The 56,686-nt window shown below is 71.9% G+C and carries 49 protein-coding genes, 1 tRNA gene and 1 pseudogene (1 of these 51 cut by a window edge); 24 read left to right on the top strand and 27 right to left on the bottom strand.

Translation table 11 applies throughout. The features are described 5' to 3' along the window. Window positions 1-46, bottom strand: partial view of a D-alanyl-D-alanine carboxypeptidase/D-alanyl-D-alanine-endopeptidase gene (gene dacB / locus LCD35_RS06435; protein WP_225043900.1) — the 5' end (the start) only. It extends 1,520 nt beyond the left edge of the window; 46 of the gene's 1,566 nt are visible here — the first part of the coding sequence; its start codon is at window positions 44-46; its stop codon lies beyond the left edge, outside the window. A 914-nt stretch (window positions 47-960) separates the two neighbouring features. Here dacB and LCD35_RS06430 point away from each other — a divergent pair. Next, window positions 961-2,181, top strand: coding sequence for an aromatic acid/H+ symport family MFS transporter (locus tag LCD35_RS06430; protein ID WP_224958839.1), 1,221 nt, complete (start codon window positions 961-963; stop codon window positions 2,179-2,181). A gap of 38 nt (window positions 2,182-2,219) precedes the next feature. Here the strand turns inward: LCD35_RS06430 and LCD35_RS06425 are convergent, their stop codons facing one another. Both LCD35_RS06425 and LCD35_RS06420 read right to left on the bottom strand, forming a co-directional pair. Next, window positions 2,220-2,720: an SRPBCC family protein gene (locus LCD35_RS06425; RefSeq protein WP_224958838.1), complete on the bottom strand. Its 501-nt coding sequence runs from the start codon at window positions 2,718-2,720 to the stop codon at window positions 2,220-2,222. An 84-nt stretch (window positions 2,721-2,804) separates the two neighbouring features. Further along, window positions 2,805-3,389 carry a hypothetical protein gene (locus tag LCD35_RS06420; RefSeq protein ID WP_224958836.1) on the bottom strand — a complete coding sequence of 195 codons (585 nt, stop codon included), beginning with the start codon at window positions 3,387-3,389 and terminating at the stop codon, window positions 2,805-2,807. A gap of 126 nt (window positions 3,390-3,515) precedes the next feature. Here LCD35_RS06420 and LCD35_RS06415 point away from each other — a divergent pair, with 126 nt between their 5' ends. Both LCD35_RS06415 and LCD35_RS06410 read left to right on the top strand, forming a co-directional pair. Next, on the top strand, window positions 3,516-4,070 hold the full coding sequence (locus LCD35_RS06415; RefSeq protein ID WP_224958834.1) for a peptidylprolyl isomerase: 555 nt from the start codon (window positions 3,516-3,518) through the stop codon (window positions 4,068-4,070). 1 nt (window position 4,071) lies between these two features. Beyond that, window positions 4,072-4,980, top strand: coding sequence for a rhomboid family intramembrane serine protease (locus LCD35_RS06410; protein WP_224958833.1), 909 nt, complete (start codon window positions 4,072-4,074; stop codon window positions 4,978-4,980). 3 nt (window positions 4,981-4,983) lie between these two features. Here LCD35_RS06410 and LCD35_RS06405 read toward each other — a convergent pair whose 3' ends face one another. Together LCD35_RS06405 and crgA are read right to left on the bottom strand one after the other, a co-directional pair. After that, the gene (locus tag LCD35_RS06405; protein ID WP_224966675.1) at window positions 4,984-5,394 is read right to left on the bottom strand and encodes a PH domain-containing protein; all 411 of its coding nucleotides are present in this window, start codon (window positions 5,392-5,394) and stop codon (window positions 4,984-4,986) included. A 137-nt stretch (window positions 5,395-5,531) separates the two neighbouring features. Then, complete coding sequence (gene crgA / locus LCD35_RS06400; RefSeq protein WP_224958829.1) at window positions 5,532-5,798, bottom strand: cell division protein CrgA; 267 nt, start codon at window positions 5,796-5,798, stop codon at window positions 5,532-5,534. 269 nt (window positions 5,799-6,067) lie between these two features. Between crgA and LCD35_RS06395 the strand changes: the two genes are divergently transcribed. Genes LCD35_RS06395 through LCD35_RS06385 form a run of 3 tightly spaced genes read left to right on the top strand, consistent with a single transcriptional unit; the run spans window position 6,068 to window position 7,691 of the window. Continuing rightward, window positions 6,068-6,868, top strand: a complete 801-nt coding sequence (locus LCD35_RS06395; RefSeq protein WP_225043899.1) for a class E sortase — start codon at window positions 6,068-6,070, stop codon at window positions 6,866-6,868. Next, window positions 6,868-7,023 (top strand): hypothetical protein, encoded by a 156-nt coding sequence (locus LCD35_RS06390; RefSeq protein ID WP_224958827.1) that lies wholly within the window; start codon window positions 6,868-6,870, stop codon window positions 7,021-7,023. Before LCD35_RS06395 ends, LCD35_RS06390 begins: the two co-directional genes overlap by 1 nt. Before the next feature lie 23 nt (window positions 7,024-7,046). Next, on the top strand, window positions 7,047-7,691 hold the full coding sequence (locus tag LCD35_RS06385) for an aminodeoxychorismate/anthranilate synthase component II (RefSeq protein ID WP_224966677.1): 645 nt from the start codon (window positions 7,047-7,049) through the stop codon (window positions 7,689-7,691). Window positions 7,692-7,830: 139 nt separating this feature from the next. Here LCD35_RS06385 and pknB read toward each other — a convergent pair whose 3' ends face one another. The 7 genes and pseudogenes from pknB to LCD35_RS06350 all read right to left on the bottom strand — a co-directional run bounded on the left by pknB (window position 7,831) and on the right by LCD35_RS06350 (window position 17,563). Then, entirely contained in the window at window positions 7,831-9,816 is a 1,986-nt protein-coding gene (gene pknB, locus LCD35_RS06380; protein ID WP_224958825.1) for a Stk1 family PASTA domain-containing Ser/Thr kinase, read from the bottom strand. A gap of 470 nt (window positions 9,817-10,286) precedes the next feature. Beyond that, window positions 10,287-11,483: pseudogene (locus LCD35_RS06375) on the bottom strand (protein kinase); the annotation flags it as partial. A 4-nt stretch (window positions 11,484-11,487) separates the two neighbouring features. Then, window positions 11,488-12,939: a penicillin-binding protein 2 gene (locus tag LCD35_RS06370; RefSeq protein ID WP_224958824.1), complete on the bottom strand. Its 1,452-nt coding sequence runs from the start codon at window positions 12,937-12,939 to the stop codon at window positions 11,488-11,490. Beyond that, window positions 12,936-14,348, bottom strand: coding sequence for an FtsW/RodA/SpoVE family cell cycle protein (locus LCD35_RS06365; protein WP_224966678.1), 1,413 nt, complete (start codon window positions 14,346-14,348; stop codon window positions 12,936-12,938). The genes LCD35_RS06370 and LCD35_RS06365 overlap by 4 nt, the downstream gene beginning before the upstream one ends. Beyond that, the gene (locus LCD35_RS06360) at window positions 14,348-15,760 is read right to left on the bottom strand and encodes a PP2C family serine/threonine-protein phosphatase (RefSeq protein WP_225043898.1); all 1,413 of its coding nucleotides are present in this window, start codon (window positions 15,758-15,760) and stop codon (window positions 14,348-14,350) included. Before LCD35_RS06360 ends, LCD35_RS06365 begins: the two co-directional genes overlap by 1 nt. Then, window positions 15,757-16,221 (bottom strand): FHA domain-containing protein, encoded by a 465-nt coding sequence (locus tag LCD35_RS06355; protein ID WP_184483956.1) that lies wholly within the window; start codon window positions 16,219-16,221, stop codon window positions 15,757-15,759. Before LCD35_RS06355 ends, LCD35_RS06360 begins: the two co-directional genes overlap by 4 nt. A gap of 46 nt (window positions 16,222-16,267) precedes the next feature. Further along, window positions 16,268-17,563: a DUF3662 and FHA domain-containing protein gene (locus LCD35_RS06350; protein ID WP_308011283.1), complete on the bottom strand. Its 1,296-nt coding sequence runs from the start codon at window positions 17,561-17,563 to the stop codon at window positions 16,268-16,270. Window positions 17,564-17,785: 222 nt separating this feature from the next. Between LCD35_RS06350 and LCD35_RS06345 the strand changes: the two genes are divergently transcribed. Then, window positions 17,786-17,871, top strand: a tRNA-Leu gene (locus tag LCD35_RS06345). A 50-nt stretch (window positions 17,872-17,921) separates the two neighbouring features. On the opposite strand, the gene LCD35_RS06340 is transcribed toward LCD35_RS06345, so the two are convergent. Next, window positions 17,922-18,827 (bottom strand): LysR family transcriptional regulator, encoded by a 906-nt coding sequence (locus LCD35_RS06340; RefSeq protein ID WP_225043897.1) that lies wholly within the window; start codon window positions 18,825-18,827, stop codon window positions 17,922-17,924. 112 nt (window positions 18,828-18,939) lie between these two features. Here LCD35_RS06340 and LCD35_RS06335 point away from each other — a divergent pair, with 112 nt between their 5' ends. Further along, window positions 18,940-20,238, top strand: coding sequence for an APC family permease (locus LCD35_RS06335; RefSeq protein ID WP_224958818.1), 1,299 nt, complete (start codon window positions 18,940-18,942; stop codon window positions 20,236-20,238). 42 nt (window positions 20,239-20,280) lie between these two features. On the opposite strand, the gene LCD35_RS06330 is transcribed toward LCD35_RS06335, so the two are convergent. Next, the gene (locus LCD35_RS06330; protein WP_224966681.1) at window positions 20,281-21,312 is read right to left on the bottom strand and encodes a YqcI/YcgG family protein; all 1,032 of its coding nucleotides are present in this window, start codon (window positions 21,310-21,312) and stop codon (window positions 20,281-20,283) included. A gap of 438 nt (window positions 21,313-21,750) precedes the next feature. Then, window positions 21,751-21,984: a hypothetical protein gene (locus tag LCD35_RS06325; protein ID WP_224958816.1), complete on the bottom strand. Its 234-nt coding sequence runs from the start codon at window positions 21,982-21,984 to the stop codon at window positions 21,751-21,753. A gap of 288 nt (window positions 21,985-22,272) precedes the next feature. Here LCD35_RS06325 and LCD35_RS06320 point away from each other — a divergent pair, with 288 nt between their 5' ends. The 3 genes from LCD35_RS06320 (at window position 22,273) to LCD35_RS06310 (ending at window position 24,649) form a co-directional block, all read left to right on the top strand. After that, the gene (locus LCD35_RS06320; protein ID WP_224958815.1) at window positions 22,273-23,055 is read left to right on the top strand and encodes an IclR family transcriptional regulator; all 783 of its coding nucleotides are present in this window, start codon (window positions 22,273-22,275) and stop codon (window positions 23,053-23,055) included. A 256-nt stretch (window positions 23,056-23,311) separates the two neighbouring features. After that, the gene (locus LCD35_RS06315; protein WP_224958841.1) at window positions 23,312-23,941 is read left to right on the top strand and encodes a hypothetical protein; all 630 of its coding nucleotides are present in this window, start codon (window positions 23,312-23,314) and stop codon (window positions 23,939-23,941) included. A gap of 51 nt (window positions 23,942-23,992) precedes the next feature. Further along, on the top strand, window positions 23,993-24,649 hold the full coding sequence (locus LCD35_RS06310) for an SDR family oxidoreductase (RefSeq protein ID WP_224958814.1): 657 nt from the start codon (window positions 23,993-23,995) through the stop codon (window positions 24,647-24,649). Between the two features lie 71 nt (window positions 24,650-24,720). Here the strand turns inward: LCD35_RS06310 and LCD35_RS06305 are convergent, their stop codons facing one another. Next, a complete protein-coding gene (locus LCD35_RS06305; protein ID WP_224958813.1) occupies window positions 24,721-26,025 on the bottom strand; it encodes a D-arabinono-1,4-lactone oxidase in 1,305 nt (434 codons plus the stop codon). Window positions 26,026-26,145: 120 nt separating this feature from the next. Between LCD35_RS06305 and LCD35_RS06300 the strand changes: the two genes are divergently transcribed. Then, on the top strand, window positions 26,146-27,369 hold the full coding sequence (locus LCD35_RS06300; protein WP_225043896.1) for an amino acid deaminase/aldolase: 1,224 nt from the start codon (window positions 26,146-26,148) through the stop codon (window positions 27,367-27,369). On the opposite strand, the gene LCD35_RS06295 is transcribed toward LCD35_RS06300, so the two are convergent. Next, the gene (locus LCD35_RS06295) at window positions 27,339-27,986 is read right to left on the bottom strand and encodes a TetR family transcriptional regulator (protein ID WP_224958810.1); all 648 of its coding nucleotides are present in this window, start codon (window positions 27,984-27,986) and stop codon (window positions 27,339-27,341) included. The two genes, LCD35_RS06300 and LCD35_RS06295, sit on opposite strands and share 31 nt — an antisense overlap. Before the next feature lie 704 nt (window positions 27,987-28,690). Between LCD35_RS06295 and LCD35_RS06290 the strand changes: the two genes are divergently transcribed. Continuing rightward, a complete protein-coding gene (locus LCD35_RS06290) occupies window positions 28,691-31,849 on the top strand; it encodes an L-tyrosine/L-tryptophan isonitrile synthase family protein (RefSeq protein ID WP_224958808.1) in 3,159 nt (1,052 codons plus the stop codon). A gap of 469 nt (window positions 31,850-32,318) precedes the next feature. On the opposite strand, the gene LCD35_RS06285 is transcribed toward LCD35_RS06290, so the two are convergent. Together LCD35_RS06285 and LCD35_RS06280 are read right to left on the bottom strand one after the other, a co-directional pair. Beyond that, entirely contained in the window at window positions 32,319-32,657 is a 339-nt protein-coding gene (locus LCD35_RS06285) for a hypothetical protein (RefSeq protein ID WP_184483943.1), read from the bottom strand. A gap of 13 nt (window positions 32,658-32,670) precedes the next feature. Further along, on the bottom strand, window positions 32,671-32,946 hold the full coding sequence (locus LCD35_RS06280; RefSeq protein ID WP_224958806.1) for a hypothetical protein: 276 nt from the start codon (window positions 32,944-32,946) through the stop codon (window positions 32,671-32,673). Window positions 32,947-33,176: 230 nt separating this feature from the next. Between LCD35_RS06280 and LCD35_RS06275 the strand changes: the two genes are divergently transcribed. From LCD35_RS06275 to LCD35_RS06265, 3 genes are all read left to right on the top strand, one after another. Beyond that, the gene (locus LCD35_RS06275) at window positions 33,177-34,547 is read left to right on the top strand and encodes a helix-turn-helix transcriptional regulator (protein WP_224958804.1); all 1,371 of its coding nucleotides are present in this window, start codon (window positions 33,177-33,179) and stop codon (window positions 34,545-34,547) included. Between the two features lie 100 nt (window positions 34,548-34,647). Then, on the top strand, window positions 34,648-35,556 hold the full coding sequence (locus tag LCD35_RS06270; RefSeq protein WP_225043895.1) for a phosphotransferase enzyme family protein: 909 nt from the start codon (window positions 34,648-34,650) through the stop codon (window positions 35,554-35,556). A gap of 131 nt (window positions 35,557-35,687) precedes the next feature. Next, window positions 35,688-35,993 (top strand): hypothetical protein, encoded by a 306-nt coding sequence (locus tag LCD35_RS06265; protein ID WP_224958800.1) that lies wholly within the window; start codon window positions 35,688-35,690, stop codon window positions 35,991-35,993. 203 nt (window positions 35,994-36,196) lie between these two features. Here the strand turns inward: LCD35_RS06265 and LCD35_RS06260 are convergent, their stop codons facing one another. Together LCD35_RS06260 and LCD35_RS06255 are read right to left on the bottom strand one after the other, a co-directional pair. Further along, a complete protein-coding gene (locus tag LCD35_RS06260; RefSeq protein ID WP_224958798.1) occupies window positions 36,197-36,718 on the bottom strand; it encodes a copper resistance CopC family protein in 522 nt (173 codons plus the stop codon). Further along, window positions 36,715-37,464 (bottom strand): YcnI family protein, encoded by a 750-nt coding sequence (locus LCD35_RS06255; RefSeq protein WP_224958796.1) that lies wholly within the window; start codon window positions 37,462-37,464, stop codon window positions 36,715-36,717. The genes LCD35_RS06260 and LCD35_RS06255 overlap by 4 nt, the downstream gene beginning before the upstream one ends. A gap of 948 nt (window positions 37,465-38,412) precedes the next feature. On the opposite strand from LCD35_RS06255, the gene LCD35_RS06250 reads away from it, so the two are divergent. Genes LCD35_RS06250 through LCD35_RS06230 form a run of 5 tightly spaced genes read left to right on the top strand, consistent with a single transcriptional unit; the run spans window position 38,413 to window position 43,696 of the window. Then, window positions 38,413-40,089, top strand: a complete 1,677-nt coding sequence (locus LCD35_RS06250) for a BCCT family transporter (protein WP_308011284.1) — start codon at window positions 38,413-38,415, stop codon at window positions 40,087-40,089. Continuing rightward, entirely contained in the window at window positions 40,086-40,733 is a 648-nt protein-coding gene (locus LCD35_RS06245; protein ID WP_224958793.1) for an ABC transporter permease, read from the top strand. The genes LCD35_RS06250 and LCD35_RS06245 overlap by 4 nt, the downstream gene beginning before the upstream one ends. After that, complete coding sequence (locus LCD35_RS06240; RefSeq protein ID WP_224958792.1) at window positions 40,726-41,937, top strand: ABC transporter ATP-binding protein; 1,212 nt, start codon at window positions 40,726-40,728, stop codon at window positions 41,935-41,937. The genes LCD35_RS06245 and LCD35_RS06240 overlap by 8 nt, the downstream gene beginning before the upstream one ends. Next, window positions 41,934-42,701, top strand: coding sequence for an ABC transporter permease (locus LCD35_RS06235; RefSeq protein ID WP_224958791.1), 768 nt, complete (start codon window positions 41,934-41,936; stop codon window positions 42,699-42,701). Before LCD35_RS06240 ends, LCD35_RS06235 begins: the two co-directional genes overlap by 4 nt. A 14-nt stretch (window positions 42,702-42,715) precedes the next feature. Next, complete coding sequence (locus LCD35_RS06230) at window positions 42,716-43,696, top strand: glycine betaine ABC transporter substrate-binding protein (protein ID WP_225043894.1); 981 nt, start codon at window positions 42,716-42,718, stop codon at window positions 43,694-43,696. A gap of 78 nt (window positions 43,697-43,774) precedes the next feature. Here LCD35_RS06230 and LCD35_RS06225 read toward each other — a convergent pair whose 3' ends face one another. Next, window positions 43,775-44,497 (bottom strand): DUF6474 family protein, encoded by a 723-nt coding sequence (locus LCD35_RS06225; RefSeq protein WP_224962101.1) that lies wholly within the window; start codon window positions 44,495-44,497, stop codon window positions 43,775-43,777. 219 nt (window positions 44,498-44,716) lie between these two features. Here LCD35_RS06225 and LCD35_RS06220 point away from each other — a divergent pair, with 219 nt between their 5' ends. Beyond that, window positions 44,717-46,354: a TM0106 family RecB-like putative nuclease gene (locus LCD35_RS06220; RefSeq protein WP_224962099.1), complete on the top strand. Its 1,638-nt coding sequence runs from the start codon at window positions 44,717-44,719 to the stop codon at window positions 46,352-46,354. A gap of 19 nt (window positions 46,355-46,373) precedes the next feature. On the opposite strand, the gene LCD35_RS06215 is transcribed toward LCD35_RS06220, so the two are convergent. Beyond that, window positions 46,374-47,417: an NAD(P)-dependent alcohol dehydrogenase gene (locus tag LCD35_RS06215; RefSeq protein ID WP_308016886.1), complete on the bottom strand. Its 1,044-nt coding sequence runs from the start codon at window positions 47,415-47,417 to the stop codon at window positions 46,374-46,376. A 37-nt stretch (window positions 47,418-47,454) separates the two neighbouring features. Then, window positions 47,455-48,213 carry an SDR family NAD(P)-dependent oxidoreductase gene (locus LCD35_RS06210; protein WP_224962095.1) on the bottom strand — a complete coding sequence of 253 codons (759 nt, stop codon included), beginning with the start codon at window positions 48,211-48,213 and terminating at the stop codon, window positions 47,455-47,457. A gap of 234 nt (window positions 48,214-48,447) precedes the next feature. Here LCD35_RS06210 and LCD35_RS06205 point away from each other — a divergent pair, with 234 nt between their 5' ends. Continuing rightward, window positions 48,448-49,758: a UDP-glucose/GDP-mannose dehydrogenase family protein gene (locus LCD35_RS06205; RefSeq protein WP_224962093.1), complete on the top strand. Its 1,311-nt coding sequence runs from the start codon at window positions 48,448-48,450 to the stop codon at window positions 49,756-49,758. A 713-nt stretch (window positions 49,759-50,471) separates the two neighbouring features. Here the strand turns inward: LCD35_RS06205 and LCD35_RS06200 are convergent. Genes LCD35_RS06200 through LCD35_RS06190 form a run of 3 tightly spaced genes read right to left on the bottom strand, consistent with a single transcriptional unit; the run spans window position 50,472 to window position 52,907 of the window. Beyond that, complete coding sequence (locus tag LCD35_RS06200) at window positions 50,472-51,134, bottom strand: response regulator transcription factor (RefSeq protein WP_224962091.1); 663 nt, start codon at window positions 51,132-51,134, stop codon at window positions 50,472-50,474. Then, window positions 51,131-52,600, bottom strand: a complete 1,470-nt coding sequence (locus LCD35_RS06195; protein ID WP_224962089.1) for a cell wall metabolism sensor histidine kinase WalK — start codon at window positions 52,598-52,600, stop codon at window positions 51,131-51,133. The genes LCD35_RS06200 and LCD35_RS06195 overlap by 4 nt, the downstream gene beginning before the upstream one ends. Beyond that, window positions 52,590-52,907, bottom strand: coding sequence for a hypothetical protein (locus LCD35_RS06190; protein ID WP_225043893.1), 318 nt, complete (start codon window positions 52,905-52,907; stop codon window positions 52,590-52,592). Before LCD35_RS06190 ends, LCD35_RS06195 begins: the two co-directional genes overlap by 11 nt. A 186-nt stretch (window positions 52,908-53,093) precedes the next feature. Here LCD35_RS06190 and LCD35_RS06185 point away from each other — a divergent pair, with 186 nt between their 5' ends. Further along, window positions 53,094-56,333: a glycosyltransferase gene (locus LCD35_RS06185; RefSeq protein WP_224962084.1), complete on the top strand. Its 3,240-nt coding sequence runs from the start codon at window positions 53,094-53,096 to the stop codon at window positions 56,331-56,333. Window positions 56,334-56,686 lie beyond the last annotated feature (353 nt).

Here is a 56,686-nt window from a genome sequence, read left to right as displayed (position 1 = left end):
CGAAGCCGAGCAGTAACAGAACTAGAACGGACACCCATCGACGCATCGCGCCTCCTTGCTCGTTGGGTTGGCGAGGTTGACGGCAGACGCCGGTCCGGACGGTGAGCAGGGTGCGCGGTTCTCGCGGGACTGCGTACCGGGTCCGGCCGGCGCGGGAGCTTGTGGTCGTAGCTTCATGTGGCGGTACCGGCCCGTCGTCCCGCAGCCACCGAGATGGTGCGGTCCGAGGCCCTGTTCGAGTTCGTCACCGGCTTTCGGCCAGTTCCACGAGCTCACGCGGGCTGGTGGTGTCATCCAGGCCGGAGATTCGGTAGTCGGTGCGCTGGGGCTCGCCGTGCGCCATGCGGACATCCCTCGCGGAGGCGGACCGCCGTCCTCATGGCGAGCCTTGTCGCGGTCGGCCGGGCCACGTGCGCAGGGCCCACCGCGAGTGCATCGCTGCGGTGGGATTTCCACGGGTCCCTCTCAAGCCAGTGCGCCTCGACGACAACGAACTGGCCGATATTCCGCCGACATCGACCAGACGGCGTTCGCCTCAGCTCTGCAAGTCGTACGTCGCCGATCATGGCATGGCGCTCCCCCCATATCTCAGCGAACACCACGACCAAAGGGAGAACTCGCATTAACGCCTCCGGCGTCACCGCACGATCAGGACAGCATGATCAATACCGAGCACAGCCCCCACTCGGAGGGAGGAATGAATCGGGTTCTGCCTGTGGGTCTCGACTTTCCCGAGCGTCGTTTTTCTGAAGGGGTGACTCCCCGCAGATCCGCAACGGGGCGAGGTCGTGTTTTCCTCGGCAGGCGCTGGTGTTGACCGAGCGGTTCGGTCCACAGGGCCAGGCAGTGGGTTTTCGGTGAGTGGAAGGGGCGGCGTTGTGGCGGGTGAGCCGGCGGGCACGATGCGTCGGCAGCAGGTGTGAGGTCGATTACCTGATCAACCGTCGAAGGGGGCCTGGCGTGGCTACCGGAACCGGCGCCGGACGTGTCGCTCACGCCGGGTGGGTGGTGCCGCTGTGCTGGAGCGCGGTGCTGCTCGACGGGTTCGACCTGGTGGTGCTGGGCAGCGTGCTGCCGGTGCTGCTCGACCAGGGGCAGTGGGGGCTCACCCCGGCGACGGCCTCGCTCGCGTCCACCGCCGGGCTGCTCGGGATGGCGATCGGGGCGCTGGGCTTCGGCACCGTCACCGACGTGATCGGCCGCCGCACCGCGCTGATGGTGTCCGTCGCCGGCTTCTCGCTGCTCACCGCGCTGTGCGCGGTGGCGCCCTCGTTGCTGGTGTTCGGGGTGCTGCGGTTCCTCGCCGGGCTCGGTCTCGGCGGCTGCGTGCCGACCGCGATCGCGCTGGTCACCGAGCACGCGCGGCCCGGCCGCAACGGTGCCGCCAGCACCACGATCATGACCGGGTACCACGTGGGCGCGATCCTCACCGCCGTGCTCGGCATCCTGGTGCTGCCCGCGCTGGGCTGGCGGTCGATGTTCCTGTTCGGCGCGGCGCCCGCGCTGGTGCTGGTCCCGCTGATGGTGCGGTACCTGCCCGAGTCGGAGTCGTTCCGGCGTTCGGCGACGGCGGGAGCCGGGGTGCGCGGTGGGCTGGACACCGTCGCCGGCTTGTTCCGCGGCGGGTTCGCGCGCAGCACGCTGGCGTTCTGGGCGGCCTCGTTCATGGGCCTGCTGCTGGTGTACGGCCTCAACACCTGGCTGCCGGAGATCATGCGGGTGGCCGGTTATCCGCTGGGGGCGGCGCTGGGACTGCTGCTCGCGCTGAACCTGGGCGCGGTGTTCGGGCTCGTCGTCGCCGGGTTCGTGGCGGACCGGGCCGGGATCAGGACGGTGACGATCGGCTGGTTCCTCGCGGCCGCGGTGTTCCTCGCCGCGCTCAGCATCCGGTTGCCGGAGGCCGGTGTGTACGCGGCGGTCTTCGTCGCGGGCAGCTTCGTGTTCAGCGCGCAGGTGCTGGTGTACGCGTTCATCGGCCGCGCCTACCCGGCGGAGACCAGGGCCACCGGGCTCGGCTGGTCCGCGGGTGTGGGACGCATCGGCGCGATCTGCGGGCCGCTGCTCGGTGGGGCGCTGCTCACCGCGGGCATCGCGTACCCGTGGGGCTTCTACGCGTACGCGGCCGTCGGGGTGCTGGGAGCGCTCGGCATCGCCCTGGTGCGGGCGCCGGGACGCGGGTGAGCGGTGGCGCCGCTCCCGCACGGCGCCACCGGTGCTGCTCAGCCCTGCTCAGCGGCCTTCTTGATGCCGTCCACGGTCTGGCGCAGCGCATCCTTCAGCTGCGCGGTGCGGGTCTCGACGAACTGGGCGCCGCCGTCCTCCTGCTGGGAGAGGAACTCCTGGATCGGCGCGGTCAGCGCCTGCATCACGTACCGCTGGGTGAGCCGGGAACCCGAGCCCTCCGGCTCGATCTCGAAGGACCACACGGAGTTGTCGGGCCGCTCCGAACCGGGCAGCACACCGAACGCGAAGCGGCGGTCTTGCTCGGCGACGAGCACCTCGCACTCGCTGGACCAGGTGCGTTCGCCGTTGCCGTTGTCCCCGCGGAACCGGGAGCCGACCTCACCGGGCGTGCCGGACAGCCATTCACCGCCGGTGCTCTCCGGGCTCCACTCGCCGTACCGGGTGATGTCGCTGATCAGCGGGTAGATCCGTTCCGGCGGTGCGGCGACGGAGGTCGAGTGCTGCAGGTCCAACCGGGGGGTGTCGTCATGAGTCACTAGATCGACAGTACCCCGTACGGGTGGTGCGTGGAGCCGTGAACGCGGCGGCGCCCCGGAGGGCACCGCCGCGTCGGCACGTGCTCAGCGGTCCGCGTCGGGACGCGCGTCGGGATTGCGGGAGAGCCCGTCCTCGTGGGTCGGGAAGTCCTCGGCCTCGGCGATCGGCAGCTCCTCCGGGCGGCGCGACAGCGCCACCACGGCCACCCCGCCCAGCGCGGCCAGCACCAGCAGCACCCACGGCCACTTGCGGCGCGACTTCGGTGCCGGGTCGATGCGGGCCGCAAGCTCCTTGCGCGCCTGGTCGGCGTTCTTCGCGAGCTCCTTGCGGGCTTGCTCGGCGTTCTTCGCCAGCCGTTTGCGCGACTTGGCGGTCTTCTTGTCCCAGTCCTTGCGGGTCTTCTCCCACTGCTTGCGGGCCTTGCGGCCGCGCTCGGCGAGGTCATCGCGGGAGAGCCCGGTGGCCTTCTGGGCGAGCAGCTCCGGCAGGTGCTCCGGGGCCAGGCCCCGCTCGGTCAGCTCCTGTTCCGCGCGGGCGATCGCCTGCTTGGTCGCCGTGCGACCGTACTTGCCCGCTCGGACGGCACCTTCGCGCGCGGTGCGCACCCCCGTGCCGACCGCCCTGCCCACGTTCTCACCAGTTCGGGCCATCGCCTCCACCTCGTCCATCGTGTGCCTCCTTGGCCGGCGTTCACCGGTCGTCCTGCCGTGCCGAACCGTATCCGGCACGCGACGATCACCACCAATACTGCACCCAGGCACGTGGTTCCCGCTTTCCGATGGCAGGATGGGTGCGTGGCTGAAGACAACGGATCGCTCGTCGGGAAGACCGTGACCGCGACCCTGCACACCTCGCAGGGCGACATCCGGATCAACCTCTTCCCGAACCAGGCGCCGAAAACGGTGGGCAACTTCGTGGGGCTCGCCGAAGGGACCAAGGAGTACACGAGCCCGAACGCCCGCGGTGAGCGTTCCGGCCCGTTCTACGACGGCGTGATCTTCCACCGGGTCATCGACGGCTTCATGATCCAGACCGGGGACCCGACCGGCACCGGCCGTGGCGGCCCCGGGTACGAGTTCGTCGACGAGTTCCACCCGGAGCTGCAGTTCGACAAGCCGTACGTGCTGGGCATGGCCAACCCGGGCCGGCCGAACATGAACGGTTCGCAGTTCTTCATCACGGTCGCGCGCACGCCGCACCTGAACTACAAGCACACCATCTTCGGCGAGGTCGCCGACCAGGAGTCCCGCGAGGTCGTGGACGCCATCGCGCACACCGCGACCGGCGCGCAGGACCGCCCGCTCACCGACATCGTCATCGAGAAGGTCTCCGTGGAGCTCGGCGAGTGACATGAGCGTTCCACCCGGTCAACCGGCCGGTCCGGAGGAAGCGGCGCCCCTGCCCGGGTGCGCCCGCCACCCGGACCGGCCGACCGGGCTGCGCTGCACGCGCTGCGAGCGCCCGGCCTGCCCGGACTGCCTCCGCGAGGCCTCCGTCGGCTACCACTGCGTGGACTGCCTGGCGCAGAGCTCCCGCGGCGGCCGGGAGGCCGTGACCGTCGCCGGGGCGCGGATCAACGCGAAGCCCGTCGTGGTGCCGGTGCTGATCGTGCTGAACGTGCTGGCGTTCGCCGCGATGGCGTTCCAGGCGGGCAGCATCCAGAACAACGCGGCCTCCGAGGTCTTCTACCAGTTCTCGCTGTGGCCGGTGGGCGTCGCGGGCGGGCAGTGGATCCGCCTGCTGAGCTCCGGTTTCCTGCACATCGGTCCGATCCACCTGCTGATGAACATGGTGGCGCTGTGGATCATCGGGCGGGACCTGGAGACGGTGCTGGGGCGGTTGCGCTTCACCGCCGTCTACTTCCTGTCGCTGCTCGGCGGCAGCGCGCTGGTGTTCCTGCTCGGCGCCGCGGACCAGCCGGTCGCCGGTGCGTCCGGTGCGGTCTACGGGCTGATGGGTGGGATCGCGATCGCGGCGCTGCGGCTGAAGGTGAGCCTGCGGCCGGTGCTCATCGTGATCGCCCTGAACATCGTGCTGAGCATCTCCATCCCGGGCATCTCGCTGCTCGGGCACCTCGGCGGGTTGGCGCTGGGCGCGGCCGCGACGGCGGCGCTGGTGTACGCGCCGCGGGAGCGCCGGGTGCCGGTGCAGGCCGCGGCGCTCGGCGGACTGCTGCTCCTGCTGGTCGTCGTGGTGGTGACGCGGGACCTGTCGATGGGCCCGATCCACTGCATCGCCGACCGCTGCTTCGGCGGCTGAACGTCAGCCGCGCAGCACGTCCAGGGCGTCGGCCACGTCCTGCGGGTCCTCGCCGAGGTCCAGCTTCCCGAGGACGACGAGCTCACCGGACTCGGTGTCCAGTTCCAGCGTCGACGTGCTCAGCCCGAAGCGCTGCCGTGACCGCACCTCGACCCGCACCTGCGCCCACGGGTGGTGCCGGGTCCCGGTGAAGCCGCGCAGCGCGATCCCGGACGGGTCGGCGCGCAACCGGGGGCGCAGCAGGCTGCCGCAGGCCGCGGCGACGGCCAGCACGACGACGAGCAGCCCGACGAACAACCGGTCGGACGGCGTCTCGGCGAGCCACCACCACACGGCGCTGCAGGCGGCCAGCGCCCAACCGCAGGTGACCAGGCCCAGGGGAGCGGACCACTCGCGCACGGTGTTCACATCCACCCCGCCAGTGTCCCGCACCTGGGCCGAACGGAGTTGTCCACAGGAGTTGTCCACACTGGGGATGAGTTACACGCGTGTGGTTCGGCGACTCGGCCGCACGTGCGCGTGAACCGCTCCGCCCCGGACGGGGGAGCGCGTCAGCGCCACCGCATGGTCATCAGCAGACCGACGATGATGAACGCGAACCCGACCGCGAAGTTCCACGGCCCCAGCTCGGTCATGAACGGGATCTGCTCGCCGGCCAGGTAGTTCACCACCAGCCAGAGCAGGCCGATCAGCATCACGCCGAGCATCACGACCACGTAGATCGGGTGCGACGGGCCGACCGACTTCGCCTTCACCGGCGTGCGGCGGTCCACCGGGGTGGCAGCGGAGTCCTTCTTGCGGACCTTTGACTTCGGCATGGTGTCCTCGCCAGGTGGTGCGGGCCGCAGCCCTGCTCGCGTTCGGTGAACGCGCCGGGACCGTCCGACGGCCGCCGCTCTACCGGTTCGCCGCGCCGGGACGGCCCGGGTCGACGTATCGGAGCGGGCCTGGCCACAACAGCGGAACCGATCACGACGCGTCTCGTTGTCCACTCACACGTTAACGTAATCGCGCGCCCGACCGAACACCCCTGCGCGGTGCGGGGCGGGTCGTGATGAGAGGGATACCGTTGGAATCGTCTGAGGTGGTGACCGCTCCGCCCCCGGATCGCCGAGGTGAGCGGCTGCGCGGCGGCATCCGCATCACCGGCGAGGTGTTGATCACCCTCGGTCTGGTGTTCCTGCTGTTCGTCTTCTACGCCGTGTACGTCACCGATTGGACCAGCGCCCGCAGGCAGGCGGAGGCGAGCGAGCGGCTGCGCGCCGAGTGGGAGCGCCCCGCGGCCTCCGCCGCGCCCGCCGCGGAGGGGGAGGGGTTCGCCGAGCTGCACATCCCGGCGCTCGGCCCCGACTTCCGCTACACCGTGCTGGAGGGCACCGACGCGACGACCCTCGCCGCGGGACCCGGCCACTACACCGGCACGGCGCTGCCTGGTGAGCAGGGCAACCTGGCCATCGCCGGGCACCGCATCGGCAAGGGCGCGCCGTTCGGCGACCTCGACCGGCTGGCCGCCTGCGACGCGATCGTCGTGGAGACCGCGACCGACTGGTACGTGTACCGGGTGCTGCCGATGCGCGACCAGGTCGCGGGGTGGGACCCGGCGGCCGACCCGCGCTGCGCGGGCGTCGCGCCGATCGGGGGGCCGTACCAGGGCCTGGTCGGGCAGGAGATCGTCCGCCCGGAGCAGGGCGAAGTGATCTACCCGGTGCCGTGGCGCCCGCGCGAGGAGCTCCCGCGCGAGCAGCAGACCCGGTTGATCACCCTCACCACCTGCCACCCGCGGTGGTCCGCGGCGCAGCGGCTGATCGTGCACGGCGTGCTGGTCAAGCAGTACCCGAAGGACCCGGTGCACCGGGACCTGCGCCCCGCGGAGCTCGAGGAGTCCTGATGTACCACTGGATCTGGCGGCACCTGCCGGGCCCGCTGCCGGTGAAGCTCGTCGAGGCGGTCGTGCTGGTGCTCGCGGTCGTGGCGTTGCTGCTGTTCGTGGTCTTCCCGTGGCTGGAGCCGCTGCTGCCGTTCAACGACGTCACCACCGTGTGATGCCTCGCCGGTAGGCTGGTGGGGTGCGCGTACTCGTCGTCGACAACTACGACAGCTTCGTCTACAACCTCGTGCAGTACCTCGCCCAGCTCGGCGCGGACTGCGCGGTGCGGCGCAACGACGCCGTGACCGACGAGGACGTGGCCTGGTCCGACGGCGTCCTGCTCAGCCCCGGGCCTGGCACGCCGGACCGGGCCGGCCGGTCGATGGAGCTCGTCCGGACCTGCGCCCGCGACCGGCGCCCGCTGTTCGGGGTGTGCCTCGGGCACCAGGCGATCGGCGCCACCTGGGGCGGTGTCGTGGAACGCGCGCCGGAGCTGCTGCACGGCAAGACCTCGCTGATCGAGCACTCCGGTGCGGGCGTGTTCGCCGGCCTGCCGCAGCCGTTCGTCGCGACCCGCTACCACTCGCTGATCGTGCGGGCGGTGAGCGTGCCGGACGACTTCGAGGTCACCGCGCGCACCGCCGACGGCATCGTGATGGGCATGCGGCACCGCGAGTTGCCCGTCGAAGGCGTGCAGTTCCACCCCGAGTCCGTGCTCACCGACGGCGGGCACCGGATGCTGGCGAACTGGATGACCGCCGCCGGGCACCCGCCGCAGGCGGAACTGGTGGACGAGCTGGAGCGCGGAATGCGCTCGCTCGCCGCCGCCGCGCAGCGTTCTTGATCGTTCGGAGTGCGCTGACCTGCGTGGACGACCGTTCCACGTGAAACCGCCCGGAACGTAGCGGTGCCCGGAGGCCGCGGCCCGCGCGAGCGCGCGAACCGTGCCTCCGGGCACCGGTGCCTCAGTCCCGAGGGCCCCTTCAACCGAATCCGGGGAAGAACCCGTCGGAGGTCGGCGGGTTGCTGGTGCTCGGGTTGGCGTCGTACTTGCCGATCTGCAAGGTCACCGTCTGGTTCTTGCCGATCTTCTGGCCGGAGCCGGGCGAGCTGCCGATGACCTGGTCGTCCTTGCTCAGGTCGTCGGTCTCGACCTCTTCCTCCTTGATGCTGCCGTTCCAGCCCATCGCCTTGAGGGCCTGCTCCGCCTCGTCCTTGGACTTGCCGGTCAGCGGCGGCATCGTGAGCTGGGCGCCGTTGGACACGACCAGCGTGATCTCGGAACCCTTCTTGACGCTGGTGCCCGGCGACGGGTTCTGGTCGATCACCGTGCCCGCGTCCTGGTCGGAGTCCCGCTCCTCGCGCTGGATCTTGAAGCCCGCCGGTTCCAGGGTGGCCTTCGCCTGCTCGTAGGAGAGCGTGCGCACGTCCGGGACCTGCGTCTTCGCGACCTCCTTGCCGACGGTCACGTTGATGGTGGTGCCGCGGGCGACGGAGCCGTCCTTGCTCTCCCAGTCGACGATCTTGCCGACCAGGTTGGAGTCCTCGACCTCGACCTCGTCGTCGTCCAGGCCCAGCACCAGGCCCTGGTCGCGCAGCAGCGTGGAGGCCTCGCTCTTCTCCTTGCCGTACAGGTCGGGGACGCTGACGATCGCGGGTCCGCCGCCCTCGCAGAGCTGGAGCCGCTGCTCCTTCTTCACCACCTGGGTGCCGGCCGCCGGGGTCACCTTGACCACGGTGCCGAGCTGCTCGGCGGTGGACTCGCACTTCTGCGGGCTGACGTCGAACAGCCAGTTGCCGGCGTTGAGCTGCGAGCGGGCCGCGCTCATCGTCATGCCTTCCAGCGGCGGGACGGCTTCCTTGCGCGGTTCGTCGGATTGCGCGAAGAACGTCGTCGCCAGCCACGCCACCAGGATGAACACGCCGACGCAGGCCAGCGTGACCAGTGCGATCAACCAGTTCCGGCGGCGCTTGCCGTCGTCGTAGTCGGCGGCGGCCACGGTCGCCGTGGAGCCGGTGTGGCGCTCCGCGGAGCGGTGCCTGCCGGGGCTGAACACCTCGGTCGCCGCGGGCGGCGCCATCATCGAGGTGCGGTCCTCCTCCGACATGATCATCGGAGCCTTGGGGCGCTGGCCGGACAGCACCCGCACCAGGTCGGCGCGCATCTCCGCGGCCGACTGGTACCGGTTCGCCGGGTTCTTGCTGAGCGCCTTGAGCACCACCGCGTCCAGCGAGGCGGGCACCGTCGGGTTCACGTCGGACGGCTTGCGCGGGTCCTCCCGCACGTGCTGGTAGGCGACCGCGACGGGGGAGTCACCGGTGAACGGCGGCTCCGAGGTCAGCAGCTCGAACAGCACGCAGCCCGCGGCGTACACGTCGGAGCGGGCGTCGACGGACTCGCCGCGCGCCTGCTCCGGCGACAGGTACTGGGCGGTCCCGATCACCGCGGCGGTCTGGGTGACCGCGGCCTGGCCGTCGGCCAGCGCCCGGGCGATGCCGAAGTCCATCACCTTCACCGCGCCGGAGCGGGTGATCATGATGTTGGCCGGCTTCACGTCGCGGTGCACGATCCCGTGCCGGTGGCTGAAGTCCAGCGCCGCCGACGCGTCCGCCATGACCTCCATCGCACGGCGCGGCGGCAGCGGACCCTCGGACTTGACGATGTCGCGCAGCGTCCGGCCGTCCACGTACTCCATGACGATGTACGGGAGCTGGTCCTCTTCGGTGTCCGTCTCACCGGTGTCGTAGACGGCGACGATCGCCGGGTGGTTCAACGCGGCGGCGTTCTGCGCCTCGCGGCGGAACCGGAGTTGGAACGTGGGGTCCCGGGCCAGGTCGGCACGCAGTACCTTGACCGCCACGTCCCGCCCCAGCCGGATGTCCCGGCCGCGGTGGACCTCCGACATACCGCCGTAACCGAGCGTGTCCCCGATTTCGTAGCGGTTGTTGAGAAGTCGCGGTGAGCTCATCGATGCGTCGTCCCGATCTTTGTCAATGATCGTCCCATCATGCCGACCCGCTGCGCACTGCAGATCGCCGCCGTCCGGTGGCGATGAACCGCGCGGTGTGTACCCGACTTCGGTGTGCCGGAACCGTCGAATGCGAACCCGACCGCTGCGGCACGCGTCTCGGCACCGATCCAGCCGTTGCCGAGACCGACCCGGCAGCGGTGGGACCGACGCCGTTCCGGCCGCCGGAGCGCGGCGCCGTGGTGGCGCGCGCGTTCCGGACCGGTTTTCCGTAGCGCAGTCTGTCGGATCTGGTCCGAAGAATCTAGAAGCGTCCGCTTCCCGGCCCACCGCTGCGGGTCCACGCGAGTGACCCCCATGGTCGCAGAGCCGCCCGCGGCGGATTCCGGTACTCCCATCGGACGACCCGGGCGTCGCCGGTCGTCCCGCGCGCGCAGCCGCGGCGCACCGGCGACCAGCAGCGCCGCCGGACCACCGGACGCGGGCAGCAGGTACCAGAGGCCGAATCCGAGCAGCACCAGCAGCACCAGGCCGGCGAGCGCCAGCACGATCCACAACCCGGCGCGGGCCTGCTTCGGCTGCGACTGCGCCTGCGGGTACGGCGCGGCCACCGGGATCCCGGAGGTCGGCGGCCCGGACTGGTGCGGCAGCTGCGGCGCCGCGGGCATCCGGCCCTGCGGCGGGATGATGCCGGGCGGGTAGGTGCCGCCCATCGGTGGCTGCTGCGGCGACGGCTGCCCGACATGCAGCGGGGGCACGCCGCCCGCGGGTGCCCCCACATTCCTCGGTGCCTGCTGATGGACGACCATCGCGGCAGGTGTCGGCAGCGGTAATCCGGCGCGGACCGCGGCGACCGCCTTCGCGAACTCACCGCCTGCGCCGTAGCGCCTGCGCGGATCCTTCACCAGCGTCGCCTCGATCAACGCGCGAGCGCCCGGCGGCACGTCCGGCGGAAGCGGCGGGGCCACTTCACGGATGTGCATCATCGCGACGGTAACCGCGTTGTCGGACAGGAACGGCCGGTGCCCCTTGAGACATTCGTAACCCACCACGGCCAGCGAATACACGTCGCTGGACGGGCTCGCCTCGCTGCCCAGCGCCTGCTCGGGCGCGATGTAGTGCGCGGTGCCCATCACCATCCCGGAACGGGTCACCGGCGCCGCGTCGGCGGCCTTGGCGATGCCGAAGTCGGTGAGCTTCACCGTGCCGGTCGGGGTGATCAGGATGTTGCCGGGCTTGACGTCGCGGTGCACCAGGCCGCGTTCGTGCGCGGCCTGCAGCGCGTTGCCCGCCTGCTCCAGCATGTCCAGGGTGTGCTCGACGGCGATCCGGCCCTCGCGGGCCAGCACGGCCGCCAGCGGTTCCCCTTCGACGAGTTCCATCACCAGGTAGGCGGTGTCCTCCGGCCCGTCCGGGATGGCGGCGGTCTCGCCGTAGTCGTGCACGGCGGCGATGCCGGGGTGGTTCAGCGAGGCGGTGGTGCGGGCTTCGGTGCGGAAGCGGTGCAGGAACTCGGCGTCTCCGCACAGCTCCGGTTTGAGCACCTTCACCGCGACGGTCCGGTCCAACCGGACGTCGACGGCCTCCCACACCTCGCCCATTCCGCCCACGGCGATGCGCCGACCCAGCCGGTACCGGTCGGCGAGCAACTGGCCGGAGGTCAGCACGGGATCAGCCACCTCCCTGGAGGCCCGCCCGGATCACCTCGCGGCCGATGGGGGCCGCGAGCGAGCCACCGGTGGCCTCCGCGCCCTCGTCGCCGCCGTTCTCGACGATCACCGCCACCGCGATCTTCGGGTCCTCGGCCGGGGCGAACGCCACGTACCACCCGTGCGGCTTGTCGGCGGCGTCGCCGTGCTGGGCCGTACCGGTCTTGGAGGCGATGTCGATCCCGGAGATCTTGCCGGAGCCCTTGGTGTACTGCTCCGACTTGAGCATCATCGCGCGGATCTGGTCGGCCACGGTGGAGCTGACGGCCTGGCTCATCTGCTCCGGCTTGAGCTCGTCGATGACCTCCATGTCGGGGGCCCGCGTGCTCTTGACCAGCTGCGGCTTCATCAGCTTGCCGCCGTTGGCGATGGCCGCGGCCATCATCGCGTTCTGCATCGGGGTGACGCGGACGTCGCGCTGGCCGATGCCGCTCTGGTACAGCGAGGCGTCGTCGGACATCGGCCCGAGGTCGGACTTGGCGACCGTCATCGGGATCTGCAGGTCGTTGCTGAAGCCGAACTTGGCCGCGGTCTCGCGCAGCTTGTCGGCGCCGACCTTGCCCGCGATCTCGGCGAACGCGGTGTTGCAGGAGTGCGCCAGCGCCTCGGTCAGCGTGTTGCCCTTGCAGGTGTTGCCGCCGTAGTTCGGCAGCTTGGTGCTGGTGCCCGGCAGCGTGATCGAAGCCGCGTCGGTGACCGTCGAGTTCGGCTGGTAGCCGTCGTCCAGCGCGGCCGCCGTGGTGATCAGCTTGAACGTCGAACCGGGCGGGTAGATCTCGGAGACGGAGCGGTTGCTCATCGGCGAACCGTCCGCGTTCTCCATCGCCTGCCAGTGCTCGGCGGCGACGTTGTTGTCGTGCGAGGCCAGCGGGCTCGGGTCGTACGACGGGGAGTTGACCATGCTGAGGATCTCGCCGGTCTTCGGGTTCAGCGCGACCACCGAACCCTGGAAGCCCTTGCTGGTCAGCTCGTCGTAGGCGACCTTCTGCATCGCCGGGTTGATGGTCAGCTCCACGTCACCGCCGGCGGGCGCCCGACCGGTGATCATGTCGGAGAGCCGGTTGAACGCGAGGCTGTCGTCGGACCCGTTGAGGATGGAGTCCATCGCCCGCTCGATCCCGTTGGAACCGTAGGTCGGCGAGTCGAACCCGGTGACGGGCGCGTACAGCGGCCCGTTCGGGTACGTGCGCTGGAACTTCAGCTCGTCGCCGCTCTCCACCGAGTTCGCCAGCGACTGGCCGCCCGCGATGATCTGACCGCGCTGCTTGGCGTACTCGGCCCGCTGGGTGCGGCTGTTGCCCGGCCCGTGACGCAGGTCGTCGGCCTGGATGACCTGCACGTAGGTCACGTTGGCCATCAGCAGCAGCACCATGGCCATCATGGCCAGGGCGACTCGTCGGAGCGGCTTGTTCATCGGGGACGTTCCACCAATTCGGTGTGTGCTTCGGCGATCGGGGCCTGCTGCGGCTTCGGCTTCGCCGGGGTCTGCGGCCTGCGGGCCGCGTCCGAGATGCGCAGCAGCATGGCGATCAGGATGTAGTTCGCCAGCAGCGACGAGCCGCCGTAGGCGAGGAACGGCGCGGTCAGACCCGTCAGCGGGATCAGCCCGGTCACACCGCCCGCCACCACGAACAGCTGCAGCGCGACGGTGAACGAGAGGCCCCCGCCGAACAGCTTGCCGAACGAGTCCCGCACCGCGAGCGCGCTCCGCAAGCCGCGCATCATCAGCAGCAGGTACATCAGGAAGATCGCGATCAGGCCTACCAACCCGAGCTCTTCACCCATCGACGTGATGATGAAGTCGCTGTTGGAGAACGGCACGATCTCCGGGTTGCCGTTGCCCAGGCCGGTTCCACCGATACCACCGCTGCCCAGGCCGTACAGCGCCTGCTTGAGCTGGTAGCCGTCGTCGTGGTAAAGCGGGTCCAGCCACACGTTCACCCGGGACTGCACGCGGGTCACGGTCTGCCAGGCGAGGACCGCGCCGAGGGCGAACAGCGAGAGCCCCAGCACGACCCAGATGGCGCGCTCGGTGGCGATGTAGAGCATCACCAGCACGATGCCGAAGAACAGCAGCGACGTGCCCAGGTCCTTCTCCAGCACGCCGATGCCGATCGCGGCGACCCAGGCCACCAGCATCGGCATCAGGTCCCGCGGCCGCGGCAGCTCCACGTTGAGGAACTTGCGGCCGGCGGTGGTGAACAGCTCGCGCTTGGACACCAGGAAGGACGCGAAGAAGATCATCAGGAGGATCTTGGCGAACTCGCTCGGCTGAACCTGCCCGAGCGGCCCGAACTTGATCCACAGCTTGGCGCCGTTCACCTCGGAGATGGCGCTCGGCAGCAGGCCGGGCAGCGCGAGCAGCACGAGCCCGACGAAACCGCAGGTGAAGCTGTACTTCGCCAGTACGCGGTGGTCCTTGATGAAGGCCAGCACCAGCGCGAACAGGACGAGGCTCAGCGTCAGCCACGCGATCTGCCGCACCGCGTACTCGGTCTCCTTGGCGATGTCGATCCGGTGGATCATCACCAGCCCGAGGCCGTTGAGCAGCGCGACCAGCGGCAGCATTAGCGGGTCCGCGTACGGAGCCCACTTGCGCACCGCGACGTGCGCGCCACCGAACAGCGCGAGGTACGCGGCGCCGTAGATGAACAGCTGGCGCGTGATCGTGTTCTCCTGGCTGATCTCGACCAGCATCAGCGCGAAGGTGACGATCACCGCGCTGCACACCAGCAGGAACAGCTCGGTGCCCCGCCGGGTGTCGCCCGACGAGGCCGTGTTCGAGCCGGAGGTGCTTTCGGCGGACGTGCCCGGCTGGGACATCAGCTCACCGTCCGACAGGTGACCCCGGGAGTCTGCTCAGCCGACGCCAGCGGTGTGTCGGTCGGCGACGAGGGAGCACCCGGTGCGGACGGTTCGCCCGGCTCCGTGGTCTGCCCCGGGGGCGCGGGTGGTTCCGGCGGCGTCGAGGGCGAGTTCACCGGGGGAGCCGGGTCGGGTTCCTCGCACTGCGGCAGCAGCGCGGTCATCCGCAGCCGCCGCATCGCGTCGCGCGCGGAGTCGAGCCCGTCCACGTCGGTGATGCCGCTGCGCACGTCGGTGCGCCGGGCTTCCTGCAGATCGTTGATGCCGATCGGCTGGCAGTCCGGTGCGGAGCCCTCCGGGCAGGAGTCCTCGACCTGCCAGCGCAGCGACACGCCGAGGACGCTGCCCTGGAGGCCCTGGAAGATCACCACGTCGTCGGCCTCGTTGACGCCGATGTAGTACTGCTGGAGCAGCCACCATCGCCCGACCAGGCCCGCTCCCACGAGCACGACGATCGCGGCGGCTACGACGAAGAGTGCACGCAGCCAGCCTCGCCGGTGCGTGCCCTGGTCAGGAGGGGGGGCTGTTTCGTACCGCTGCGGTTGTGGCTTCGGCATGGTGGCCGCGCTCGCGCGGGCCGCCGAAGAGTCCGGCTGCGGATCCTCCTCTCCGTTTCCCGCGGCGCCGCCGACGATCGGGGCGTCCTCGCCGAATTCGACGTCCACGACGTCCGCGATGATCACGGTGACGTTGTCGGGGCCACCGCCGCGCAACGCCATCTCGATCATGCGGTCGGCGCAGGCCTGCGGATCGGGGATCCGCAGGGCGTCGGCCATCGTCTCCTCGCTGACCGGACCGGTGAGGCCGTCGGAGCAGAGCAGGTAGCGGTCGCCCGCCCGGGCCTCGCGCACGGCGAGGCTGGGCTCGACCTCGTGGCCGGTCAACGCCTTCAGCAGCAACGAGCGCTGCGGATGGTTGGCGGCCTCCTCCTCGGTGATCCGGCCCTCGTCGATCAGCGACTGGACGAAGGTGTCGTCGTGGGTTATCTGGGATAGCTCGCCGTCGCGCACCATGTAGGCGCGGGAGTCGCCGATGTGCACCAGCCCCAGCTTGCTTCCCGCGAACAGCACCGCGGTCAGCGTGGTCCCCATGCCGTCGAGGTCGGGGTCCTGGGAGACGAGCTCGGAGATCGCACCGTTGCCGGACAGCACCGCTTGGCGGAGGTGTCCGAGCAGGTCGTCACCGGGTTCGTCGTCGTCGAGCGGCGCTAGGGCCGCGATGACGACCTTGCTGGCGACCTCACCGGCGGCATGGCCTCCCATGCCGTCCGCGAGGGCGAGAAGTCGTGGGCCGGCGTAGACCGAGTCCTGGTTGTTCGAGCGCACCAGGCCGCGGTCGCTGCGGGCAGCGTAGTGAAGGACGAGGGTCATGAGCGCAGCTCGATCACCGTCTTGCCGATTTTGATCGGAACGCCGAGCGGGACCTTCGTGGCTCCCGTGACCTTCGCCCGATCGAGGTATGTGCCGTTAGTGGAGCCTAGATCCTCCACGTACCAGTCGGTGCCGCGGAGCGACAACCGAGCATGCCGGGTCGACGCGAAGTCGTCGTCCAGCACCAACGTGGAGTCGTCGGCCCGGCCGATCATGATCGGCCGACCTTCGAGCGAGATGCGGGTGCCCGCGAGGGGACCGTGCGTCACGACCATCTGCCGTGGCGCCTTGCTCTTGCCGCGGGCCTGCTTGCTCGACGTCTTGCCCGCCCCCGGCATCGACACCCGCATGCCGGAGGCGGAATACAGATCGGAGCGAACCACGCGAAGCGCGGCCAGCACGAACAACCAGAGCAGGGCTAGGAACCCTGCTCTGGTCAGCTGAATCACCAGCTCTGGCACTTGTTGTGAACGCTCCTACTCCGTCTTGTGAGCCGGGACCGACGGGTCAGCCCTGGCTGCGGAACACCAACGAGGAGTGGCCGACGCGGATCACGTCCCCGTCCGCCAGCTGCCAAGTCTGCACCGGGGTGCCGTTGACCGTGGTGCCGTTGGTCGAACCGAGATCCGCCAGCATCGCGGACATGCCGTCCCAGGTGATCTCGATGTGCTTGCGGGACACACCGGTGTCAGGGAGCCGGAACTGGCCTTCCTGACCGCGACCGATCACGTTCGAGCCGTGCTGCAGCGTGTACGAGCGGTTGGAACCGTCGTCGAGCTGCAGCATCGCCGTCTGCTGGCGCGCCTCCGGGTAGCCACCCGGAGCGCTCGGCGGGTAGGCCCCACCGGGCTGTCCGTAGCCCTGGTCGAAACCCGGCTGCGGCGGCTGAGCATAGCCCTGGTCGAAACCGGGCTGCTGCTGGCCGTAACCCTGGCCCTGGTCGTAACCGGGCTGCTGCCCGTAACCGGGGTCGTAGCCCTGCGGCTGGCCGTAGCCCTGGTCGTAGCCGGGCTGCTGCGGGAAACCGCCCGGGGTGCTCGGCGGGTAACCGCCACCCGGCTGCGGGGGCTGGCCGTACCCCGGCTGGGGCTGGCCGTAGCCCTGGTCGTAACCGGGCTGCTGCCCGTAGCCCTGGTCGTAGCCGGGCTGCTGCCCGTAACCCGGCTGCTGTCCGTAGCCCTGGTCGTAACCCGGCTGCGGCGGCTGCTGGCCGTAGCCAGGCTGCTGCTGCTGGCCGTAGCCCTGGTCGTAACCGGGCTGCTGGCCGTAGCCGTAGTTGGGGTCCTGCCCGTATTGACCTTGGCCGTAGCCCTGGTCGTAGCCGTACTGCCCCTGCTGCTGGCCGTACGGATCTCCCTGGGGGTAGTGGCCGGGTGGCTGGCTCATGGGTCGGTCTCCTGCGGTACGAGGGTTTGCCGTCCGCCGATTGATGTCGGGGTCGACTGACGACTTGATACGAAACTGTCCCGTGTGCAGCGTCTCAGAGCGCTCCAGGGAGACTACGACGTCACCATATGTGTCCCACCCCTGCTCGGTGAGGTGCTCCTGAACGCAGTCGGTGAGGAGGTCGGTCACCCGGGCCTCATCACCGGTGAGCCGTTCGTGGTCGGACGGGCTGAGGAGCACCACGTAGTGGTTGCACGCCAGCAGGCGGCCCCCCGCGAGCTCCCGCAGCTGGACCTCAGCCTCACGCTGCAGGTCCTGCGCGACCTCTTGCGGGACCACCTTCCCGCCGAACACGCGCGCGAAGCCATTGCCGACCATGCCTTCGAGCTTGCGCTCGAAGCGCTGCACGAGGCCCACGACAATCCCCTCCACGCGTACGACTCCGGCACCCATCGTATCTGGGTCAACGGGGCGGGACACCGACCAGTTCCCAACTCGTGCCACCCCCGCTGAAAGTCACCTCCGGCGGGGTGCTAATCTTTCCCAGCCAGCACGACGGGGGCGCGGAACACCAGTCAGGTGGAACGGACCCCGGTGCAGACGGCCCGAAGCGGGCAGGATAAGCTTCGACCAAGCCACGGGCGAGTGGCGGAATGGCAGACGCGCACGGTTCAGGTCCGTGTGTCCGTAAGGACGTGAGGGTTCAACTCCCTCCTCGCCCACCAGCGAAAGGCCCCCGGTTCAACCGGGGGCCTTTCGTCGTTCCGGACCCCGTTCAGCCCGGGGGAGTGGTGGTGAGCACGTCCAGCACGGCCCGGATCGCGGGACGCCGGCCCGCGCCGGTGCGCCACACCACGTGGACCCGCCGGGACAGCGCCGGACGCACGGGCACCACCCGCACTCCGTCGGGCAGCCGGCCGCGGCCGAGACGGGGGATGATCCCGATGCCCTGGCCGGCGGCGACCAGCGCCAGTTGCGTGGAGTGCTCCGCCACGGTGTGCGCGATCAGCGGTTCGACGCCCCGGCTGCGCAGCGTGTGCAGCAGCCAGGCGTGGCAGATCGAACCGGACGGCCAGCTGATCCACCGCTGGCCCGCGACCTCGTCGAGATCGATCTGCTCGCGCCCGGCCGAAGGATGCTCGGCGGGCAGCGCCACGTCCACCTGGTCGTCGAACAGCGCGGTCGTCGCCAAGCCGTCCGGCACGACCAGCGGCTCCGTCGCCCAGTCCTGCACCAGGGCGACGTCGACGGCACCGCGGGCCACCGCCGGGATCGACTCGCCCGGGTCCTGCTCGCGCAGTTCGACGCACAGCTCGGGGTGGCGTGCCGCCATCCGGGCCATGACTTCGGGGAGCAGGCCCCTGGCGGCGGTGGCGAAGGAGGCCACGGCGAGCGTGCCGTAAACCCGGCCGCGGTGTTCTTCGAGATCAGCCCTGGCTTCTTCGACCAGGGCGAGGATCCGCTTGGCGTGGTCCACCAGCCGGTGACCGGCGTCGGTGAGGCGCACCCCGCGCCCGTCCCGCGCCAGCAGCCGCTGACCGGTCTCCTTCTCGAGCTTCGCCAGCTGCTGCGACGCGGCCGACGGGGTGACGACGAGCGTGGCGGCGGCCCTGGCGACCGATCCTTCGGTGGCGACCGCGTGCAGCAGCCGCAGGCGTTCGAGGTTCACGCGGGCCCTCACGAATAGATGAGAAGTGCTACTTGGTCGAGCTTAGAACAATTCGCTTTTCTCATCTGTCCGTCGCCAGCAAGCTGGAGTCGATCGGATCCGGGTGGAAGCGAGGTTCCTCACAGTGCGCGACACGACAGGTGCGAACTCCACCGAAAGCCCGCCGGCCGGGCTGCGCCGCCACCTCACGGTGGTCCCCGCCACGGCCCTCGCGGTCACCACGGTGATCGGTGGCGGCGCGCTGGTGCTGCCCGGTGCGGCGTTGCGCGAGGCCGGGAACGACGCACTGCTGGGCTGGGTGCTCGCGGCGGTGATCACCCTCCCGCTGATCTTCGTGTTCGCCAGGCTGGGGGCGGGGTTCCCGTCCGCGGGCGGCATCGCCGGCTTCGCCGGGGCCGGCTTCGGCCGGATCAGCGCGGCGGGCGTGGAGGTCGTGCTGATCGGCACCTTCGGCCTCGGGATCCCGGCGATCGCGCTCAGCGGTGGCGGGTACCTGGCGGCGGCGCTGAACTGGCCGGCGTCGCAGGCGTGGATCGGGGCGGTGGTGCTGCTCCTGCCGGTCGCGGCGATGCTCACGGCGGGCACGGCGCTGTCCGCGCGGGTGCAGACCGTGCTGGCAGCAGTCCTGACCGCCGCGTTGCTGGCGGTAGGCGCGCTGGGGCTGTTCGCGCCGGGCGCGCAGTTCAGCCCGCCGGACTTCGGGCCGGAGGGCTGGGGACACGCCTTCACCGTGGTCGGCATCGTCTTCTTCGGCTTCACCGGCTGGGAGATGATCGCGTTCACCACGGGTGAGTACCGCGATCCGCGCCGGGACTTCCCGCGCGTGGTGGCGCTGAGCTTCCTGATCGTGATCGGGGTGTACTTGCTGCTCGCGGCCGGTGTGCAGGCGGTGCTGGACCCCTCCTCGCCGCGGGTCGAGACCGCACCCCTGGCCGAACTGGTGGAGACGGCGTTCTCCCCGACCGCGGCCACGCTGGTCTCCGTGCTGGGGGTGCTGATCCTCGCCGCCAACTTGGTCGGCGCGGTGTGGGGCGCTTCCCGGCTCGTCTACTCGAGCGCGGACGAGGGGTTGCTGCCCCGCTCGCTGGCGGCGGTGAGCCGGGTCGGCGGAGTGCCGCGGCGGGCGGTCCTCGCCACGGTCGGCCTGTTCCTGCTGGTGGTGCTGTGCTCGGCCACCGGCCTGATCACGGTCACCGGCATGTTCGAGGTCGCGGGGCAGAACTTCTTCCTGCTCTACGTGTTGTGCGCGGCGGTGTACGGGAAGGTCGCGGACGGTGCGGCCGCCAGGGCGTTCGGGATCGTCCTCGCGGTGTGCCTGCTCGTCGTGGCGCTGGTCGGGTTCGACCTGATCACCATCGGCTACCCGATGGCGCTGTTCGCCGCGGGTGCGGGCGTGGGACTGGTCCGCGGCCGATGGACGTGACCGGCCCGGCCGCAGGCGGGGCGCACCGGGCGGCCGGCTGCGTCAGCTGCCCTCCTCACCGGGCAGCGGGTGCGGCCAGTCCTGCTCGGGGAGGAACCGGGTTTCCGGGTTCGGGCCCATCGGGCGGATCACGTAGTAGGCGCCGCCGGGACCTGCGGTCGACCCGTGCACGGTTCCCGCGGGCAGCGCGATCACCGCGCCGGGTGAGCAGCGCCGCTCGTGGTAGCCGGTCGCGGGGTCGTGCCAGAACAGGGTGAGCTCGCCCCGGATCACGTACAACCGCTCGTCGACGCTGTGCTCGTGCCAGCTGAAGGTCTTCCCCGGCCCGTCGTGCTGGAGCTCGACGGCACCTTGGTCGGGCAGCAGTGATTCCAGCTCACCGGGCAACGGGAGCGCCTCGGAGTCGATGATCGCCGGACCGGTCATGGTGGTTCCTTCCGTTCGCGCGGACAGCGGGCACCGCTGCTCCGCTGGGATTCCTCGGTCGGTATCGGGCAGGAAGTACTGGATCCACTCCCGGTTTCCCGGCTCCCCGAAATCACCGAGCCCGGAATGCGGTGCGACTCGGTCGTACCTGTCGAGCCGCTCCCGGATGATGCTCCGCGCATTCCTCCCCGCGGTCGTGTCCGCGGACAGCCCGTCGAACACGAAGCGCGGCTGGAAGGTGATCGCGAAGTGGCCGAGGTGTCGACTTCTCCGCAATTCGTGCGCCGGGGTGTTCGCGACCACGAAGAACGATTTCCCGAAGCAGGAGAATTCCCACGTGGGGCTCTCGGTGTCCTGGTCGATACCGGCGGGCCAGGGCTGTTCGTCGGCGTCGCGGACGGTGCGGAGCAGTCGCCAGAACTCCGCCCAGTGCGCGGGGAGGCCGCGGATCTCGGCATCGTGCTCGAAGAAGGTGACCAGCGAGGTGCGGCGTCCCAGTCCGGCGCAGCCGTCCGCGTACTCGCGCAGTGCGGCCACCAGGTCCGAGGCGCGGTGCCGCCCGCGGCGCACGAACGCGTAGCGCAGCGTGCCGCGGCGCACCGCGTCCACGCCGAAGATGCACGGGAACGGTTCTCCGGCATCCAGCATTCGCTGCTCGAATTCCGCGAGAGCGCGTTTTTCCCAGTCCTCGTCCGGGATGCTGCCGGGATCAGGAGTGCGGTGTCGAGGTGTTCGTGGGCGTCATCCGTCGTTCCAGTGGACACATGTTCCCCCAGTGTGGCTGCGTCGCTCGGTGGCTGCGTCGCTCGGTGGTAAGAGGAATCGGATTCCGATTCGCATCGTTCCGATTCGGCTTCGTCGGATTCGATCGACGGCTGGAATCGACTGCCCCCAGTGGATTCCGCTGCCGACCAGCATTCACCGATTCGGTACTACGGGCAAGGACGCGGTCGACATCAGGCCCTGACGGAGTAATCAGGCCCTGACGGAGTAATCAAGCCCTGCCGGAGTGATCTGGCCTTGCCGGAGTGATCAAGCCCTGCCCGCCGATCGGAGCGCTTCCCGGACCGGGTCCGGTGCAGGTGCTCAGGCGTTCCAGGTGACTTCGCAGGGCTGGTGCGGGCGGACGGTGTCGGTGCAATCGGGGCAGCGCGCGGTGATCGCGTCCACGGCCGCGTCCCGGCCGGCGAAGGGCACCTTGATCCAGCGGTTGCAGACGGTGGGCAGCAGCTGGCCACCGGGGAACGCGCCCGGTGCGAACTCCACCGCGTGCCGCACCTTCGCACCCGGCCCGACCAGCCAGTACACCGTTTCCCGCATCGCGCCTCCCCGAGCCTGGCGGTCCGGTGAACGCTAACCGCGATGGTGTGCGATCAGTAGATATCGGTGGAGTGAACCGACCGGTCTCGGTTGGTGACCGCACCCGCCCGGGGCGGCGGGGAGCGGACGCGTCCGCCGCCCGGCCGCGGGGGAGCGGTGACCGCACGTCCGAGGCCGGCGTTCGACCTCTTCGGCCGCCCGGCCACCGGGCTCGGCGAACGGCCCTTGGCTGCCGAGCGGGACTGTGCTGGGCTGGAAGCGTGACGAGGAGCCGGCCGGGAGGACGGGATGGCGGGCAACAGCCGGGACGCGGGGCGTTCGGTGACGGGGCGCGCGTTGAGCGTGCTCACCGCGTTCGACATCGAGCACACCAGGCTCACGCTGACCGCGATCGCCCGTCGTGCCGGGATCCCGCTGGCCACGGCGCACCGGCTCGTCGGCGAGCTGGAGTCCTGGGGCGCGGTGCAGCGCGCCGCGGACGGGTGCTATGAGATCGGGCTGCGGCTGTGGGAGATCGGCCTGCTGGCCCCGGTGCACACCGCGCTGCGAGCGGCGGCGCTGCCGCTGATGCAGGAGCTGTGCGAGCTGACCGGGGAGAACGTCCACCTGGCGGTGCGCGACCGGTGGGAGGCCCTCTACGTGGAGAAGCTGGCCGCGCCCCGTTCCGTCCCGATCATCTCGCGCGCCGGCGGCCGGCTGCCGCTGCACCCGACCGGCGTGGGCCGGGTGCTGCTCGCGCACGCGCCCGCGCGGGTGGTGCAGGAGTACTGCGAGGGCGGGTTGACCAGGCACACGCCCTACACGATCACCGAGCCCGGCAGGCTGGCGCGGGAGCTGCAGGCCGTGCGCAGTCGGGGGTTCGCGCGAACGTCGGAGGAGATGACGCTCGGTAATTGCTCGGTGGCGGTTCCGGTGCGGGGCGGCGGGGGCGCGGTCGTCGCCGCGCTCGGCTTGGTCGCACGCAGTGTCCGGACCGAACATTCCAAGCTGGTCAAGCCGTTGCTCCCCGCGGCGGAGGCGATCGGGAAACGACTGGCCGAGCACGATCCGGCCCGTTCCGACGCTGGTTGAGCCGCGTTCGCGGATCGCGGAATCATCCCCTTCCGAGCGTCACCTGATTGGCCGCACCGCCGGACTGAAGTCGCTGAACCGCTCACCGACCGGTCACCGACCGCTCGCCGCCGCCGGTCGCAGGAGCACCGCGTCAGCGCAGAGGAATCGCCCTCGACCTGTTTTAGTCGAACTGCCTGGGAAGAACGAGTGCCGGGCGAGTGAGCACTTTTTGTTGCAGCCAGTGCATCGAGGGAGGCGGGGAGCCGTGACCGGAATGCCGGGACGTGCCACGGTCGACAACGAGGTCCGGATCAGCTCTACCCACGCACGATCTCCGCTCGATTTACCGGCCTCCATCGGCAGGCTGACCTCGCTGGCGGCCGACGCCCTCGCCTGGTCGGGCACGGTGCTGCCGCCGGTGAAGATGCTCGGCAGGCACGTGGTGCCGGTCGCCGAGCTCGTCCCCGACGCGCACGCCGAACGGCTGTGCTTCGGCAGCGAGCCGGTGCTGGACCGCGCGGAGATAGCGACCTGGGTGTGGCCGGAGATGGACGGCCGGGTGCCGCCGCCGAGCGCGCACCTGGTCGGGATGCTCGCGCCGGCGAGGCACTGGCGCACCGCGCTCACCGCGGCCGTGCCGTTCGCCCGGTTCACCAGCACCGCGATCATCGTGCCGAAGAGCGTGACGCTGGCGCAGGACTTCATGTCCACCTGCCTGATCCGGGCGCGGCAGTTCGGCGTGGCCGTGCTCAGCGCGGAGGCCGACGACGTGCAGGTCGAACTGCCGGGCCGCTCCTTCGCGGACGCCCCGCCGATCGAGCACACCGCCGTGTCCCGTTGGGTCAACGAGGTCGTCTACCAGCAGCTGCTCGCCGCGGAGGCCCCGGCTCCGTCCCGCAGCTGACGCCCGGTCCGGAGCGCGCGGTGGCCGCGCGCCCGGACCTAGGGTGGGGGCATGCGAATCGTGGTAGCCGGAGGACATGGGAAGATCGCCCGCCACTTCGGGCGGCTGCTCGCCGAGCGGGGTGACACGGCGGTCGGGTTGATCCGCGACCCGGCGCACGCCGACGACCTGCGCGCCGACGGGGCGGAACCGGTGGTGCTCGACCTGGAGTCCACCGACGCGGCCACCCTCGCCGCGCAGCTGACCGGTGCGGACGGGGTCGTGTTCGCCGCGGGAGCCGGGCCGGGCAGCGGCATCGAGCGCAAGGACACCGTGGACCGCGCCGGTTCGGTGCTGCTGGCCGAGGCCGCGCAGCAAGCGGGCGTGCGGCGCTTCCTGCAGGTGAGCGCGATCAACGTGGACCAGCCGAAGCCCGCGGACGTGGGCGAGGTGTTCAGCGCCTACCTGGACGCGAAGCTCGCCGCCGAGCAGGACCTGCGGGCGCGCGACCTGGACTGGACGATCCTGCGCCCGGGCTCGCTCACCGACGACGCGCCGACCGGCCGGGTCGAGCTCGCGGAGCGGACCCGCCGGGACGACATCACCCGCGCGGACGTGGCCGCCGTGCTGGTGGCCCTGCTGGACGAGCCGAAGTCGACCGGCCGCGTCCTCACGCTGATCAACGGGGACGTGCCGGTCGTCGACGCGGTGCGCGCCGCCGTCGCCTGACCGGGCGGCTTCCCGCGATCTCCGCCGGTCGTCGCCCGCCGACGCGTGCCGGGAGATCGCGGGGAGCCCGTTCAGCCCAGCACCCGGTCCAGGTACCGGTTGCGGAACAGCCCGCCCGGATCCAGCTCGGCCCGCAACGCCCGGAAGTCGTCGAAGCGCGGGTAGCGCTCCCGCAGGTCGTCGGCGGTGAGCCGGTGCATCTTCCCCCAGTGCGGGCGCCCGCCCGCCGCGTCCGCGATCGACCAGAACGCCTCGAACCACTCGCGGTGCGGCATGCCGGTGAACTGGTGCACCGCGATGTAGGCGCTCGGCCGCCGGTGCGCCGTGGACAGCCAGATGTCGTCGGCCGCGGCGACCCGCACTTCGACCGGGAACATCACCGGTTCGGCGAGCCGGGCGGCCGCGGCCCGCAGTTCGCCGAGGACGTCGGGCAGCGCGGCACGCGGTACCGCGTACTCGGACTCCAGGAACCGCACCCGCCGCTTCGTCACGAACACCCGGTGCGCGTGGTCGCTGTAGTGCCGGGCGGACCAGGTCGCCGCGCAGAACCGGTTGAGCGGGCGCACCAGCCGGGGCTGCAACCGGCCGAGGTGGCAGAGCGCGCCGAACGCCCGGTTCTCCACCACTTCGTACTCGACGAAGTCGCGGAGCCTGCCCAGCGGCCGCGGTGCGGCCCCGGCCGGCAGCCGGTTGTTGCGCTTGACCAGCGTCCGGCTGCTGTGCGGGAACCAGTAGAACTCGAAGTGGTCGTTGTCCGCGGCGAGCGGCTCGAAGCGCTCCAGCACCTCGTCCAGCGGTTCCGGCCGTTCGTCGGCGACCAGGTGGAACGCGGGGACGCAGCGCAGCGTGACGCTGGTGAGGACGCCGAGCGCGCCGAGGCCGATCCGGGCGGCGGCGAACAGGTCGGGGTGCTCGGTCGCCGAGCAGCGCACCGTCCGCCCGTCGGCGAGCAGCAGCTCCAGCCCGGTGACCTGGGTGGCGAGCCCGCCGAGCGCCGATCCGGTGCCGTGCGTGCCGGTGGAGATCGCGCCCGCCACGGTCTGCCGGTCGATGTCGCCCAGGTTGGGCAGTGCGAGCCCGAGCTCGCCGAGCTCGTGGTTGAGCCGGTGCAGCGGCGTGCCCGCGCGGACCGTCACGTGCGGTGGGTCGACGCGCTCGATGCCGCTCCAGTGCGCGAGGTCCAGGGCGAGCGCGCCGTCGTCGGGGGCGCCGACGCCGGTGAACGAGTGCCCGCTGCCGAGGGGGCGCACGGTGCGGCCGCCGCGGGCGGCGGTGCGCAGCAGGACGGCGGCTTCGGCGACGTCGCGGGGCCGGGCGGTGCCGCCGGGTGCGCGGCTGACGGTGCGGGCCCAGTTCGTCCAACCTGGTCGAGGCATTGCGGCAGACCTCCTGGTGGCCCGGGCGGTGCTGCTGCTCGAGGCCGGTGCGGCGGCGGTGCCGAAGAAATTAAGTGAATGAGATTCACATAACAACCCCCGGCCGCCTACCGTGGCGGAGTGGCCCACACCTCACCGCAGCCCGACCCGGAAGCCGACCGCGCCAGGCTCGACCGGGCTACCCGCGACCTCGACCCGCCGTTCGCCGTCGTCGACCTCGACGCGTTCCGGCACAACGCCGCGGACCTGCGCCGCCGCGCCGCCGGCACCCCGATCCGGGTCGCGTCCAAGTCCGTGCGCTGCCGGGACCTGCTCGGCCGGGTCCTCGGCACCCCCGGGTTCGAAGGGCTGATGGCCTACAGCCTGGCCGAAGCGCTCTGGCTGCACCGGGAAGGCGCCTCCGACGACATCCTCGTCGCGTACCCGACCGCCGACCGCGCTGCGCTGCGGGCGCTCGCCGCCGACCCGGCCGCCGCCGCGGCGATCACCCTCCTGGTCGACTCGGAGGAGCACCTCGACCACGTGGACCACGTCGTCGGGCCGCACCGCGAACCGCTGCGCGTCTGCCTCGAACTCGACGCCGCCTGGCACCCGATCCCCGGCGGGATCGCGCACGTCGGCCCCCGCCGGTCGCCGGTGCACACCCCGGCCCGGGCCCGCCGGTTCGCCGAGCGGATCGTGCGGCGCGACGGGTTCCGGCTGGTCGGGATCATGGCCTACGAAGGGCAGATCGCCGGACTCGGCGACGCCCCGCCCGGCCGGCCGCTGCTGGCGTCCGTGCTGCGCTGGATGCAGCGCCGGTCCGCCGCCGAGCTCGCCGAACGCCGCGCCGATGCGGTCGCCCGGGTGCGCGCGGTGGCGCCGCTGGAGTTCGTCAACGGCGGCGGGACCGGCAGCATCGAGACGACCGGCGCCGAGCGCAGCGTCACCGAGATCGCCGCCGGTTCCGGGCTCATCGGGCCGACCCTGTTCGACGCCTACCGGGCGTTCCGGCCGCTGCCGGCCGTGCTCTACGCGCTGCCGGTGGTGCGCAGGCCGAGCCGGTCGTTCGCCACGTTGTTCACCGGCGGCTACATCGCCTCCGGCCCCACCGGGCCGAGCCGGGCGCCGAGCGTGCACCTGCCCCGCGGACTGCGGCTGACCGCGGCCGAAGGGGCCGGCGAGGTGCAGACCCCGGTGTCCGGGGCGGCGGCGCGGCGGCTGCGCATCGGCGACCGGGTGTGGCTGCGGCACGCGAAGGCGGGCGAGCTCGCCGAGCGGTTCGCCCAGTACCACCTGGTGGAGGGGAACCAGCTGGTCGGCGCCGTGCCCACCTACCGGGGCGAGGGCATGTCGTTCGGCTGATCGTCGGGCATCCGGTTCGACAGGTAGCCGCGCACCAGTTCCTTGGTCTCGGCGACGAGCTGCGGATCGCCCGCCGGGTCGCGGCGGAACGCCAGGTTCAGCACCGCGTCGGCCGCTTCCACGGCCACCGACAGCGGCAGCAGCAGCTGCTCGCCGTCCAGCGGGAACCGCTCGCCGAGCAGCGCGACGAGCTTGTCGGCGATCACCGCGTTGTTGTCCTTGCTCTCGTCGAGCAGCCGCAGGTCCACCACGTCGCCGAAGTGCAGCCTGCTGAACGCGGGCACGTCGCGGTGCATGGTGATGTACACGTCGATCACCGTGTCCACCGCGTCCCACCAGTTCGCGAGCTCGGCGGTGGCGAAGCGCTCGCCGATCGCCTCCACGAAGCGGTTCAGGTTGCGCCGGGTGAGCTCCTGCACGACGGCCCGCTTGTCCGGGAAGAACTGGTACAGCGAGCCGACGGCGACGCCGGCGCGTTCGGCGATCAGGGTGGTGGTCACCCCTTCGTAACCGAGCTCGTCGATGAGCTGGGCGCAGGACTCCAGCATCTTCTCCACGCGCTGGGTGCTGCGCTGCTGGACGGGTTTGCGCCGCAGCGGTGCGACTTCGGCGGACAAGGCGTCTCCTTGATCACTCGTGCGGACCGTCGTGGGAGGGGCGTCCGGCGGGGTGCGCGGTGGACGGTCGGCGTACTCCCCGTTGCGGTCCCGCCGCGAGATCATCCCAGGTCCTTGCGTCCGAGATCATCTCAATCGACGAGATCACCATCCTCGGAGCCGGTTCGCGCGCGGGCGGAACCGCGCCCCCGGCCGGAGCGCCGGTGCTCGTCGTTCCGGATCGGGGGTGGTGCGGGACGACGGTGCGCAGCGCTCGGTCGATCGGGACCCAGTGTGCCGCGCGCTCCGTCCGCGCAGGCAGTGGACATGCCGGGGCCGGTGTCCACCGAAGGGGTGCCGCTGGGCGGGGGCGTCCCGCTCGGCGGAAGGGGTGCCTTGCGGATCCAGATCACCCTCATAGTGTTCCAGGTCACTGCTATCGGGTCGGGGTTACGGTACGGGCGTATGCATTCGGTCACGTTGCCGACGCGCATTGTCACTATCTAGCGTGAGTCGACCTCCCCGAGCTGTGATGGAAAGGTGATCGTGAGCTACTGCGGCGTCGCGCCTGGTTCTCCCCGCATCCGCACTCCCCGCGACTTCGCGCCGGGGCGCACCGCCGGCCAGGACCGGATCGCCCCCAGCAGAATTCCGGCGGCGCACCACCACCCCGCTCCGCCCGGCCCGCGCGCGTTCCCCGCGCCGGCACCGCGCCAGCTCGCCCGGTGACCGCGCACACGCCGGTCTCCCGGCCGAGCACCGCAGCGCTCCCGGCCGCACTGGTCCCGATGTGGACGGACCGGCCGGCCCAGGACCTGTGGTCGCCGCTGCCGGTGCCGGAAGCCGACCGGATGTTGCACGACGGCGGGTACCGGCTGCGCCTGCGCCGGCACGGCGGGGAGTTCCGGCTCGTCGGCGACGGCGCGGGCGACGGTCTGCCGCTCGGTCCCGAACCGACCTGGGCCGAGCTGTACCGGCTGCTGGTCCGGTTGCGCCGCAGGCGGCGGCACCACGACCCCGACTGGCTGCGGGCGCTCACCGGCACCCTCGGTGCGGCGCTCCCGCCGCGCACCGGCCCCGACGATGATCCGCTGCCGCGCGCGGTGCGCGAGGACCCGGTGCTGCGGATGCACTGCGCCACCGTCGTCCCCGGACCCGCGCGCCGTGGCGCGGAGACCGGCCCGCGCGGTGGTGCGCTGCCGTCTCCGCCGCATCCGCAGCACCCCGGCGGCACCGTCGCGGTGCGGCCGGACGCGCTGCTGGCGCCGGGACCCGACGGGGCGCCCGGGCTGCTGCGGCTGGTCATCGACAACCGCTTCGGGCACCGGGAGCACGAGCTCGGGTTCTTCCTGGAGCACTTCGTCCGCCCACCGCTGCGGGCCTTCCGGCACGCGCTGGAGCACCGGCGCACCGCGCTGTTCGCGGCGGACGGCGCGGACTCCGCCCCGCTCGCCTTCGAGCTGTCCACCGAGCTGGAGGCCACCGGGCGCGTCGTCACCTCCGCCGCCGTCGCCGAACCCGACGAGCAGGCGGTGCGTTCCGCCGCGCGGGCGCTGCTCGCGGTGCTCGCCGAACTCGCCGACGGCTTCCGCCGCATCGGCTACCCGCTGCCGCGCGGCGAATCGGTGCGCGCCGGCATCGACCGGGTGCTCGACCAGGAGCTGCGGCACCTCGACCGGCGGACCGCGCGGCTGCTGGCCCGCACCGACCTGCGCGCCCACGCGCACTCGGTCGACCCGGACCAGCACGAGGTGCTGCGCCAGGTGCTCGACACCGTGCAGGACCGGACCCGGCGCCGCCGCTGGGAACCGGAGCGCCCGCGCCCCACCGTGGTCATCGACCTCGACCTGTGCGGCATCGTCCCGCTGCGGCGCACCGTCGAAGCCACCCGCGCCGTGTCCGGGCCCCGGCCCGGCGCGCCGCACGGCATCCCCGAGCTCGCCGACCCGGACGCGCTGCCGGTGCTGCCGACCTACGTCGAATCGACCTGGCCCACCTTCCTCGACCGCACCGGGCTGGCCGAGAAGTACCCGGCGGTGGACTGGCGAGCGGTGCACGCCGAGTTCTTCCGCGCCTTCGCCCGGCCCTGGCAGCGGCTGCGCACCGACGAGGTCAACGCCGGGTTGGCCCGCTTCACCTGGGACGTCCGGGACGCAGGCGGGCAGGTCGTGTTCTGCACCGGCCGCCGCGAACGGGTCCGCGAGCACACCGCGGCCGTGCTGCGGGACGCGGGCGTGCCGGACGCGCCGCTGCTGTGCATGCCCGACGAACGCACCCGGCCGATCCCGGAGCTGAAGGTGGCGCGGCTGCGCGGGCTCGGCGAGCTCGACGTGGTCGCCGTCTTCGACGACCTGCGGGACAACCGCACCGCGCTGGTCGCGGAGTTCCCCGGCGCGCTCGCCGTCGCGGTGGAAGTGCCCGGGCTCGTGCACGAACGCGTCCCGGGACGGCCGCTGCCGGACGGCGCCCCGGCGATCGCCACCTTCGAAGTGGAACCCCGGCCGCGCGCGGGCGGATCCGGCCCGGGCCTGCTCTCGCACACGCATTCCTTGGAGGAGCTGCAGATCGGCGCGCTGCGGTCGAACCGCTCGGCGCAGCGCTGGGCGGTGCACCTGGGCCGGGACGCCGCGCTGGAGCTCGCCGGGCACGTCCTCGCCGACGCCGACCGCGCCGCAGACCGGGTGGCCCGCGCCGCCCGCGACCGGTTCCGGCTCGACGAACCCGCGCCCGAACCGGAGCACCGGGAACGGGTGGTGCACGCGCTGCACCACGTGCTGGGCCGCAAGCAGTTCCTCAAGGGGGCGCGGTCCAACTACCAGGTGGAGCACCTGCGCCGCGACGTCGAACCGTTCCTGCGCGCGGGCGAACCGATCGACGTGGTGCTGCTGGGCTTCCCCATCAAGCAGTGCCTGAACGGGCTGAAGGCGAGCGGGCCGCTGCCCGACCTCGCCGAGTTCGGCGGGCTGGCGCGGTTGCGCGAGATGCAGCGCGCGGCGAGCGCGGTGCACCCGCCGGGGTTGCGGTTCCGCATCCTCACCGATGGCAGGCACTTCCGGCCGCGGCCGCTGTCGATCACCGGCACCTACAGCGCGATCCTGCGCGAGTACGCCGACCTCGCCGGGCTGGGGGAGGCGGCCACCATCGAGGAGGTGGACGCGGTCGCGGCCCGGCGGCTCGACGTGGACCTGCCCGCCGAGCGGGCCGAGCGCACCGCGCGGCACCGGCGGCTGCTGGCGGACGCGCTGCGCGGGCTGGACATCTCCGAGGACCCGCTGCGCACCCTCGACCAGGTGGACCGGCGCGCGGACGGCGTCCCGGAGGAGGTCGCCGCCTCGGTCCTGATGTTCCGCGAAATGCTGATGTCGGTGGTGTTCTCCGTCCCGCTGTCGGTGCCGGAGGGCGTCGACCGGGCGAACTGGGCGCGCGCGGTCTACGCGAACGTCTACGACCTGGACGGGGGCGCGGTGCCGCCGCTGCTGCGGCAGTCGCGGGTGGAGGTGCTGCGCCGTGCCTGGCACACCGTCGTGCGCTACCTGGCGACGATGCGGGTCGATGAGGAACTCGGCTACGAGGAGCTGCTGTTCCCGAACCGGGTGCGGCTCACCGTCAGCGCCGCGCGGCCCGGCCGCTGCGGGTTCACCTACCTCGGCGGGTCCGGGCTGCTGCCGTGGCAGGGCACCGGCGCGCTGGACCGGCGCGGCCGGATCGGCGCCGACTTCGCGGTCTCGTTGCAGGACAGGGGATTCGTGCCGGTGTACACGCCGCTGCTCGGGCCGCGGCAACCGTGGTTCGCGGTGCCCGCGGAGCACACCCGGCTCGGCGCGGGCGGCGGGATGCGCCTCGACCCCGAGTTCGCCGCCACGGCTCGGCTGCGCCGCAAATGACGGGCCGGACCTGACGGACGGGGTCTGAAGACAAGAAAGGTCCCGGCGCTCGTCCGGGGAAACGAGCACCGGGACCCCTCGTCCACCCCGGCGCCCCTTCGGGGAAAGGGGAACCGGAGTCGTTGGAATCCGCGGACCGGTACCGGTCGGGGGAGGGGAGTGCTGCAGCACCGGCCCGCGGAAGACTCGTGCGGCGGCGGATCTCCTGAGCTCGCGGAGTCCTTCGGGGGAACTCGGAGCGGGGCGGGGATCGGAGCTCTTCGGGGGAGCCCGGACGCCTTCGGGGATCAGGAGACCTTCGGGGCGCCGCCAGCACGTCCACTGTGGAATTGGAAGTTGTGTGGTGGCCGACGACCACTGCAGTGGTCGGGGGTGCACGGCGATGGTTCGCCGGCCACCGGGGCGGTGGCTCGATCCGTCCGGTTCGGGGAGGGAGTGGTGCTGACCGGGGGACCGAGCGACCGCCGGTCTACGGCACCGGCGCCGCCGGGCGCAGCTCGTGCGCCGGTCGCTGGTGCCGTGCGGGACGGGGTGCGAGGGCTCCCGCGACCAGGTGCTCGTAGGCCGAGCGCCACACCGAGCACGGTGCGCTGCGGGGTCGCCATCGGGAAGAGCACTCGATGCAGTTGCCCTTGTCGTCGGTGTCGTGCGCGGCCAGCAGCGTCCGCCATCCCTCGGTGAGCCGGGGGAGTTCGGAACGCGCCACGGACAGCAGGGACGGGGCGTCCGCGCGGTTCGCCAGCTCGCTCAGCACGTCGAGCCGCTCCCACACCGCGTTGCGCAGCACCTGACCCAAGATCTCGTCCACCGCAACCTCACCGTCACTTTCTCGCCTGCTCAGCGGCCCGCCGTAGTGCGCTGCTCAACTCGCCGACTCCATCGGTCGACAGCACCACGGTGCGGCCGGGCGGTCCGACGAGAACCACCCTGTCCCGGTTGACCAGCACGGTGAGGTAGCGGCGGATGTGCCCCACGTCGCGACACAGCACCCGCCACCAACGACGGCGGTCGGGGGATCCCGCCGCGGAACCGGCCTGTTCGGGCACCGCCGCGTTCGCGGTGACCTCCACGCCGCCCCGGGGGTCGGACTCCGTCATCCCGTCCACTGCCGTTCGGGTTCCTCTCCGTGCTCGGTTGCTACCGATGACTAGATTGGAATGCGTCGAACGCGGGCGGTAGCCGGTAGGCGATGACCGGCTCAACGGCGACGACGAACGGTCGGTGGACTTCACCCCCACCGATCACCTCTGCCGATACGCACTTCACCGGCTCGTCGAAGTGCCCTTACTCTGCGACCGACGCCCGTGCAGAGTGTGAGGGGGTCTAAATGAACACCATCGGTTCGAACGGCTCGCCCGTTACACGAGACGTCTGGGACGGCCGTGAGATGCGGGACGCGTTGGCGGCGCGGAACGTCAGCGAGATCTACCGGCAACTGCGCCGGATCGGGGTTTCGCAGCGCCAGATCGCGGCATCGACGGGCCAGTCGCAGTCCGAGGTCTCGGAGATCCTGAAGGGCCGCCAGGTCATGGCTTATGACGTGCTGGCCCGAATCGCCGACGGCCTCGGGATACCGAGGGGGTACATGGGCCTCGCCTACGACGGGGCGACGGCAATGAGGGTCGCGAAGTCGAACAGCGGCCCCCAGGCTGAGGAGGACGAGTCGGTGAAGCGTCGGAAGTTCCTGTCCCACGCGGCCGCGGTGACCATGGGTGCCGCGGTCTTCGGGACGGAGGAGAGCACCTGGGTGCCGAGCAATGTGCAGACGCCTGCTCCGATGCGCATCGGCATGACCGACGTGCAGCAGATCCAGGCGGCCACCAAGGCGTTGCGCGACCTGGACTACCGCTACGGCGGCGGCACCTGCCGCGACGCCGTGGTCGCCCAGCTCTCCTGGGCCCAGCAGTTGCTCGACGCCAACGCGTCCGACCAGGTCAAGCGCAAGCTCTACGTGTCGCTGGCGGACATGCACAGCCTGGCGGGCTGGACCTCCTTCGACACGGGTCTGCTGGACCCGGCGCGCGGCCACTTCGGCAAGGCGCTGGAGTTCGCCAAGCAGGCCGAGGACGACAGCCTCGTGGCGAGCGTGCTGTACCGGATGGGGCGCGTCTACCTGCACTACCAGGAACCGAACGAGGCGCTGAAGCTGTTCCAGCTCGGCCAGATCGCCGCGCAGGAATCCGGTTCCTCGCTGACGGTCGCGGTGCTGTGCGCGAACGAGGCCTGGGCCTACGGGATGCTCAACAAGCCCGACCAGGTGCAGAAGATGGTCGGCCGGACCAAGGACGAGTTCGCCAGGGCGAACGTGGCCGAGGCCCCGGACTGGGTGCGGTTCTTCAACGAGAACGACCTGCACGGGATGATCGGCTCGGCGCACGACGCGCTGGCCGTGTTCGATCCGGACCGCTACGCGCCGCTCGCCGTCGCGGAGACGATCAAGTGCAACGAGGCGTACGGCGCCGACATGCAGCGGACCCACGTCTTCGGGCTGAGCCTGCAGGCCACCAACCACATCCGGGCCGGTGACCTCCAGGAGGGCATCAAGGTCGGGCGGTCGGCGCTGCAGATCGGCGAGAAGGTCAAGTCGGCCCGCGTCGCCGACCGGCTCAAGCCGCTGGAGCTGGAAGCCGGGCGGCACCGGATGAACTCCGACGCCCGCGACCTGTCCGAAGAGATCCGCCGCTTCCGCGAGGCGTGAGACCGGTGCGCGGCAGGCGGTTCGGCGCGCGGTCCTCGCGCGATCAGGTCAGCGCCGGTTTCCCGGGCGCGGTGCAGCGGCACGACCGGGCTGGCCCCCGATGACGTCGGGGACCCGCTCGGCGGAGGGCCGCTACACGCGGCCGAAACTGGCTTTGGCACTGGCGGAGGTGTGCGCGGCCGCGGGGCTCGACCCGCGGGGCGCTCGGCTGGTGCGGTTCGTCAACAACGGCGTCTTCCTGCTGCGCGAGCACCCGGTGATCGTCCGGATCGTGCTCGCGCCGTCCTTCGCCTACCGCGCGGTGAACGTGGTGGAGGCCGGCCGGTTGCTCGCCGAGCACGGGGTTCCCGCCGTGCGGTTGCTGCCGGGGGTGCCGCAGCCGGTGCGCACCGGCGGGCACCTGGCGACGTTGTGGCAGGCGGTCCCGGAGGTGGGACCCGCCCCGGACGGCGCCGACCTGGGCCGGTTGCTGCGGCAGGTGCACGACCTGCCGCTGCCCTCGACCTTGCCGCGCTGGCAGCCGATGCCGGACGTGCGCCGGAGGCTGGCCGACGCCGAGGAGCTGGACGCAGCGGACCGGGCCTTCCTGGAGCAGCGCTGCGACGACGTGGAGGCGCGGCTGGCGGAGCTGGACTTCCCGCTGCCGCCGTCGATGGTGCACGGCGACGCGCACCTGGGCAACCTGATCGCGGGGCCCGAAGGGCCGCTGCTGTGCGACCTGGACTCGTTGTGCGTGGGGCAGCCGGAGTGGGACCTGACGCCGATGGCGGTGGGCATGCTCCGGCTGGGCGCGCCCGCGGAGCGGTACCACCGGCTGGCGGAGGTCTACGGCTTCGACGTCACCGCGTGGTCCGGGTTCCCGGTGCTGCGGGACCTGCGCGAGCTCAAGATCACCGTGAGCGTGCTGCCGATCCTGCGCAGCAACCCCGGGGTGCGCGACCAGCTGCGGAGCCGGTTGCGCTCGATGCGGGAGGGTGACGCAGCGGCTCAGTGGGAGCCCTACAGGTAGCGGTTGATGCGTACGATCGGGCGAAGTTCATCGACGAGCGGGGGCCGTGTCGGTGATTCTTGGTGACGAGCGAGGTCTGAAGTAATACGTATGTGTGAGTGTCTGCGGCACGGGGGGCCCGGATGGACGTGATGACCAGGAACGTCGCGCGGATGCGGCGCAAGCTCACTTGGCGCGGGCGCAAGGCGCTGGACTCGGCGCGGGTGCTCGACGACGTGGTGAACAGCGAGGTCCGGCTGGTGCCGGGGCTCAGCGGGGAAGCGCGGCAGCGCGCCGTGGACCACCTCGCGGAGCTCGTGCAGCTGAGCCAGGCCTACCGGCACTACTCCTACGGCTGGATCAGCCGGCGCGAGCTGGAACGCCGCGGCCGGGGTGCGCTGGGCCGGTTGGAGTCGCTCTCCTCGTCCGGGGCGCAGCAGCTCACCGAGCACGAATGACCGTTCGGCGACGAACCGATCTTTTCCACCCAGCGGAAAACGAGCCCGGAGTTCGGCCGGGCTGAAGTGCCGCGGGCGTTCCTGGGGGCGCGCTCCGCGGCATCGTCCGACTCTAGTTCGGCTCGGCGGCCGCTGCACCGCCGAACGTGGCACCTTCCCGAGCGGGAGCGGGGGGCCCCTTCCGGAGCGGCCCGCCCGGTCGGCTACTCGCCCGACCTGCCCAGCCGCAGCGCCAGCACCAGGCCGAGCGCGACGAGCACCACGGCCCCCGCGATCCACGGCCAGATCGGCATCCCGCCGCCCGAGTCGGGCTCGGCCCGGTCGGCGTCCGGCGGCGGCGCCGGGGTGCCGGTGCCCGCCTCGGTCAGGGTGAAGCCGCGCTTGCCGCTGACCGGGTGGCCGTCGTTGGACAGCACCCGGTAGCCGATCGTGTACTCGCCGGCCGGCCCGAGCGGGCGCACCGGCGCGACGACCTCGGTGCCTTCGACGCGGACCTGCCCGTCGGTCCAGAAGCTGCCGTCCGGGCCGACGACGGTGATCGTGTTGTAGCCCTCGCCGGAGCGCACCGGCTGGTCGAAGGTGAGCCGCACCTCGGCGGGGCCGGAGCTCAGCTGCGCGCCTTCCGCGGGGTCGCTGCCGACGAGGGTGTTGTGCGCGAACGCGGGGCCCGCCGCGCCGAGCAGCGCCGCGAAGGTCAGCGCGGTGATCGCGAGCAGTCGCCTCATGCCCGGCCCCCGTTCTTGCGGCGGGCGGCCAGCAGCGCACCGGCGCCGAGTCCGAGCCCGAGCGCGCCGACGGCGAGCCCGGCACCGCCGAGCACCCGCGCGGTGTCGTCCGCTCCGGCCGGTTCGGCCTCCGCCGCGTCCTCGTGGCCGTCGTGCCCGGTGCCGTCCGGCGCCGAGCCGTGCCCGTGGCCCGAGCCGTCCCCTTCGACCAGGGCCAGCGCCGGTGCCGGGTGCTCGGGCTCGGAGCCGTCCGCGGCAGGCGGCTGGTCCCAGCGCACGACCTCGCCGCTGTCGTAGGTCTGCTCGGTGGGCAGCAGCAGCCGGTCGGTGTCGGTGGGGAAGGTGCCGAGGGTGGCTTCGAACTCCTGGAACTGGTCGGGCGCGATGGCGGTGCCGGGGCGCGCGGTCCAGGTGATGCCGGAGACCGCTTCGGTGACCTGGGCGCCCGCCACGTCGACGGGCCGGTCCAGCCGCACCTTCCGCACCTCGGCGGTCCAGCCGGGCAGCGGCTTGGTGCGCACCGAGCTCAGCGGGTGGTCGAGGGGGAGCGCGACGTGCACCCGCACGGTGCTCGCGTCGGGCCGCTCGTTCGGGACCCGGAACGCGATCTTGGCGTGGCCGCCCTGCTCCGCCTGCTCGGGGGTCGCGCTGACGTGCGCGGCGGCGGTGCCCGCCCCGGCGATCGCGGTGAATGCGATCGCGGCGGTGACGCCGGTCGTGCGGAACAGAGATCGAGTTGTGGACATGGAGATCTGGACTCCTGATCTGTGCGGTTTCGCACATCAATTCAAGAATTGCGAATCGATCGGGGATACGAATGGGCAACGATCCGGGTGCCGTTCGGTGTCATCCCGGTCCGCCGTTCGGCGGTTCCGGCGGTCCGCGCAGAGCGTGGATCCGCTGCCGGATCAGTTGTTCGATCAGGAGGAGCGGCTCCGCCGGGAGGCAGATCGCGAATCTGGTCGTTACAGGCGGTAACGGCGCTGGCATCTTCCGCGGAAGCGTCAGCCTTAAGGTTGAAACGATTACAAAGAGTGCATCCTCGGCCCGGTGCAGCAGGACGGCTACCAGGAGCCCCGCGAGGACGTGACCCAGGGTCATCGTAACGGGGTCCAGTGGCAGTCCGCGCAGGGGTGCCGAGTCCGAGTGCGAGGCCGCTAGCTGCAGGAACAAGTGAAGTGACACCTGCCCGACACCGACTGCCCCTACAATGCTCCACAACCCTCGCCTGCGGTCGGCGAGCGCCAACCCGGCTCCGGACAACAAGGCGGTGATCAAAATGGTGGTTCCGAGATCGGGTGTGGAACCACCCGCGGCTGCATGTGCGGCTACTGATAGTGACGCCGAGGTGGCCGTCAGTACCAGCCCGCGCAGCGCACGAGCAGCGCCACGCGCAGGGATGGAACGGGTCGCCACGGATGTCCAGCCTAGATGTCGGTTCGGCCACGCTGAGCGCAAGTGAGCTTGCCTTGATCCGCCGAATGGGTCACGGTTTATGGGTTGCGGACGGTCGGGAATTCTTCCTGCACGAGCAGACAGTGACAGGTGAATAGTGTTCCGGCCGTCGTGACGTGAGGTACGGAGAGGAGGGGGCGTCGCGAGTTCGGGCGCCGGAACCTGTGTCGACTGAAGCAGATCTACGAGAGGGTGGCTCGTCGGGCCACGCAACGGAACCATCGGGGTCACCCGAGTTCATCGGCAAGCCGAGGACGGACTGGACCGTCTTCGGAGTCACCGCCGCCATCATGTTCATCCTGGTGGCGTGGGGGTCGGTGGGCACCGAGTCGCTGAGCGGCTTCGCCGAGAGCGCGCTGGAGTGGCTGGTCACCAACACCGGCTGGGGCTTCGTCCTCGCCGCCACGGGCTTCGTCATCTTCGCCCTGTTCCTGGCGTTCAGCCGGTACGGGCGCATCCCGCTGGGTGCTGACGGTGAGAAGCCGGAGTTCAGGACGATCTCCTGGATCGCCATGATGTTCAGCGCCGGCATGGGCATCGGCCTGATGTTCTACGGCGTCAGCGAACCGCTGACGCACTTCATGACCCCGCCCCCCGGCACCGTCGAAGGCGGTACCGATGCGGCGGTGGGCACCGCGATGGCGACCTCGCTGTTCCACTGGACCCTGCACCCGTGGGCGATCTACGCGGTGGTCGGGCTGGCGATCGCGTACAGCAGCTTCCGCCGCGGTCGCAAGCAGCTGATCAGCGCGGTGTTCATGCCGCTGATCGGCAAGCGCAACGCCGAGGGCCCGATCGGCAAGCTGATCGACATCCTGGCGCTGTTCGCCACGCTGTTCGGCTCGGCCGCCTCGCTGGGCCTGGGCACGCTGCAGATCCAGTCGGGCATGCAGGCCGCGGGCTGGATCGGGCAGACCAGCACCGTGCTGCTGGTGCTGATCATCGTCGTGCTGACGATCTGCTTCATCGCCTCCGCGGTGTCCGGCGTCTCCAAGGGCATCCAGTGGCTGTCGAACATCAACATGGTGCTCGCGGCGGTGCTGGCGATCTTCGTGTTCGTGGCCGGCCCGACCGTGCTGATCCTGAACCTGCTGCCGACCTCGCTGGGCGCGTACATCAGCGACTTCGGCGAGATGGCCTCCCGCGCCGGTGCGACCGGTGGCGACGAGATGCACTCGTGGCTGTCCAGCTGGACGGTCTTCTACTGGGCGTGGTGGATCTCCTGGACGCCCTTCGTCGGCATGTTCATCGCCCGGATCAGCCGCGGCCGCACGATCCGCCAGTTCATCGGCGGCGTGCTGCTGGTGCCCAGCGTGGTGAGCCTCATCTGGTTCGCGATCTTCGGCGGTGCCGCGATCGACACCGGCAAGGCCGACCCGGCCATCGTCAACGGCGGCGCCGAGGCGCAGACCTTCACGGTGCTGGAGCACCTGCCGCTGCCGCTGGTCACCTCGGTGCTGGTGATGATCCTGGTCGCGATCTTCTTCGTGTCCGGTGCCGACGCCGCCTCGGTGGTCATGGGCACCCTCTCGCAGCGCGGCTCCATCGAGCCGAGCCGCTGGGTGGTCATCTTCTGGGGTGCCGCGACCGGTGCGGTCGCCGCGATCATGCTGGTGATCGGCGGTGGCGAGGACGACGCGCTCTCGGGCATCCAGAACCTGACGTTCATGGGTGCGCTGCCGTTCGCGATCGTCATGGTGCTGCTGTGCGTGGCGCTCACCAAGGACCTGCGCAGCGATGAGATGACGCTGCGGGACGAGAAGGGCGCCGAGGTCCTGGAGCAGGCCGTCATCGCCGGTACCGAGGAGCACGACGGCGAGTTCCAGCTCGTCACGACTCCCGCGGAGACCGAGGAGGACGGCGCCGAGGGCGGCTCGGGCGAGTCGGCGGCGAAACCGGGGGCGGCCACCACGTGAGTTTCCTGGATTACGTCGCTTCCAGGTGGCAGCAACTGCTGGTGGACTCCTACCAGCACGCCAGCATGGTGGTGCAGTGCATCGTGCTGGCGACCATCGTCGGCGTCCTGGTCGGGGTTGCGGTGTACCGCAGCCCCGCCGGGGCCGCGGTGGCCACCGCCCTGTCCAGCGCAGTGCTGACCATCCCCTCGTTCGCCCTGTTCGGCCTGCTCATCCCCGTGCTGGGGCTGGGCGTCGCGCCGTCGGTGGTGACCTTGGTGCTGTACGCGCTGCTGCCGATCGTCCGCAACACCATCGTCGGGCTGTCTACAGTCGACCAGCCGATCCTGGATGCCGCGCGCGGCATCGGCATGAACCGGTTCCGGGTGCTGACCAGGATCGAACTGGCGCTCGCCTGGCCCGGGATCCTCGCCGGCATGCGGGTGAGCACCCAGATGCTGATGGGCATCGCCGCCATCGCCGCGTACGCGAAGGGGCCCGGCCTCGGCAACCTGATCTTCAGCGGCCTGTCCGGCCTCGGCAGCGCGAACGCGTTGAACATGGCGCTCGCGGGCACGCTCGGCGTGATCGTGCTGGCGCTGCTGCTGGACGCGGTGTTCGTGCTGCTCGGACGCCTGACGACTTCGAGAGGTATTCGTGGCTGAGAACAACAAGCCCGACACCGACGACCGCGCCGGCGGTCACGGCGTCGAAATCCGCCTGGAGGAGGTCTCCAAGCGGTACCCGGGCCAGAAGCTGTCCGCGGTCGAATCGGTCACCATGACGATCCCCGCCGGTGAGACCGTCGTGTTCGTGGGCCCCTCGGGCAGCGGCAAGACCACCACCATGCGCATGATCAACCGGTTGATCGAGCCCACCTCGGGCCGGATCACCATCGGCGGCCAGGACGTGCTCGGCCTGGACCCGGACAAGCTGCGCCGCGAGATCGGCTACTCGATCCAGCAGGCCGGGCTGTTCCCCCACATGACGGTGGGCGAGAACGTGGGCATGGTGCCCGGCCTGGTCGGCTGGACCAAGCAGCGGACCGTGGAGCGGGTCGACGAGATGCTCGACCTGGTCGGCCTGGACCCCGCCGAGTACCGCGGCCGCTACCCGCGGCAGCTCTCCGGCGGGCAGCAGCAGCGCGTGGGCGTGGCCCGGGCGCTGGCGGCCGACCCGCCGGTGCTGCTGATGGACGAGCCGTTCGGCGCGGTGGACCCGATCACCCGCGGCGTGCTGCAGGACGAGCTGATGCGGCTGCAGGCCGACCTGGGCAAGACGATCGTGTTCGTCACCCACGACTTCGACGAGGCCGTCAAGCTCGGCGACCGCATCGCGGTGCTCGGCGAGCGGTCGAAGATCCTGCAGTACGACACGCCCGAGGCGATCCTGGCGAACCCGGCCGACGACACCGTCGCGGGCTTCGTCGGCGCCGGTGCCGCGCTCAAGCAGCTCACGCTGCGCCGGGTGCGGGAGATCGAACTCGGCCAGGTGCCGACCGCCGGGATCGACGAGCAGCCCAGCGCGCTGCAGGAACGCCTCGGCACCCGGCGCGGCGCCATCGGCCTCGTGCTGGACCGCCGCAAGCGGCCGCTGCGCTGGGCCACCGCCCGCGAAGCCGGTGCCGTCTCCTCGCTGGAGCGGGCCGGCCGCGCCGTGGAGGACAGCGTCTCGCCCGCCTCCACGCTGCAGGACGCGCTGGAGGCCATCCTCACCGACGACGACGGCGTCGCCGTGGTCACCGGGTCGCGCGGGGAGTACGTCGGCGTCGTCGACATCGACACCGTGATGACGACGATCAAGGACCTCCGCGAGGAGCACGCCGACGACCACGCCGATCAGCCCGCCGACGCCGGGGACCGGTCATGAGCGGTTCCTACGCCGCCGACTCCGGGTCCCGCACCGCGGAACGGCTGCGCCTGTTCGCGCAGCCGCTCGTGGCGCTGCTGCTGGTCGTGGTCGTCGTCGGCGTGGCGTTCACCCACCGGGACAACGTCGTCACCAGTCGGAACATCACCGCCTCCACGCTGCTCACGCTCACCTGGCAGCACCTGCTGATGAGCGTGGCGGTCGCGTTGATCGTGGTGCTGGTCGCGGTGCCGCTGGGCATGCTGCTCAGCCGGTCGTGGGCGCGGCGGGTGAGCCCGCTGATCATCGGTCTGGCGAACATGGGCCAGGCGGCGCCGTCGGTCGGTCTGCTGGTGCTGTTCTTCCTGCTCACCAACGGAACCACCGGGTTCTGGATCGCGACGCTGCCGATCGCCGTGTACGCCCTGCTGCCGGTGCTGCGCAACACCCTGGTCGGCCTCCAGCAGGTCGACCCGTCGCTGATCGACGCGGGGCGCGGTATCGGCATGTCCGGGTTCTCGGTGCTCGTCCGCATCGAACTGCCGCTGGCCGTGCCGTTCATCCTGGCCGGGCTGCGGACCGCGCTGGTGCTGGCGGTCGGGACCGCCACGCTGGCCTGGTTCGTCGGCGCGGGCGGGCTCGGCGAGCTGATCGACACCGGGTACAAGCTGAGCAACTGGACGGTGCTCTCCGTCGGCGCGGTGCTGGCCATGGCGCTGGCCCTGCTGGTCGACTGGCTCGGCGGGCTCGCCGAGCGGTACCTGTCACCGAGGGGGCTCCGATGATGCGTGGAACACCGATGTCCCGCCGAGGCGCGCTGAAGCTGTTCTCGGCCGCCGCGGCGGGCGCGGCGCTCACCGGCTGCGGGCTCAGCTCGGGCTCGTCGGTGCCGCTGAGCGTCCGGCCCGGCTCGATCAAGCTGGTCCCGGAGCTGGAAGGCGTCCCGCTCACCGTCGGCTCCAAGGACTTCACCGAGCAGATCGTGCTGGCCTACATCGCCGAATTCGCGCTGGTGGCCGCCGGTGCGGACGTGCGGGACCTGAGCAACATCACCGGTTCCGCGAGCGCCCGCAACGCGCTGGTCAGCAAGCAGATCGACGTGGTGTGGGAGTACACCGGCTCGTCCTGGATCAGCTACAACGGCAAGACCGACCCGATCCCGGACGCGATCGCCCAGTACGAGGCGGTGCGCAAGCTCGACATCGAGCAGAACGGGGTCACCTGGTTCGCGCCGTCGCTGAACTCGGACAACACCTACGCGCTCGCGCTGAACCGGGAGAACGCGGACCGGCTCGGCGTGCACACGCTGTCCGACCTCAAGCGGCTCGGCCAGGAGAAGCCGGACGAGCTGTCGTTCTGCCTGGAGAGCGAGTTCGCCAGCCGCAACGACGGCATGCCGGGCGTCGCGGAGACCTACGGGTTCGCGGTCGATCCGGGCCGGGTGGAGACGCTGAACACCGGCACCATCTACACGGCCACGGCGACCGGCAAGGCCTGCAACTTCGGTGAGGTGTTCACCACCGACGGCCGGATCCAGGCGCTGGACCTGAAGGTGCTGGAGGACGACAAGAAGTTCTTCCCGCGCTACAACCTGGCCGTCACGGTGCGGGTCGACATGCTGGAGAAGTACCCGCAGCTGGAGGACGTGTTCCAGCCGATCTCGGACCGGTTGAACAACCAGGAGCTGCTGGACCTCAACGCCGGGGTCGACGTGGACGGCCGGGACCCGGCCGACGTCGCCCGCGACTGGATGGTGCGGCAGGGGTTCGTCACGCTCTGACGACCCGCCTCCGACGCGGCAGGGCCGGTCGCTCCGTTCGTGGAGCGACCGGCCCGGCCGTCGTGCTGCCCGGTCCGATCAGACGCCGAGGCGCTGGAGCAGGTCGGCCTCGATGCGGTCCAGCTCGCCGGTCACCGCGCGGTGCGCGGCGCGGCGGCGCGGGGCGGGCATGTGCTCGGCCGCGCGGACGGCGCTGGTGAGCTGGCCCAGCCTGCTCTCGGCCTGGTCGGCGAACTTCTCCACCGGCGAGATCTCGGCGGCGCTGCGGCCGCCGGTGCGGGTGCGCAGGTCGCGCAGCGCCTCCGCGTCCCCGGCGATGCGGGCGTGCAGCGCCGCCCCGCGCCCGGTGAACCGGCCCAGATCGTCGACGGGCACGCCGAGCCGCCGCGCGCGGGCCCGGTCGTAACCGTCCCGCGCGGCGGTGAACGCCTGCCACGCGTAGGGGGCCAGCGCCGGGCCGAGGATCTTGGCGACGCCGACGGCCTTGCGGGCGTCGCCGGGGGTGAACCGGCCGTGCTCGCCCTTCTTGCGCGCCTTCTCGTCCCGCTTGGCGGCCTTGGCCGCGGCCTTCGCCTCCTGCTTGGCGGCCTTGGTCTCCGCCTTGGCCCCCTGCTTGACGGCCTTGGTGCCCTCCTTGGCCGTCCTGGTCCGCTGCTGGGCGGCCTTCGCCTCCAGCTTGGCGACCTTCTTGACCTGCTTGGCGGCCGAGCGCACGTCCCCGCCGGTGTCCCCGCCGGTGAGCGGCTCGGTGTCGAGCACCTCGGTGGTCAGTGCTGCGGTGGCCGGTTCGCGTCGCGTCATCGCCGCCTCCTGCTGTTCCGGCGCGGTCCGCGCCGTGCCGATGCCCCGACCTGGGGCTTCACCTCGCTCGCGGATCACTGTAAGGAGTCGCGGCGGCGGCTGCCGGTTGACCGGAAGCGCGAGTGATCTACCAGATGTGCACGCCGAGTCACCACTCGTGCAGCTGCGTCACCGGGGTGATGGGCGCGATCGTCGGGGGCACGGCCTACGCTGCGGGGCGTGGAGAACGAGGTGCTGCTCGACGCGGGCGTGGTCACGCGATGCCGCAGGAGGGTGCACCTCGACAACGACCCGCAGGCCCGCGACCTGCCGAAAGCACCCGTGGACCCGGGCATCGAGCAGCGCGTCAGCGACGCCGCCGACCACCGCCGCGCCATCGCCGACCGGCTCGAAGCCGCGCTCGGCGAGTCCTGGGCGCGCGTCCCCCGCGATGCGAGCAGGCGGCAGCGCGAACGGGAGACGCTCACCGCGATGCGGGACGGCGTCCGCTTCATCTCCGGCGCGCAGCTGCCCGCCGACCCCGAAGCCGGCCGGTTCGGCGGCATCGACCTGCTGGTGCGCGTCGACTCCGGCTACCTGCCGGTGCTGGTGGTGCGGCACAAGACCACCGACCCCGGCAACGGCGCCCGCACCTCCCCGGTGGAGGACCCGCTGCCCGGCTCGGCGCGGCGGGACCCGCGGCGCAAGGTGCGGTCCCAGCCCCGGGACCAGCTGCGGCTCGCCCACCTGGTGCGGCTGCTCGCCGCGTGCGGGATGGCCGCGCCCGGCAACCCCACCGGCGGCGTCATCGGCGTCGACGGCGACGTCGTCGTCTGGCACGACCTGCTCGCCCCGAACTGGCCGGGCGGCCGCACCGCGCTCGCCGAGTACGACGCCCGGTTCACCGACCGGGTCGCCGTCGCCACCGCCGCCGCGACCGGCGCCGAACCGCTCGCCCTGCCGTCCCGCGTCACCGAGTGCAAGGGCTGCCCGTGGTGGCCGACCTGCTCGGCCGAACTGCGCGACGCCCGGGACGTGAGCCTCGTCGTGCGCGGCGAGGACGCCACCGCGCTGCGCGGCGCCGACGTGCACACCGTCGACGACCTCGCGGCCATGACCCCCGAGCGGGGCGCGGGCACCGCGCTCGGCGCCGCCCGCACCGCCGAGGCCGTGCTGCTGGCGAAGGCGTGGCTGCGCGACCTCCCGCTGGTCCGCCGCGTCCGCGAGCTCGACGTGCCGCGCGCCGACGTGGAGATCGACGTCGACATGGAGAGCTACGCCGACTCCGGCGCCTACATGTGGGGCTGCTGGCTCTCCGGCGTCGACGTCGACGAGGAACCGGGCTACCGCGCGTTCGTCACCTGGGACCCGCTGCCCTCCGACGACGAGGCCCGCTCGTTCGCCGAGTTCTGGTGCTGGTTCACCGCCGTCCGCGAGCGGGCGCACGCGCGCGGCCTCACCTTCCGCGCCTACTGCTACAACGAGCTCGCCGAGAACCGCTGGATGCTGTCCTCCGCCGAGCGGTTCGCGGGCAAGCCCGGCATCCCCGAGGTGTCCGAGGTGCGCCGGTTCATCGGCTCCGGCGAGTGGGTCGACCTGTTCGCCGCCGTCCGCGACCAGTTCCTGTGCCCGCAGGGCAAGGGGCTCAAGGTGATCGCGCCCAGCGCCGGGTTCGCCTGGCGGGACCCGGAGGCCAGCGGGGAGAACTCGATGCGCTGGTACCGGGACGCCGTGGGCCTCGACGGGCAGCGGCCCGAGCCGTCGCAGCGGCGGCGGCTGCTGGAGTACAACGAGGACGACGTCCGCGCCACCCTCGCCGTCCGCCGCTGGATGACCTCGCCCGAAGCGGGGGAGATCCCGTTCACCGAGGACCTCTGACCCGGTCCGGCCGGACCGATCACGGGACGAGGACCGCCCGGCCGGTGATGTCCCCGTGGTGGAGCCGCTCGTAGACCTCGGGTGCCTGCTCCAGCGGGAAGGTCTCGGTGTGCACCGAGATGGCGCCGGAGCGGCCCAGCGCCAGCACGTCCAGCAGCTCGGCGCGCCCGCCCCAGCAGGGCGCCGCCACCGACACCCCGAACGGCACCGCGCCGAACGCCACCGGCAGCCGGCCCTCGCCGACCCCGACGAGCGTGACGTCCCCGGCGATGCCGACGCACTCCGCCGCGGTGCGCACCGTGGGTTCCGCGCCGACGAAGTCGACGACGAGCTCGGCGCCGCGCCCGCCGGTCAGCTCGCGGACCCGCCGGGCGGCGTGCTCGTCCGAGCGCAGCACCTCGTGCGCACCGACCCGCCGCGCCAGCTCCAGCGGCTCCTCGGCCAGGTCGATCGCGACGATCCGGGCGGGGGTCAGCGCCCGCAGCAGCTGCACGCCGAGGTGCCCGAGCCCGCCGACGCCGATCACCACGGCGGTGCTGCCCGCCACCAGCTTCGGCAGCGAGCGGCTGATCGCGTGGTACGGGGTGAGGCCCGCGTCGGTCAGCGGGGCCGCCACCACCGGGTCCAGCCCGTCCAGCGGCGCCAGGTGCCGCGGGTCGTCGACCACCATGTACTCGGCCATCGCGCCCGGGGCGGCGAGCCCGGGCGCCACCACGCCGAGCTCGGCGGTGCGGGTGCAGTAGTTCTCCATGCCGGTGGCGCACTGCCGGCAGCCGCCGCAGCCCCACGGCCCGTACACCGCGACCTGCTCGCCCTCGGCCACCGCGGTGACGCCGCGCCCGACGGCGGCGACGGTGCCCGCGCCCTCGTGGCCGAGGGTCAGCGGCAGCGGGTACGGGAAGCCCTCGGCGGGCCAGCTCATCACGGTGAAGTCGGAGTGGCAGACGCCCGCGGCCTCGACGCGCAGCAGCACCTGGCCGGGGCCCGGTTCGGGGACGGGGATCTCGACGACCTCCGGCCTGGAACCGACCTTGCGGTACTGCACGGCCTTCATCGAGCCCATTCGCGAGCGCCCTCCCCGATCCGGATCACCTGGCTGATCATTTTGGCGGCATCCGCAGCGCGCCGTCCATGCGGATGACCTCACCGTTGAGGTAGTCGTGCTCGACGATGCCGACCGCGAGCTTCGCGTAGTCGCCCGGCACGGCGAGCCGCTTCGGGAACGGCACCCCGGCGGCGAGCCCGGCGCGGAACTCCTCGCTGACGGTGGCCAGCATCGGGGTGTCCACGATGCCGGGAGCGATGGTCATCACCCGGATCCCGGCGGAGGCCAGGTCGCGGGCGGCGGGCAGCGTCAGGCTCGCCACCCCGCCCTTGGAGGCCGCGTAGGCGACCTGGCCGATCTGCCCGTCGAAGGCGGCGACGGAGGCGGTGTTGATGACGACGCCGCGCTGCCCCTCCCGGTCGGGTTCGGTCTCGCGGATCGCCGCGGCGGCCAGCCGCAGCACGTTGAAGGTGCCCAGCAGATTGATCTCCAGGACCTTGCGGAACAGGTCGAGGTCGTGCGGGCCCTGCTTGCCGCTGATCCGCGCGGACGGCCCGATCCCGGCGCAGTTCACCACGATCCGCAGCGGCACCCCGGCGCCCGCGGCCTGCTCGACGGCGGTGCCGACCTGGTCGGCGTCGGTGACGTCGGCGGCGGTGTAGGTGATGCCGTCGACGGGCGGCGCCGCGGTCACCGAGTCCGGCAGGTCCACGCCGAACACGTGCGCGCCCCGTTCGGCGAGCGCGCGGGCGGTGGCCGCGCCGAGCCCGGAGGCGGCGCCGGTGACGATGGCGGCGGTGCCGGTGATCTGCATGGGTCTCTCCTCGGTGTCGATCGCGATGCGCTCGTAGTCAACCAGTACTGGGCGCGGTTGTGCAGTACTGATCGGGTCGTGAACTGCCGTGCACCGCTGCGTCACCACCCGAGCAGCAGCGCGTGAACAGTTGCCGAAGCGGCCTTCCCCGCCCGGCCGGTGTGCCACGATTCGAGCGAGGTCAGCTTCCCGAACTGGGGATTTCCCGGTCGGGCCGCCGCTGTGGAGGTCGCCGTGTTCGCTCGCCGGATCGTGGTCGTCGGGACGGGGTACGTCGGGTTGACGACCGGCGCCTGCCTGGCGTCGCTGGGACACCGGGTGGTGTGCAGCGATGTGGACGCCGCGAAGGTCGCCCGGCTGTCCCGCGGCGAGGTCGGCATCCTCGAACCCGGGTTGGGCGAGCTCGTCGCCGAGGGCATCGCGGCCGGGCGGCTGGAGTTCGTGCTCGGCTCGGCCGGTGCGGTCGCCGACGCCGAAGTGGTGTTCCTGTGCGTGCCCACGCCGATGGGCTCCGGCGGTGGCGCGGACCTGGCCGCCGTCGAATCGGTCGTCGCCGAGGTCGCCACCGAGCTGCCGGCCGGGTGCGTGCTGGTGTGCAAGTCGACGGTGCCGGTGGGCACCTCGGCGCGGGTCGCCGAGCTCGTCGGCCGCCCCGACGTGGCCGTGGTGTCGAACCCGGAGTTCCTGCGCGAGGGCTCCGCGGTGCACGACTTCCTGAACCCGGACCGGATCGTGGTGGGCTCCGCCTCGCAGGACGCCGCCGAGCGGGTCGCCGCGCTCTACGCCCGGCTGGGCGCGCCGACGGTGCTCACCGACGCGCCGAGCGCCGAAATGGTCAAGTACGCGGCGAACTGCTTCCTCGCGACGAAGCTGTCCTACGTGAACGCGGTCGCGGAGCTGTGCGAGCGGCTGGGCGCCAACATCTCGGACGTCACCGAGGGCATGGGCTACGACCGGCGGATCGGGCAGTCGTTCCTGCAGCCCGGGCCCGGCTGGGGCGGCTCCTGCCTGCCCAAGGACACGGCCGCGCTGCTGCAGGTGGCGCAGTCCGTCGGGTTCGACTTCGAACTGCTCGGCGCCGCGATCGACTCGAACGCGCGGCAGCGGGAGCAGATGGTCGCGAAGGTCGCCGACGCGTGCGGGGTCGGCGTGGCCGGCTCGCTCGACGGGGTGCGGCTGGGGTTGCTGGGCCTCACGTTCAAGGCGGGCACCGACGACCTGCGGGATTCCCCGGCACTGGCGGTGGCGGAGCTGCTGGCCGCGCGCGGCGCGGAACTCGTGGCCTGCGACCCGGGGCTGCGCGGCGACGAGGCGCCGCTGCGGGACGTGGTGACCTTGGTGGACGACCCGTACGAAGCGGCGAAGGGCTCCGCCGGGCTGGTCGTGCTCACCGAGTGGCAGCAGTTCCGCGCGCTGGACTGGCCGCGGGTGGCGGGCCTGCTCGCCGGGCCGGTCGTGGTGGACACCCGCAACCACCTGGACCCGGACGTGCTGCGGCGGGCCGGGATCTCCTGGCGCGGCGTGGGCAGGCTCCCCGTCGGCTGAGTGCCTTTTCTGTTGGACTCGGTCCGCGCAGTGCTCGGGTGGCGGAACCTCAGCGGTCCCCTCGCTGCGGGATCGATTTCACAGGTGGCTCCGCCACATGAGAAATCGCTGTCCTCGCGAGGGAACCGCTGAGAACCCGCGGGTGGTCGGCCTGGGTACGTGGTCGCCGCTCATCGGCTTCGCCGCTGACAAGAAACAGCAACGGGCCGCTGGGGAGCGGCGAAGGCGGGCGGTCCGCCGCTCCGCCGGGGCTGCGCGGGGGGTGAGGTGGTCACCCTGGGGCACGGGACGCTGCTGGGACGGGTGAGGCCGGAGGGGCGGTGCCGGACGTCGGGGCGGGTCGTTCCCGGCGCCGCGGGGGTTGTGGACGGGCGGCCCGCGGGCCGTGCGCCGGGCCGGTGGTGGTGGGCCGGTGGCGGTCCGGCGCGGAACCGTGGGACGACCGGCCGGTGAACGCGCGCCCGCACCACCGGGCCAGCGCAAACATTCCTTCCACAGCCTGTGGACAACTCCGTTCCCCGAGCTCCCGGGGGTGCGCGGCACCCGCTCCGCGCCCGGTTGTGCACAGGTGTGGACGAAGTTGTCCACAGGTGTGCACAACTCGGCGCGGAGCGCGACCACGGCACCGCCGGGCATCCCGGACGGGCACCGGCCACCGCGACCCAGGGTGACGCCGAGGGCCCCCGGAACCGCGCCACCGACCGGATCGGGTCTCAGGAACCGAGGCGGTAGCCCATGCCGCGGACCGTGCGGATCCGCTCGCTGCCGATCTTGCGGCGCAGCGCCCGCACGTACACGTCCACCACGTTCGAACCGGGGTCGAAGTCGTAGCCCCAGACGTGGGACAGGATCTGCTCCCGGGACAGCACCTGGCCGGTGTGCCGCAGGAACAGCTCCAGCATCGCGAACTCGCGGGCGGTCAGGTCGACCGTCGCGTCCGGCAGCTGGGCGCGCCGGGTCCGCAGGTCCAGCGACAGGTCGCCGTCGCGCAGCACCGCCACGTCCGGCGCGCGGTCCGCCGAGCGCAGCCGCAGCCGGACCCGCGCCAGCAGCTCCTCGAACCGGAACGGCTTGGTCATGTAGTCGTCGGCGCCGCCCTCCAGCCCGGCGACGGTGTCGTGCACCGAGTCCCGCGCCGTCAGGATGATCACCGGGAGGGTGATCCGCTGCGCACGCACCGCTTGCAGCACCGAGAACCCGTCCTTGCCGGGCAGCCCCAGGTCGAGCACGGCCAGGTCGTGGTTGCCGCCGAGCAGCAGCTCCTGCGCGGTGGCGCCGTCCCCGGCGACCGAGGTGCCGAAGCCGTTGGCGCGCAGCCCCTTCTCCAGGAACGCCGCGATGCGCGCCTCGTCCTCGACGATCAGGATCTTGCTCACGGTTTGGCCTCCTCGGTGGTCGCGGGCGGGACGAGGCCGGGCACCGCGCCCGGCCAGGCGGGCAGGTCGAGGCCGAAGGTGGCCCCGTTCCCGGGTTCGGACAGCACCCGCACCCGCCCCTGGTGCGCTTCGGCGATGGCGGCGACGATCGCCAGCCCCAACCCGGCGCCACCGCGGCCGGGACCGCTGCCGTGCGCGAACCGGGCGAAGATCTGCTCCACCTCGGCCGGGTCCACCCCCGGCCCGCGGTCGGTGACCCACAGCGTCAACCGGCCCAGGCTCAGCGCCGAGCCGATGCGGATCTCCGAGCCGTCCTCGGTGTGCTGCACCGCGTTCTGCGCCAGCTGCACCACGGCCTGGGTGAGCCGCTGCGCGTCCACCACCACGTCGCCCTCGCCGATGCTCTCCAGCACCCAGCGCCGGTCCGCGATGGAGCGCACCTTCGCGTCGATGTCGCTGGTGAGCTCGGCCAGCGACACCTCGGCGGGGTGCACGAAGTCGGGCCGGTCCGCCTTGGCCAGCATCAGCAGGTCCTCCACGATGCGGGTCATCCGGTCCAGCTCGTCGGTGCACAACCGCACCACCTCGTCACGCTCCTCCGGGTCGTCCCCGAGCAGTTCGAGGTGCCCGCGCACGATGGTGATCGGGGTGCGCAGCTCGTGGCTGGCGTCGTCGACGAACTGGCGCTGCGTGCTGAACGCCGATTCGAGCCGGTCGAGCATCGCGTTGAACTGGTAGGCCAGCGCCGCGATGTCGTCGCGGCCCTCCACCGGGATGCGGCGGGTCAGGTCGTGCTCGCTGATCTCCGCGGCCGTCTGCCGCACCACCCGCACCGGCGCCAGGATCGCCCCGGCCACCACCCACGACGAGGCCGCCGCCAGCAGCACGCCGAACGCGCTGACCAGGACCAAGGTGCGCACCACCTCGTGCACCTCGGACACGTCGGCGGCGGTGAAGTGCCCGGTGATGAACCAGGCGTGCCCGCCGTCGCGGGTGTGCACCTCCACCTTCACCCAGCGCAGCGGTCCGGCGCTGGAGCGCGCGGTGCCCTCCCGGGCGGCGGAGTGCGAGATGCGTTCCAGCAGGCCCGGGTCGTGCACCGCCGCGCGGGTGCCCTTGTCCTGCGACTGCACCCGCATCTGCAGGCCGGTGGGCGTGTCCCAGGTGCCGATGAGCGCTTCCCACGCGTCCGGGTACTGCTGGCCGAGGTAGGTCTCGAACAGCACCTCCGGGTCGCCTATCGGCACGCCGGTGGCGGGATCGCGGCCGACGTGGGCGAAGTTGACGAACTCGTGCCCCTCCTGCTCCAGGGCGGCGGTGACCTTGTTCATCGCTTCGTTGTGCAGGAACCGCCAGACCAGCAGCACGATCCCGGTCAGCACCACGACCAGCACCAGCAGCATCCAGCCCATGATCTGGGCGCGGGCGGGGACGCGGGTGCCGCGGCGCGCCTGCTCAGTCGTCATCGTCCGGCCGGCTCGGGGAGTCGGGGTGGCCCGGGGAGTCGGGGTCGTCGGGGGAGTCGTCGGGATCATCGGAATCGTCGTCGTCGTCCTCCGGTTCCGGCGGTGGCAGGTCGGCGGGCGCCGAGGTGGCGACGACCGGCGGCGTCGCCGGCCTGCTGGGGGCGGGCCCGACCAGGTCGCCGACGCGCACCTCGGCAGGCACCTGCGGGGCGCGCGGGCCGTTGCTCAGCGCGTAGCCCAGCAGCACCGCGGTGATCGGCAGCGCGAGCGCGGCGATGAGCAGCGGCAACCTCTTCACCGGCCTCATGCCCGCATCGTCGCCGCCTTCCTGGCACCGGAGGATGAGAAGGGCATGAGAACTTTCTCATGCGGGGGCGCCGGAGGTTGCGCGGATCCCGCGCCTGGCGGCACCGCCCAGCGGCTAGCCTGCACCACGAACGGGTGCCGCCGCGATCGCGGACCGGCACGGGTACTGGGGCCGAGGGCAGGCGCGATGGGTGAAGACGGCGACCGGCTGATCGACTGGACCGGGGAGCGCTGCGTGCCCTGGGCCGACGACGTCCAGGTGATCTACGAGCACTACCACCGGTACGCCCTGGCGGCCCGGTTCGTCCGCGGCAAGCGGGTGCTGGACCTGGCGTGCGGCGAGGGCTACGGGGCCGCGCTGCTGGCCGCCGAGGGCGCGGAGGTCGTGGGCCTCGACGTCGACCCGGCGACCGTGGAGCACGCCACCCGGAGCTACGGCTCCCGCGACGTCTCGTTCCGCACCGGCTCGATCACCGACCCGGACGTGCTGGCCGATGAGAAGCCGTTCGACGTGGTGGTGTGCTTCGAGGCGATCGAGCACGTCGCCGAGCACGACGCGGTGCTCGCCCTCGTCCGGTCCCGCCTCGGACCGGGCGGGTTGTTCCTGGTCAGCACCCCGGACACGGACGTCTACCAGCACGAGCACGGCAACGACAACCCGTTCCACGTCAAGGAGCTCACCGGCCCCGAGTTCGAATCGCTGCTGGAGGGCGCGTTCCGGCACGTGGCGGTGCTGCGGCAGAACGCGGCGGTCGGCTCGGTGCTGACCCCCGCCGACCCGGGCGACCCGGACACCGCGATCGAAGGCGTCCGGTTGCAGACGCTGCACCAGGACGGGTCGGGCGCGTGGTCGGTGCGCCAGGGCCTGCCGCACACCTACCTGCTGGGGGTGGCCTCGGACCGGCCGTTGCCGAAGCTGCCCGCCGCGGCGGTGCTGCTGGACGACGAGCTCACCCTGGCCCGCCGGGCCGGGCAGGCCGACGTGCGGCCGATCATCGAGCAGCGCGACGAGGCGGTAGCCGACGTCGCGAAGCTCAACGAGCACTACCAGCGCAGCCGCGCGGAAGCCGAGGAGCTCAAGGGCGCGGTCGCCCGGCTGGAGGAGCTGCGCCGCGCCGAGGAGTCCCGCGCCGACGAGCAGGTCCACGAGCAGCAGCGGCTGCGCACCGAGCTCGAAGCGGGCCTGGAGCAGGCCCGGCTCGGCGCCGACCGGGACGCGGCGCGCATCGAGTGGCTCCGCGACACCGTCACCCGCCTGGAGCAGCGCACCGCGGAGGCCGAGCGCACCGCCGCCGAGCTCGCCGAGCGCAACGCCGAGCTCGTCGCGCAGAACTCGGCGCTGGTGCAGCGCGCCGTCCGCAAGTACCGCACCGTCGTCGAGCGCGTCGCGCCCCGCGGCACCGCCCGCCGCGACGTCTACGAGCTCGCCCTCGGCAGGCAGCCCGGCGCGGTCGCGGCCGAGCAGGCGCCCGAGACGGGCCCGGTCGCGGTGCCGCGCAGCGACGACCCGGTGGTCAGCGTGATCGTCCCGGTGCACGGCAAGTGGCCCTACACCCGGCAGTGCCTGCGGTTCCTCGGTGGGCACCTGGTGTCGGTGCCGTTCGAGGTGATCGTGGTGGACGACGCCTCCCCGGACGACAGCGCGGTGCGGCTCGCGGAGTGCGAGGGCGTCCGGCTGGTGCGCGCCGAGCGGAACCTCGGGTTCATCGGCGCCTGCAACCTCGGCGCGCAGCACGCGCGCGGCAGGCACCTGTTCTTCCTCAACAACGACGCCGAGGTCACCGAGTCCTGGCTGGACCTGCTCGTGTCCACGATGGACTCCGACGAGCGGATCGGGCTGGTCGGCGCGAAGCTCGTCTACCCGGACGGCCGCCTGCAGGAGTGCGGCGGCATCGTCTGGGCCGACGGCACCGGCTGGAACCTGGGGCGCAACGGGGAACCGAACGCCTCCGAGCACAACGTGCTGCGCGACGTGGACTACTGCTCCGGCGCGGCGATCCTGGTGCGCGCCGAGGTGTTCCACCAGGTCGGCGGCTTCGACACCCGCTTCGCGCCCGCCTACTACGAGGACACCGACCTGGCGTTCGCGGTGCGCGCCGCCGGCTACCGCACCGTGGTGCAGCCGAAGGCCGTGGTGGTGCACCACGAAGGCGTCTCCAACGGCACCGACCTGTCCACCGGGGTGAAGCGGCACCAGGAGCTGAACCGCCAGGTGTTCGTGGACAAGTGGCGGGAGGTCCTCGCCGACCACCTGCCGGAGGCCTCGCCGCGGAACCTGTGGCTGGCCCGGCAGCGCGGCGCCCGCGGGCACCACGGGCCGATCGTGCTGGTGAAGGACCACCAGGTGCCGCGCCCCGACTTCGACTCCGGTTCGGTGCGGATCCGCCGCGTGCTGGAGCAGTTCGTGGAGCTCGGCGCGCGGGTCGTGTTCTTCCCCGGCAACCACGCGAAGCTGGAGCCCTACACCACCGAGCTGCAGCAGGCCGGGGTGACGGTGCTGCCGGAACCCGAGCTGCAGCAGGCGTTCCTCGCCGAGGCGGGCTCGGAGATCTCGCTGGCCGTGCTGTCCCGCCCGCAGGTCGCGTGGAGCCTGGTGGAGGAGCTGCGCACCCGCGCGCCGCGGGCCGTGCTCGCCTACGACACCGTGGACGTGCACTTCCTCCGGTTGCAGCGGCAGGCCGCGCTGGCAGAGGAGCAGGGCGAGCCGGACGTGGCGAAGGCGTTGCTGCGCAAGGCGTTCGCGTCCCGCGAGATGGAGCTCGGCCTGGTCCGCTCCTGCGACGTGACGCTGGTGGTGTCGGAGGCCGAGCAGCAGCTGCTCGGCGAACTGGTTCCGGACGCCGACGTGCGGGTGCTGTCCAACGTGCACGACGTCCGCGACGGCACCGAGTTCCCGCACGGCCGCCGCGACGTGCTGTTCGTCGGCAGCTTCGACCACCCGCCGAACCGGGACGCCGCGGAGTGGGCCGCCGCGGAGGTGCTGCCGCTGGTGCGCGAGCGGTGCCCCGACGCGGTGCTGCACGTCGTCGGCTCCAACCCGACCGAGGAGGTGCTGGCGCTCGCCGGGGACGGCGTCGAGGTGCACGGCTGGGTGCCGGACCTCGCCGCGCTCTACGAGCGCAGCCGGGTCGTGCTGGCGCCGCTGCGCTTCGGCGCGGGCGTGAAGGGCAAGGTGGGGGAGGCCCTCGGGCTGGGTGTGCCGGTGGTGGGCACGACGCTGGCGATGGAGGGCATGCACCTGGAGCCGGAGCAGGACGTGCTGGTCGCGGACGACGCTGCGGGGCTGGCGGCGGCCGTGGTCCGGCTGCTCACCGAGGACCCCACCTGGTCGCGGCTGTCCGCGGCGGGCAAGGCGGGCATCGCCGCCCAGTTCGGCCCGGACGTATCCCGAGCAGCGATCGCGAAACTCCTCGATGCGGAGCTGTGAACTCGGTTTGCGCCGTGGTGGGGTGGCGGAACCTCAGCGGGAATCCCGCTGAGAACCCGCGGGTGGTCCGGTTGCTCGGGTGGTCGCTGCTCAGCGGCTTCGCCACTGACAGGACATGGCCGAGAACCGCGACGCGGGTTCAACGCCGGGCGGTGAGGTTCCGTTCCGCTACCTCGGTGCTGCGCGGGGCGGGTCGGCGGACGGGGCAGGGGCATCGACGTGGAACGGCCCCCCCACCCCCGGGGGGGGGGGGGGGGGGGTTGGGGGGGGGGGCCGGGGGCGCCGGGGGGGGGGGGGGGGGGCGCGGGGGGGGGGGGCCCCCCCGTCTACCCCGGGGGGCGGCCGCCCTGGAC

The sequence above is a fragment of the Saccharopolyspora sp. 6V genome (genome assembly GCF_020176785.1).
GTDB lineage: Bacteria > Actinomycetota > Actinomycetes > Mycobacteriales > Pseudonocardiaceae > Saccharopolyspora_C > Saccharopolyspora_C gregorii.
Note: the sequence above shows the minus strand (reverse complement) of the source record. Positions and strands in the feature narration are given on the sequence as shown.

Bases quoted from the DNA above. Each gene is read 5' to 3' on its own strand.
- LCD35_RS06195 (WP_224962089.1), bottom strand. From the start codon at position 52,600: ATGACGACTGAGCAGGCGCGCCGCGGCACCCGCGTCCCCGCCCGCGCC.
- LCD35_RS06185 (WP_224962084.1), top strand. From the start codon at position 53,094: ATGGGTGAAGACGGCGACCGGCTGATCGACTGGACCGGGGAGCGCTGC.
- LCD35_RS06270 (WP_225043895.1), top strand. From the start codon at position 34,648: ATGACGTCGGGGACCCGCTCGGCGGAGGGCCGCTACACGCGGCCGAAA.
- LCD35_RS06310 (WP_224958814.1), top strand. From the start codon at position 23,993: ATGCGAATCGTGGTAGCCGGAGGACATGGGAAGATCGCCCGCCACTTC.
- LCD35_RS06275 (WP_224958804.1), top strand. From the start codon at position 33,177: ATGAACACCATCGGTTCGAACGGCTCGCCCGTTACACGAGACGTCTGG.
- LCD35_RS06190 (WP_225043893.1), bottom strand. From the start codon at position 52,907: ATGAGGCCGGTGAAGAGGTTGCCGCTGCTCATCGCCGCGCTCGCGCTG.
- LCD35_RS06215 (WP_308016886.1), bottom strand. From the start codon at position 47,417: ATGGGCTCGATGAAGGCCGTGCAGTACCGCAAGGTCGGTTCCAGGCCG.
- LCD35_RS06225 (WP_224962101.1), bottom strand. From the start codon at position 44,497: ATGACGCGACGCGAACCGGCCACCGCAGCACTGACCACCGAGGTGCTC.
- LCD35_RS06235 (WP_224958791.1), top strand. From the start codon at position 41,934: ATGAGCGGTTCCTACGCCGCCGACTCCGGGTCCCGCACCGCGGAACGG.
- LCD35_RS06305 (WP_224958813.1), bottom strand. From the start codon at position 26,025: ATGCCTCGACCAGGTTGGACGAACTGGGCCCGCACCGTCAGCCGCGCA.
- LCD35_RS06255 (WP_224958796.1), bottom strand. From the start codon at position 37,464: ATGTCCACAACTCGATCTCTGTTCCGCACGACCGGCGTCACCGCCGCG.
- LCD35_RS06360 (WP_225043898.1), bottom strand. From the start codon at position 15,760: ATGACCCTCGTCCTTCACTACGCTGCCCGCAGCGACCGCGGCCTGGTG.
- LCD35_RS06320 (WP_224958815.1), top strand. From the start codon at position 22,273: ATGGCGGGCAACAGCCGGGACGCGGGGCGTTCGGTGACGGGGCGCGCG.
- crgA (WP_224958829.1), bottom strand. From the start codon at position 5,798: ATGCCGAAGTCAAAGGTCCGCAAGAAGGACTCCGCTGCCACCCCGGTG.
- LCD35_RS06370 (WP_224958824.1), bottom strand. From the start codon at position 12,939: ATGAACAAGCCGCTCCGACGAGTCGCCCTGGCCATGATGGCCATGGTG.
- LCD35_RS06210 (WP_224962095.1), bottom strand. From the start codon at position 48,213: ATGCAGATCACCGGCACCGCCGCCATCGTCACCGGCGCCGCCTCCGGG.
- LCD35_RS06330 (WP_224966681.1), bottom strand. From the start codon at position 21,312: ATGCTGGATGCCGGAGAACCGTTCCCGTGCATCTTCGGCGTGGACGCG.
- pknB (WP_224958825.1), bottom strand. From the start codon at position 9,816: ATGAGCTCACCGCGACTTCTCAACAACCGCTACGAAATCGGGGACACG.
- LCD35_RS06230 (WP_225043894.1), top strand. From the start codon at position 42,716: ATGTCCCGCCGAGGCGCGCTGAAGCTGTTCTCGGCCGCCGCGGCGGGC.
- LCD35_RS06265 (WP_224958800.1), top strand. From the start codon at position 35,688: ATGACCAGGAACGTCGCGCGGATGCGGCGCAAGCTCACTTGGCGCGGG.
- LCD35_RS06260 (WP_224958798.1), bottom strand. From the start codon at position 36,718: ATGAGGCGACTGCTCGCGATCACCGCGCTGACCTTCGCGGCGCTGCTC.
- LCD35_RS06315 (WP_224958841.1), top strand. From the start codon at position 23,312: ATGCCGGGACGTGCCACGGTCGACAACGAGGTCCGGATCAGCTCTACC.
- LCD35_RS06325 (WP_224958816.1), bottom strand. From the start codon at position 21,984: ATGCGGGAAACGGTGTACTGGCTGGTCGGGCCGGGTGCGAAGGTGCGG.
- LCD35_RS06410 (WP_224958833.1), top strand. From the start codon at position 4,072: ATGAGCGTTCCACCCGGTCAACCGGCCGGTCCGGAGGAAGCGGCGCCC.
- LCD35_RS06390 (WP_224958827.1), top strand. From the start codon at position 6,868: ATGTACCACTGGATCTGGCGGCACCTGCCGGGCCCGCTGCCGGTGAAG.
- LCD35_RS06365 (WP_224966678.1), bottom strand. From the start codon at position 14,348: ATGTCCCAGCCGGGCACGTCCGCCGAAAGCACCTCCGGCTCGAACACG.
- LCD35_RS06420 (WP_224958836.1), bottom strand. From the start codon at position 3,389: ATGGACGAGGTGGAGGCGATGGCCCGAACTGGTGAGAACGTGGGCAGG.
- LCD35_RS06280 (WP_224958806.1), bottom strand. From the start codon at position 32,946: ATGACGGAGTCCGACCCCCGGGGCGGCGTGGAGGTCACCGCGAACGCG.